General features: G+C 68.4%; 40 protein-coding genes and 1 riboswitch (1 of these 41 running past the window's edge). Of the genes, 17 read left to right on the forward strand and 23 right to left on the reverse strand.

What is annotated here, in order from left to right; translation table 11 throughout:
* Positions 1-251: 251 nt before the first annotated feature.
* Positions 252-2,315 (reverse strand): S9 family peptidase, encoded by a 2,064-nt coding sequence (locus AC1Q6P_RS20220; RefSeq protein ID WP_492665683.1) that lies wholly within the window; start codon positions 2,313-2,315, stop codon positions 252-254.
* Between the two features lie 292 nt (positions 2,316-2,607).
* Between AC1Q6P_RS20220 and AC1Q6P_RS20225 the strand changes: the two genes are divergently transcribed.
* The gene (locus AC1Q6P_RS20225; RefSeq protein WP_492665684.1) at positions 2,608-3,303 is read left to right on the forward strand and encodes a glutathione S-transferase family protein; all 696 of its coding nucleotides are present in this window, start codon (positions 2,608-2,610) and stop codon (positions 3,301-3,303) included.
* Between the two features lie 64 nt (positions 3,304-3,367).
* Positions 3,368-4,939, forward strand: coding sequence for a hypothetical protein (locus AC1Q6P_RS20230; protein WP_492665685.1), 1,572 nt, complete (start codon positions 3,368-3,370; stop codon positions 4,937-4,939).
* A 25-nt stretch (positions 4,940-4,964) separates the two neighbouring features.
* Here AC1Q6P_RS20230 and AC1Q6P_RS20235 read toward each other — a convergent pair whose 3' ends face one another.
* The 3 genes from AC1Q6P_RS20235 to AC1Q6P_RS20245 are packed head-to-tail and all read right to left on the reverse strand — an operon-like array spanning position 4,965 to position 6,232.
* The gene (locus AC1Q6P_RS20235; protein WP_492665686.1) at positions 4,965-5,561 is read right to left on the reverse strand and encodes a DinB family protein; all 597 of its coding nucleotides are present in this window, start codon (positions 5,559-5,561) and stop codon (positions 4,965-4,967) included.
* Between the two features lie 27 nt (positions 5,562-5,588).
* A complete protein-coding gene (locus AC1Q6P_RS20240; protein WP_171828424.1) occupies positions 5,589-5,837 on the reverse strand; it encodes a TfoX/Sxy family DNA transformation protein in 249 nt (82 codons plus the stop codon).
* A gap of 5 nt (positions 5,838-5,842) precedes the next feature.
* Positions 5,843-6,232 carry a VOC family protein gene (locus tag AC1Q6P_RS20245; protein WP_492665687.1) on the reverse strand — a complete coding sequence of 130 codons (390 nt, stop codon included), beginning with the start codon at positions 6,230-6,232 and terminating at the stop codon, positions 5,843-5,845.
* A gap of 306 nt (positions 6,233-6,538) precedes the next feature.
* On the opposite strand from AC1Q6P_RS20245, the gene AC1Q6P_RS20250 reads away from it, so the two are divergent.
* The 5 genes from AC1Q6P_RS20250 (at position 6,539) to AC1Q6P_RS20270 (ending at position 14,850) form a co-directional block, all read left to right on the forward strand.
* Positions 6,539-7,960 (forward strand): M16 family metallopeptidase, encoded by a 1,422-nt coding sequence (locus AC1Q6P_RS20250; protein WP_492665688.1) that lies wholly within the window; start codon positions 6,539-6,541, stop codon positions 7,958-7,960.
* A gap of 11 nt (positions 7,961-7,971) precedes the next feature.
* Entirely contained in the window at positions 7,972-9,504 is a 1,533-nt protein-coding gene (locus AC1Q6P_RS20255) for a M16 family metallopeptidase (protein WP_492665689.1), read from the forward strand.
* 21 nt (positions 9,505-9,525) lie between these two features.
* Positions 9,526-9,658, forward strand: a riboswitch (yybP-ykoY riboswitch).
* A gap of 96 nt (positions 9,659-9,754) precedes the next feature.
* Positions 9,755-10,336: a TMEM165/GDT1 family protein gene (locus AC1Q6P_RS20260; RefSeq protein ID WP_171828428.1), complete on the forward strand. Its 582-nt coding sequence runs from the start codon at positions 9,755-9,757 to the stop codon at positions 10,334-10,336.
* Positions 10,337-10,473: 137 nt separating this feature from the next.
* Positions 10,474-11,628 carry a response regulator gene (locus tag AC1Q6P_RS20265; protein ID WP_492665690.1) on the forward strand — a complete coding sequence of 385 codons (1,155 nt, stop codon included), beginning with the start codon at positions 10,474-10,476 and terminating at the stop codon, positions 11,626-11,628.
* 24 nt (positions 11,629-11,652) lie between these two features.
* Positions 11,653-14,850 carry an ATP-binding protein gene (locus AC1Q6P_RS20270; protein WP_492665691.1) on the forward strand — a complete coding sequence of 1,066 codons (3,198 nt, stop codon included), beginning with the start codon at positions 11,653-11,655 and terminating at the stop codon, positions 14,848-14,850.
* 18 nt (positions 14,851-14,868) lie between these two features.
* On the opposite strand, the gene glpK is transcribed toward AC1Q6P_RS20270, so the two are convergent.
* A complete protein-coding gene (glpK, locus tag AC1Q6P_RS20275) occupies positions 14,869-16,362 on the reverse strand; it encodes a glycerol kinase GlpK (protein WP_492665692.1) in 1,494 nt (497 codons plus the stop codon).
* 30 nt (positions 16,363-16,392) lie between these two features.
* Between glpK and glpD the strand changes: the two genes are divergently transcribed.
* Complete coding sequence (gene glpD / locus AC1Q6P_RS20280; RefSeq protein WP_492665693.1) at positions 16,393-18,006, forward strand: glycerol-3-phosphate dehydrogenase; 1,614 nt, start codon at positions 16,393-16,395, stop codon at positions 18,004-18,006.
* 10 nt (positions 18,007-18,016) lie between these two features.
* On the opposite strand, the gene AC1Q6P_RS20285 is transcribed toward glpD, so the two are convergent.
* From AC1Q6P_RS20285 to AC1Q6P_RS20310, 6 genes are all read right to left on the reverse strand, one after another.
* Complete coding sequence (locus AC1Q6P_RS20285; protein WP_492665694.1) at positions 18,017-18,676, reverse strand: NF038129 family PEP-CTERM protein; 660 nt, start codon at positions 18,674-18,676, stop codon at positions 18,017-18,019.
* Between the two features lie 38 nt (positions 18,677-18,714).
* A complete protein-coding gene (locus tag AC1Q6P_RS20290) occupies positions 18,715-21,039 on the reverse strand; it encodes a CehA/McbA family metallohydrolase (protein WP_492665695.1) in 2,325 nt (774 codons plus the stop codon).
* Positions 21,040-21,298: 259 nt separating this feature from the next.
* Positions 21,299-22,117, reverse strand: coding sequence for a PEP-CTERM sorting domain-containing protein (locus tag AC1Q6P_RS20295; RefSeq protein ID WP_492665696.1), 819 nt, complete (start codon positions 22,115-22,117; stop codon positions 21,299-21,301).
* Positions 22,118-22,760: 643 nt separating this feature from the next.
* On the reverse strand, positions 22,761-24,452 hold the full coding sequence (locus AC1Q6P_RS20300; protein WP_492665697.1) for a COG3904 family protein: 1,692 nt from the start codon (positions 24,450-24,452) through the stop codon (positions 22,761-22,763).
* 114 nt (positions 24,453-24,566) lie between these two features.
* Positions 24,567-25,901, reverse strand: coding sequence for an ABC transporter permease (locus AC1Q6P_RS20305; RefSeq protein ID WP_492665698.1), 1,335 nt, complete (start codon positions 25,899-25,901; stop codon positions 24,567-24,569).
* Between the two features lie 44 nt (positions 25,902-25,945).
* On the reverse strand, positions 25,946-26,902 hold the full coding sequence (locus AC1Q6P_RS20310; protein WP_492665699.1) for an ABC transporter ATP-binding protein: 957 nt from the start codon (positions 26,900-26,902) through the stop codon (positions 25,946-25,948).
* Positions 26,903-27,205: 303 nt separating this feature from the next.
* Here AC1Q6P_RS20310 and AC1Q6P_RS20315 point away from each other — a divergent pair, with 303 nt between their 5' ends.
* The 3 genes from AC1Q6P_RS20315 (at position 27,206) to AC1Q6P_RS20325 (ending at position 32,486) form a co-directional block, all read left to right on the forward strand.
* Positions 27,206-29,182: a M61 family metallopeptidase gene (locus tag AC1Q6P_RS20315; RefSeq protein ID WP_492665700.1), complete on the forward strand. Its 1,977-nt coding sequence runs from the start codon at positions 27,206-27,208 to the stop codon at positions 29,180-29,182.
* A gap of 203 nt (positions 29,183-29,385) precedes the next feature.
* The gene (locus AC1Q6P_RS20320; RefSeq protein WP_492665701.1) at positions 29,386-31,053 is read left to right on the forward strand and encodes a S41 family peptidase; all 1,668 of its coding nucleotides are present in this window, start codon (positions 29,386-29,388) and stop codon (positions 31,051-31,053) included.
* 131 nt (positions 31,054-31,184) lie between these two features.
* Positions 31,185-32,486, forward strand: a complete 1,302-nt coding sequence (locus AC1Q6P_RS20325; RefSeq protein ID WP_492665702.1) for an acetyl-CoA hydrolase/transferase family protein — start codon at positions 31,185-31,187, stop codon at positions 32,484-32,486.
* 24 nt (positions 32,487-32,510) lie between these two features.
* Here the strand turns inward: AC1Q6P_RS20325 and AC1Q6P_RS20330 are convergent, their stop codons facing one another.
* Positions 32,511-33,077 carry a hypothetical protein gene (locus AC1Q6P_RS20330; protein WP_492665703.1) on the reverse strand — a complete coding sequence of 189 codons (567 nt, stop codon included), beginning with the start codon at positions 33,075-33,077 and terminating at the stop codon, positions 32,511-32,513.
* A 353-nt stretch (positions 33,078-33,430) separates the two neighbouring features.
* Here AC1Q6P_RS20330 and AC1Q6P_RS20335 point away from each other — a divergent pair, with 353 nt between their 5' ends.
* The gene (locus tag AC1Q6P_RS20335) at positions 33,431-33,808 is read left to right on the forward strand and encodes a hypothetical protein (RefSeq protein ID WP_492665704.1); all 378 of its coding nucleotides are present in this window, start codon (positions 33,431-33,433) and stop codon (positions 33,806-33,808) included.
* Between the two features lie 23 nt (positions 33,809-33,831).
* Here the strand turns inward: AC1Q6P_RS20335 and AC1Q6P_RS20340 are convergent, their stop codons facing one another.
* From AC1Q6P_RS20340 to AC1Q6P_RS20360, 5 genes are all read right to left on the reverse strand, one after another.
* On the reverse strand, positions 33,832-34,461 hold the full coding sequence (locus AC1Q6P_RS20340; protein WP_102769225.1) for a hypothetical protein: 630 nt from the start codon (positions 34,459-34,461) through the stop codon (positions 33,832-33,834).
* A 77-nt stretch (positions 34,462-34,538) separates the two neighbouring features.
* A complete protein-coding gene (locus tag AC1Q6P_RS20345) occupies positions 34,539-36,869 on the reverse strand; it encodes a M14 family zinc carboxypeptidase (RefSeq protein WP_492665705.1) in 2,331 nt (776 codons plus the stop codon).
* Positions 36,870-37,025: 156 nt separating this feature from the next.
* The gene (locus AC1Q6P_RS20350) at positions 37,026-38,087 is read right to left on the reverse strand and encodes an NAD-dependent epimerase/dehydratase family protein (RefSeq protein ID WP_492665706.1); all 1,062 of its coding nucleotides are present in this window, start codon (positions 38,085-38,087) and stop codon (positions 37,026-37,028) included.
* A 119-nt stretch (positions 38,088-38,206) separates the two neighbouring features.
* Positions 38,207-39,070: a hypothetical protein gene (locus AC1Q6P_RS20355; protein WP_492665707.1), complete on the reverse strand. Its 864-nt coding sequence runs from the start codon at positions 39,068-39,070 to the stop codon at positions 38,207-38,209.
* A 63-nt stretch (positions 39,071-39,133) separates the two neighbouring features.
* Positions 39,134-41,422: a patatin-like phospholipase family protein gene (locus tag AC1Q6P_RS20360; RefSeq protein ID WP_492665708.1), complete on the reverse strand. Its 2,289-nt coding sequence runs from the start codon at positions 41,420-41,422 to the stop codon at positions 39,134-39,136.
* A 237-nt stretch (positions 41,423-41,659) separates the two neighbouring features.
* On the opposite strand from AC1Q6P_RS20360, the gene AC1Q6P_RS20365 reads away from it, so the two are divergent.
* On the forward strand, positions 41,660-42,742 hold the full coding sequence (locus tag AC1Q6P_RS20365; protein WP_492665709.1) for an RDD family protein: 1,083 nt from the start codon (positions 41,660-41,662) through the stop codon (positions 42,740-42,742).
* Between the two features lie 124 nt (positions 42,743-42,866).
* Here the strand turns inward: AC1Q6P_RS20365 and AC1Q6P_RS20370 are convergent, their stop codons facing one another.
* Genes AC1Q6P_RS20370 through AC1Q6P_RS20380 form a run of 3 tightly spaced genes read right to left on the reverse strand, consistent with a single transcriptional unit; the run spans position 42,867 to position 46,501 of the window.
* The gene (locus AC1Q6P_RS20370) at positions 42,867-43,211 is read right to left on the reverse strand and encodes a hypothetical protein (protein ID WP_492665710.1); all 345 of its coding nucleotides are present in this window, start codon (positions 43,209-43,211) and stop codon (positions 42,867-42,869) included.
* A gap of 4 nt (positions 43,212-43,215) precedes the next feature.
* Entirely contained in the window at positions 43,216-45,942 is a 2,727-nt protein-coding gene (locus tag AC1Q6P_RS20375; protein WP_492665711.1) for a protein kinase domain-containing protein, read from the reverse strand.
* Between the two features lie 4 nt (positions 45,943-45,946).
* The gene (locus AC1Q6P_RS20380; RefSeq protein WP_102769233.1) at positions 45,947-46,501 is read right to left on the reverse strand and encodes an ECF-type sigma factor; all 555 of its coding nucleotides are present in this window, start codon (positions 46,499-46,501) and stop codon (positions 45,947-45,949) included.
* A gap of 287 nt (positions 46,502-46,788) precedes the next feature.
* Between AC1Q6P_RS20380 and AC1Q6P_RS20385 the strand changes: the two genes are divergently transcribed.
* From AC1Q6P_RS20385 to AC1Q6P_RS20400, 4 genes are all read left to right on the forward strand, one after another.
* Positions 46,789-47,382, forward strand: a complete 594-nt coding sequence (locus tag AC1Q6P_RS20385) for a diguanylate cyclase domain-containing protein (RefSeq protein WP_171828449.1) — start codon at positions 46,789-46,791, stop codon at positions 47,380-47,382.
* A 153-nt stretch (positions 47,383-47,535) separates the two neighbouring features.
* Complete coding sequence (locus AC1Q6P_RS20390; RefSeq protein WP_492665712.1) at positions 47,536-51,570, forward strand: two-component regulator propeller domain-containing protein; 4,035 nt, start codon at positions 47,536-47,538, stop codon at positions 51,568-51,570.
* 66 nt (positions 51,571-51,636) lie between these two features.
* On the forward strand, positions 51,637-53,373 hold the full coding sequence (locus AC1Q6P_RS20395) for an alkaline phosphatase family protein (protein ID WP_492665713.1): 1,737 nt from the start codon (positions 51,637-51,639) through the stop codon (positions 53,371-53,373).
* The gene (locus tag AC1Q6P_RS20400) at positions 53,373-55,205 is read left to right on the forward strand and encodes an ABC transporter ATP-binding protein (RefSeq protein ID WP_492665714.1); all 1,833 of its coding nucleotides are present in this window, start codon (positions 53,373-53,375) and stop codon (positions 55,203-55,205) included. The genes AC1Q6P_RS20395 and AC1Q6P_RS20400 overlap by 1 nt, the downstream gene beginning before the upstream one ends.
* A 28-nt stretch (positions 55,206-55,233) precedes the next feature.
* On the opposite strand, the gene AC1Q6P_RS20405 is transcribed toward AC1Q6P_RS20400, so the two are convergent.
* From AC1Q6P_RS20405 to AC1Q6P_RS20415, 3 genes are all read right to left on the reverse strand, one after another.
* On the reverse strand, positions 55,234-56,076 hold the full coding sequence (locus tag AC1Q6P_RS20405; RefSeq protein WP_492665715.1) for a substrate-binding periplasmic protein: 843 nt from the start codon (positions 56,074-56,076) through the stop codon (positions 55,234-55,236).
* A 51-nt stretch (positions 56,077-56,127) separates the two neighbouring features.
* Positions 56,128-57,057 carry a sensor domain-containing diguanylate cyclase gene (locus tag AC1Q6P_RS20410; RefSeq protein ID WP_171828454.1) on the reverse strand — a complete coding sequence of 310 codons (930 nt, stop codon included), beginning with the start codon at positions 57,055-57,057 and terminating at the stop codon, positions 56,128-56,130.
* Positions 57,058-57,121: 64 nt separating this feature from the next.
* On the reverse strand, positions 57,122-57,671 hold the 3' portion of the coding sequence (locus AC1Q6P_RS20415) for a head GIN domain-containing protein (protein WP_492665716.1). It continues 266 nt past the right edge of the window; only the last 550 of its 816 coding nucleotides appear in the window; its start codon lies off the right edge, out of view; it ends in the stop codon at positions 57,122-57,124.

Here is a 57,671-nt window from a genome sequence, read left to right on the forward strand (position 1 = left end):
GCCAGCCCCGAGGCGCGAGCAGCGCAGGGAAGTCGGCCCGGCAGGGCCGACCCCGGAACCATGAGCCCGGCGGCGGCGCGGGCTGCAGGGCCTCACGAGCAAAACCAAAGGCTGCTTCGTGCCTTTCCCGCCACTGAGGCCTGACGCCTCTCGTCGTCCCGGCAAAGAAAAGCGCCCCAGAGCCATGACAGACTCCAGGGGGCAGATCACCGCCCAGGATCGGGCGATGAATGGGCCAGCGGTTCGGCGATTTACTTCTTCGCGGCCGCCTCCAGACCCGGCACATGCTCCGCACCGGTCACGATTTGTGCGGTGGACTGGCGCACGGTCTCGCCCAGGGGCTCGACACGGCCGCCCAGGCATTGGCCGAGGAAAGCCTCCGCCACGGCATTGAAACCGATGCGGTTGTTGGGCTTGTTGAAGCCGTGGCCTTCGTCGGGGTAGAGCACATAGGTGACCGGGATCTTCTTGGCCTGCATGGCTTGGACGATCTGGTCACTTTCGGCTTGCTTGACGCGCGGGTCGTTGGCGCCCTGGCCGATCAGCAGGGGGCGGACGATCTGGTCGGCCTTGTAGAGCGGTGAGGCGGCGCGCAGGATGGCCTTGCCTTCCTCGGTCGTCGGGTCACCCATGCGGCTGTAGATTTGCTTGCGGCCAGCTTCCCAGTACGGCGGAATGGTGCTGAGCAGGGTTTCCAGGTTGGAGGGGCCGACGATGTCGACGGCGCAGGCAAAAGTGGTGGGCGTGAAGGCCACGCCGGCCAGTGCCGCGTAACCGCCATAGCTGCCGCCCATGATGGCGACCTTGTCCTTGGTCGTCACGCCTTGCTTGACGGCCCAGTCCACGGCGTCCAGCAGGTCGTTGTGCATGGCCAGGCCCCATTGCTTGTTGCCGGCATTGAGGAACTTCTTGCCAAAGCCGGTGGAAGCGCGGAAGTTGACCGACAGCACGGCATAGCCGCGGTTGGCCAACCATTGGTGATAGCCGTTGTAGCCATGGTCGTCGCGGGCCCAGGGGCCGCCGTGCACGAACAGCACCAAGGGTACGGCCTTGTCGGCCTTGCCGTCGCCGTTCTTGTCGGCCTCCTTGGGTAGGGTCAGATAGCTGGGCAGGATCAGGCCGTCGCGGGCCTTGATCTCCACGCCGTACATGTCCACCAGGGGGGCGCCTTGCAGCTCGGGGCGGGCGACGTAGAGTGCTTGCAGCTTCTTGGCCTTGCGGTCGTAGAGGTAGGTGGCCGCGACCTTGGACACTGGGTCGATGCCAACGATCCATTTGTCGTCGTTGCGGGTGCGGCTGGCCACAAAAACCTCGCCCTTGCCGAGCTGCTTTTGCAGCCAGTCGAAATCGGCCTTGAGCGTCTTGTCCAGGAACTTCCATTCGCTGGTCAGGTACTCCACGGCATAGGCTTGCACCACGCCGCTGCTCGGGTCGCGCAAAGTGTCGCCCAGGTCGGCACGGGCGTCTTGTGCCAGCACGGTGCGCTTGCCGCTGGCCACGTCCTCGGCGATCACGGCGGTGGTGTCGCTCTCGCGGGAGTCCATCCAGTACAGGGTTTTGCCGTCGTGGGTGAAGCCCAAAGGCGCGGTGCTGCTGTTCTCCAGATTGGTGCTCAGATGGGGTTTGTCTTCGACCTTGCCGTCCTGGACCTTGAAAAAGTCCATACCACCGCTGGCATTGGGGCGCAGCGCCAGGCGCAGGTTCAGTTCGTTGTCAGCCTGGAATCCGGCATAACCATCCGCCTGCATGACCAGCTTGAGCTCGCCGGTCTTGAGATTGAGCAGGTGCACATCGTGCCAGCGCGGGTCGCGGTTGTTGATGCCGATCAGCAGCTCGTCAGTGCGCTTGCTGGAGAAACCGGTCATGCGCACCCGCACCTTGTCAAAAGGGGTGTAGTCACGTTGGACGCCGCTCTTCAGATCCACGCCGTAGAGGCGGAAGTTCTCATCGCCGGCGTTGTCCTTGATGAACAGCACCTGCTCGCTGTTGCCCGACCAGAAATGACCGGGGATCGGGCGGTCCTTGGAGTCGGTGACGGCCTTGGCCGCCTCGGGCTTGTCAGCCGGCGCCACCCAGACGTTCATCACGCCATTCACCGGTGCCATCCAGGACAGCCACTGGCCATCCGGGCTCAGGTGGGCGCCGCTCTTGACCGGGTTGCCAAACAAGGCTGAGCGGGCGATCAGCGGCGTTTCGCCACGGGCATTGGCCGTGGCGGCCACGGCGCTTTGGGTCAGCGTGGCGCTCAAGGCCAGGCTGGCCAGAGCCAACAGGGTGGGGGCGAAGGGGCGAACCGCAGAAGCAGACGATGTCATGTGCACCTCAGAAAGAGACAGGGCAGGTGGAAACGTGCGGGCCTTCGAAGCTCGGCGGCCCATTTTGAGGAAGGGGACGTCGGGCATGCGCTGGGCCCAGGATTTGGAACTGCAGGCTTGCAGCATAGTCAAACTTGCCAGAGCTCCACCCGCTTGCGGCGACAGACGGGAGGCTGGCCGACATGAGCTGCCGATCGGCCCGATGGGTGCAACCTATTTACAGCCTGGGGCCGCTGCCCTGCCGCGCTCTGTCATATGCTGGCGCCCGCCACTTGGCTCACGGGTGCCCACCATGCTGCAACTCTTCATCGCCAACAAAAACTACTCGTCCTGGTCCTTGCGACCCTGGGTGCTGCTGAAGCAGCTGCAACTGCCCTTCGAGGAGCGACTGGTGGTGTTCGGCCAGGCGCCGGGCAGCGCCGGGGACTACCGCTTGTTCTCGCCGAGCGGCCGCGTGCCCTGCCTGCATCACGAGGGCCTGACAGTTTGGGACTCCCTGGCCATCGTCGAGTATCTGGCCGAGCTGGACCCGCGGGTCTGGCCGCAGGACCGTGCGGCGCGCGCCTGGGCGCGCAGCGTCTGCGCTGAAGTGCACGCCGGCTTCCAGCGCCTGCGCGATGTCTGCACCATGAACTGCGGCCTGCGAGTGCAAGTCGGCCATTGGTCGCCTGCCTTGCTGGCCGACTGGCAGCGCATCGAGGCCTTGTGGCTGGAGGGCTTGAAGCGCTTCGGCGGCCCCTACCTCACCGGCCCCGATTTCACGGCCGTGGATGCGTTTTTCGCCCCGGTGGCTTTTCGGGTGCAGAGCTATGGGCCGGCCTTGGGCGAGGCCGCGCAGGCCTATGCCCAGCGCTTGTTGCAGCTGCCGGCCATGCAGGACTGGTACCGCGCGGCCCTGGCTGAAACTTGGCGTGATGAAGCGCATGAGGCCGAGGCCCGGGCTGCGGGCCTCTGGTTGCAGGATTTGCGCGCCTCTGCGCCCGCATGAATCTTGGGTGGCCCAGAATCTGGGACGATGCGGGTCTGACCTTCAAGCCTGGAGCCCCGTCCCCGTGAGTGTTTCTTCGCCACCGCCCAGTCCATCCGTCACGCCCGTCGCTATCCCTCTGGATCGGCCCGATCTGGAACAGTTCGCACGCGAAGATGGCGGCTTCCCGCAGGCCTTCATTCGCGCCCTGGCCGCGCTGGCCGCGGCCGACGGCTTTGTCACGCTGGGGGAGTTCGAGCGGGTGTCGGCCTTGGCCGCCCGGCTGCAGGATTCGGCCCTGGGCGCCCACGCGGCCCTGCGGGCGCTGGAGTCGCCCGGCGAGCAAAAAGCCGCCTTTGCTCAGCTCAAGCGCGCCAGCGCCGAGCTGCCCGAGGCCCAGCGCCGCCAGGCCTTCCTGGATGCCCAGCCTCTGCTGCAGTTGCAGGGCGAGCAGGCACACAAGTTTGCGCAGGAGCTGGCGCAAGCCTTGCTGCTGCCCAGCCAGGAGCTTTCGCGCCTGGCCGAGGCGGTGGGCCCGGCGCCCTCGTTGTGGAAAACCGTCAGCCGCCAATCGGCTCGGCTGTTCGGCGGCCGGCCATTGTTGCCGGCGGCGCAGACGGCGGCGCGACTGTCGGGCGACATCGATCTGGCCCTGGGCGTGGGCCGTTACCTGGACGGCGCCAGCAGCGATCAGGTCTTGCAGCAGGGCATGAGCTCCAGCCTGACCGTGCTGGCGCGGCGACTCAGCGAGTTCGAGCGCGGCCTGCAGGCGCCGCCGCCGGAGGCCGGCTCGGCCGCCGCGTACGCGCAGCGGGTGGAGCAGCTGTTCCAGCAGGTGGGTCAGCGCATCGCCATGGTGGAAGCGCGCATCGCGCATGAAAAACGCAGCTTCGAAGAGGACTTTGAAGAGCTGATCCACGATGCCGGCAATGCCGTCGAGCTGCAGATGCTGGAGCGCCTGCGCACGGACGATTGGACCGAGCACAAGGTCTGGGCCGAGATGGCGCGCTCGACCTTTGCCAAGGAGCTGGAGCGCCGCCTGGACCGCGCCGCCCGCCGCCAGGAGGGGCAGCTGCGCCTGCTGAAGGAAGAGCTGCGCCTGTTCCGCGAAGAGTTCAGCCTGGTCCACGCCAGCGTGCTCGAGCGCCCGCACCACAGCCAGCTGCGCCGCCTGATGCCGGCCCTGCAGATCAGCACGCGGCTGAAGAATTCCACCGAGAGTGCGGCCGAGCTGACCCTGGGCGCCGGCGCGGTGGCGGCCGCTGGCACGGGCGCGGCGGTCTATGCCCTGGGTGCAGCCGCCGTGCTGCCGGTGATCGCGCCGGTGGCGCCGTTTGCGGGCGGTGCCTTGCTGGTGGCCGGCCTGCTCAAGTGGATGATGGACAAGAGCGGCCGCAAGGATGAAGAGCTGCGCCACAAGCGCGAGGCTTTTGAGGCGGCGCTGCGCGAGCGCCTGTCCGCCATGCGCGTCGACAGCTTCGCCCAGCTCGACACCCTGGGCCAGGAGTTCCGTGCCAGCGCCAATGCCTTGCTGCGGCCGTTGCTGCTGGAGGCCGAAGCGACGCGCCAACTGCCCGAGACCGAGCGCCGGGTGGCGCAGCGTGTGATCCAGGACACGCGCCAGGCCATGCAGGCCCTGGGGGCGCCGGAGGCTTGATCCGGCCCCGTCCCGAGCGGACTCATCAGGCCCAGATGTCCGCCTCGGTCCAGCCCAGGGCGCGGAACTCTTCGGCGCGCAGATCCGCCTCGCCGGCACAGAAAAACTCGTCCAGCTGCGGCGGTCGGATGGCGGTGCCGGCCAGCATGGCGTGCACCTGACCGCGGTGGTGGATCTGGTGCTGGAACAGATGGGCGAGCAGGCGTGTGCGGCTGTCCTGCTGCGCGCCCCCCGGCCGGGCGATGGTGACGATGCGGCCCAGCTCGCCGTCGCGCTGGGCCGCGCAGTAAGCCAGCAGGCGCCGGTCGACGGCGGCCTGCTCGCGCTGCAAATCGGCAGCGTACTGAAACGGCTCGTCGACAGCGAAGAACTGGTAGCAGTCCTCGTGCGGCGCGTCGCCGGCCAGCTCGCGCTCCAGCGCATCGACGTAAAACCAGTCCACGCAGAGATTGTGGTTCAGGGTCGCGAGGATGCTGGGGAAGAAGTTGCAGCGGGTCGCTTGCAGCTCAGACGGGTTCAGCTGGGCGCAGGCCGCCAGCAGGCGGTGGTTGGCCCAGGCATTGTTGTAGGCCATGCTGAGCAGATGGTGGGCCAGAGGGTCGGTGTGGGGGTTGGGCTTCATGCTTGCCGTATCCAGTGTCGTCAGGTCTCAACGGGGTGCCAATCCCAGGTCGTCCAGACGCAGCAAGGCTTCGCTGCGCCGTTCGCGGGCGATGTCGCGCCAGTCACGATCTTCCTGTGCACCCATCAAAGCGTACAGAAGATTGAGGCTGGCCCCGGGCCATCGTGCCTTGAGCTTTGCGTAGAGCGCATAGGCATCGTGCTGGCGCAGTTGGTCCAGATCGTGGATGCCGAGCGCAGCAAGTTGTTCCCGGCTGCGGGGCCCGAGACCGCGCATGGTCCTCAGCCCATGGGCGTGCACAGCTCGACCAGGCTGCCATCCGGGCAGCGCACATAGGCGACCGTCTGGCCCCAGGGCTTGGTGACCGGTTCTTTCAGCGGCGTGGCGCCGGCGGCCACGGCGCGGGCGAAGGCGGCGGGCACGTCCTCGGTGCTGAAGCCGATCTCCATGCCCAGCGGGCGCGCGCTCTCGGCCGCCACCACATAGGGCTGGCCGACGCTGTCCAGCGCGGTTTCGTGGTTGACAAAGGCCAGGGCGGTGGCGCCGGTGTCCAGTTCGCCGTAGGCGCCCGATTCATGCAGAAAGCGGCGCTTCAGGCCGAAGGCGGCCTCGAAAAACGCCAGGGAAGCGGCCACATCGGCCACGTAAACAATGGTGTAGGCATAGTTCATGCGAGGGTCTCCGGCAGTGCGTGTGGATGGGGTGGGGTGATGGCTGCGGCGCATCTTGCCTGTCCGCTGCTGACATCAGCTGTCAGCAGTTAGGGGGGAGGGCGCCCGTTGGCGGTATTCACGGCCTGGCCGTCACGGCCGGGCCGGTTCCTTGTGGCAGCATGGGCGTCTGCGCACGGCGCTTCGGCCGCCGTGGGCGCATCAGAAGAAGACGATGATGGGATCAGCGTGAGCAGCATGCACAGCAGAGAACGACGAGAGCCAGGACAGCAGGGCGGTGCGGGAGGGGCCGGGGAAGCGCAGGGCATGAGCGGCGCGCGTCGCCGCTTTCTGAGCCTGGGCCTGGGTCTGAGCCTCGGCACGGCCGGCCCGGCCTTGCTGGCCGGCGCAAGCCCGGCTGTCTGGGCGCAGACCGCCGCCGAGAGCGCCGTGGCGCCGCTCAAGATCGCACCCCTGGCCTTCGAGCGCCGCATTCTGGCCAATGGCCTGGAGCTGATTGCCCTGCCTCAGGCTGGGGCCACGGTCAGCGTGCAGGTCTGGTACCGCGTGGGCGGCAAGGACGACCCGGCCGGTCGCAGCGGCTTTGCGCATCTGTTCGAGCACATGATGTTCAAGCGCACCCGCTACATGGCCAACGAACAGTTCGACCGCATGACCGAGGATGTCGGCGGCAACAACAATGCCTTCACCGCCGATGACATGACGGCTTACCACAGCGTCGTGCCGGCCAACCACCTGGAACCCCTGCTCTGGGCCGAGGCCGAGCGCATGTCCAACCTGACCGTGGATCAGGCCAATTTCGACAGCGAGCGCGCCGTGGTCAAGGAAGAGTTCCGCCAGCGCGTGCTGGCCGAACCCTACGGCCGGTTGTTTCACGCCGTGCCGCGCCTGGGCTACCAGCTGCACCCCTACCGCCGCCCGGTGATCGGCAGCATCGAGGAGCTGGACGCCGCGACCCTGCAGGACGTCAGTGCCTTCCATGCCCAGTACTACCGGCCGGACAACGCGGTGCTCATCGTCACCGGCGCGTTTGACCCGGTGCAGCTGAATCGCTGGGTGAACCATTACTTCGGCAGCATCCGCCAACCGGCCAGCGCCATCCCACGGGTGCAGCAGAGCGAGCCGCGGCGTGCACGCGACGAGCTGCATCAGCTCAAGGCGCCCAATGTGCCGCTGCCGGCGGCCTTGTTGATCTGGCAAGGCCCCAAGGCCTCCAGCGCCGATGCGCCGGTCTGGCAGGTGGCCCAAGGGCTGCTGGCCATGGGCGAGTCCTCGCGCCTGAACGAGAGCCTAGTCTACCGCCAGCAGCTGGCGCAGAGTGCCGGCTTCGAAGCCCAGCTCAATGCCGACGCCGGCCTGTTGGTGGCCCATGCCATTGCCAGCGGCAAGCAGAGCGCCGCCGAACTGGTGGCGCCGCTGATGCGTGAGCTGCAAAAGCTGGCCGAGGAGCCCATCGCCGCAGCAGAGCTGGAGAAGGTCAAGGCTCAGCTGCTGACCGCTGCCTTGATTCGCCGGCAAACGCCGCTGGGCCTGGGTGAGGTGCTGGGCGAGGCGGCCTTGCTGCGCGGTGATGTGCAGTGGGTGAACCGCGAGTTGAACGATTTGCAGGCGGTCAGCGCCGCCGATGTGCAAGGCGTGCTCAAGCGCGATGTGCTGCGCGGCGCCCGGGTGACCGTGTTGTACGAGGCCGAGGCTGCGCCGGCCCGCAAGAAAGTGGGCAAGCCATGAGCCGCCGGACCATGTTTTCGTTCGTTCGCCGCCCGCCTGTGTTGGCTGCGGCCCTGGGCCTGGCCTTGGCCGCCTCCTTGGGCTGCGCCTGGGCCCAGACCGGGTTTGAGTCGCCGCCCCGCCCGGCCTCGCCCCAGCCTTTGCAGGTGCCCGATTTCATTCAGCAGCGCCTGGCCAATGGCCTGGGCCTGGCCGTGGTCGAGCGTCATGCCCAGCCTCTGGTCACGGCCTGGCTGTTGGTCCAGTCGGGTGGGGCTTATGACCCGGGCGGCAAGTCCGGCCTGGCCGAGCTGAGCCTGGCCCTGATGGGCAAGGGCGTGCAGCGTGGCGCCGGCCCGGTGTCGGCCGCGGCCCTGGCCGCCGAGATCGAGGCCTTGGGTACGCAGCTGGAGATCGGCAGCGCCGCTCGCAGCAGCCACCTGGGCGTGACGGTGGCCAGCCACCGCCTGGACGCCAGCCTGGGCCTGCTGTCCGAGATGTTGCGCAGCCCCAGCCTGGCGGAAGAGGAGTTCCAGCGCCTGCAGGCCCAGGCGGTCGATGCGCTCAAGCTCGGCCGCTCCGACCCGGGCCAGTTGGCCGCCCAGATCGGCCGCCGCCTGTACTGGGGCGACAGCCCGCATGGTCAGCAGCCCACCCTGGCCAGCCTCAGCCGCATCCAGCTTGACGATGTGCGCGCCTTCCACCGCCTGCATGTGCGGCCCGAGCGGGTCACCCTGATCCTGGCCGGCGACATCACGCCGGCCCAGGCGCGCAGCCTGGCAGACAAGCATTTCGGCAAATGGCGAGCCCATCGCATGGCACTGCCGCAACAACCGTCCTTGGTGCCCAAGCCGCTGGCGGCGCGCACGGTGCTGGTCGACCTGCCCGGTGCCGGCCAGAGTGCGGTGCAGGTGATGGCGCCGACCGCCGGCCCCAGCCCCGTGCCCTTTGCCCGCCTGACGCCCGAAGCCCAGGCCACCGAGGTGCTGACCCAGCAGGCCAACGCCCTGGCCAATGCGGTCCTGGGTCAGGGCTACTCCTCGCGCATCAACCAGGAGGTGCGCATCAAACGCGGCCTGAGCTACGGTGCCACCAGCGGCATCGACGCCCAGCCCGGGGGCGCCCAGCTGATCACCAGCGCTCAGACCAAGCATGAAAGCGCCGGTGAGGTGGCGGCCTTGCTGCAGCAGGAGATCCGCCGCCTGTCTACGGAGCGTGTGCCCGACCCCGAGCTGGTGGCACGCCGCGCGGTGCTGATCGGCGACTTCGGCCGCCAGCTGGAAACCACGGCCGGCCTGGCCGCCCTGGCGGCCGAGGGCCTGATGCGCGGCCGACCCCTGGCCGAGCTGAGCCGGGTGCCGGATGAACTGGCGGCCCTGGACGGTGACATCGTGCGCACCCTGGCCACCCGCCACTGGCAGGGCGAACGCTTGCGCACCGTCATCGTGGCCGATTTCAAGCAGGGCGGTCTGGCCCTGCGCCAGCAGTTCCCGGATGCCCTGGTGCTCAAGGCCGAGGAGCTGGACCTGGCCAGCCCGACGCTGCGCCGCGGCGGCCGCAAATAGGCCGGCTTCAAGCCCGCGGCTACAATGGCCGGGTCATTGGGGAGTAGCCGCTGCAGCCGCCCTGGCTGCCGGCCCGCGTCAACACACTTGGTCGAGCGTTCGGCCATGGCGCGGGCAGTGTCATCTCTTGTGCATTGCGCAAGACCTGACCCCTGGCAAGACCTTTGGCCACCCACACCTGCTTTGCGGCCGGCGTGTGCGTGGTCATCGGTTGTTTTCATGCCGGCCGCAGGAACAGTGTTCGCCCACCATGGAAGCCTTTCTCGTCTCCACCGGCATCGTCGCCCTCGCTGAAATCGGCGACAAAACCCAGCTCCTGGCCTTTTTGCTGGCTGCCCGCTTCCGCAAACCCCTGCCCATCATCCTGGGCATCTTCATCGCCACCGTGGTCAACCATGCCGGTGCCGGCGCCCTGGGCGCCTGGATCACCGCGCAAGTCAGCCCCATCGTGATGCGCTGGGTGCTGGGCGTGGGCTTTGTCGCCATGGCTGTCTGGACCTTGATTCCGGACAAGATCGACGAGGAAGAGGAGGGCGGCAAGGGCCTGAAGCTGGGCGTGTTGGGCACCACCATCGTGGCCTTCTTCCTGGCCGAGATGGGCGACAAGACCCAGGTGGCCACCGTGGCGCTGGCGGCTCAGTACCACGCCTTTGTGGCCGTGGTGGCAGGCACCACCTTGGGCATGATGATCGCCAATGTGCCGGCCGTCTTGCTGGGCGAGCGCATCGCCGGTCGTATTCCCGTTCGCCTGGTCCATGGCATTGCCGCAGCCATCTTTGCGGTGATCGGGGTGGCCACTTTGGCTGGTGCGGGACAAAAGCTCGGTTTCTGAGCCGTTTACTTCTGCATGCTGTTGCGCAGCGGGGCTGGTCGCCGGCCCGGTTTGCTGGTTCAATGCTTTGACGGGCGCAACACGCACAGTCAGAGTTGCGCCCGGACATGGAACAGTTCGCCAGGGGAGTTCTAACAATGACGGTGCGATCTCATGTCTTGCTGGTCGACGACGACGAGCTGACGCTGCAAATGCTGGAAGCCACACTGGAAGCTGACTTCAAGGTCAGTCAGGTCAGCAGCGGGGCGGAAGCCCTGAGTCGCTGTGACAGCGACCCGCCCGACCTGATCGTGCTCGATGTGGACATGCCTGAGATGAACGGCTACGAGACCTGCCGCCGCCTCAAGGACAACTTCTCCACAGCCGACATCCCGGTGATCTTTCACTCCGCTCGCACCAGCATTGACGAGCGATTGCAGGGCTATGCCGCTGGCGGCGCCGATTACCTGCCCAAGCCCTTTGATGCGCCCGAGCTGCTGGCCAAAATCAATCTGGTGCTGGCCCACCGCGACCGGCAGCGCGAGCTCAGCGGCCAGCTCGACGAAGTGATGAATGCCGTGCTCTCGTCCGCCGATATGGTGGGTGAGGCCGGCGTGGTGCTGGAGTTCCAGCGCGCCCTGGTCGGCTGCGCGGACAACGCGGCCGTGGCGCGGGCCATCCTCGATGCCCTGCACCGCTATTCGCTCGATGGATGCGTGCGCATCCGCGGCGGTGGCGAGGTGTATTCGGGCAATGCCCGCGGGCCCTGCAGCGCGCTCGAGAACTCCATCCTCGACCATCTGCAGGCCCAGACCGAGGGCCAGCGAATCCGCCCCTTCGGCCACCACACCGGTTTCTCTTACGACCGGGTGGTGCTGTTCGTGCGCGACCTGCGCATGGACCGCGGCGCCGACATGGACCGGGCCGAATCCGAACGCATGGGCCGCGCCATCGACAACGTGGCCCTGCTGGTCGAGGGCGCGGTGCAGCGGGTCGGGGCGCTGGAGTCCCTGGTCGCCACCCGCGATCTGGCCGATGTGCGTCATCTGGTCAGCATGACGCGCAATGCCTTGACCGACATTTCGGCCCGCAACCAGGCGCAGCAGCGCGAGGTCAAGCAGGTGTTCGACAGCCTCAATGCCGAGGTCGAGAACAGCTTTCTGCATCTGGGGCTGACCCAGAGCCAGGAGGACCACCTCAGCAGCATCATCAAGCAGCATCTGGAGGCGGCCTTGGCGGTGCTGGGCAAGAGTCAGGAGGTGGAGGCCTTCCTGGGTCGTGTGATCCACAAGCTGGGCCAGGCTGCGAATTGAGTCCAGGCCTGCTGCGTCCAGATCATGGCCGCCCTCCAATCTGCACCGCCGGCCGAGGCTTTTGACGAGCCCTCGGCCATCGAGCCCCCGCTGAACGCCGCGCAGCAGGAGGAATCCCTGCGCGGTTTCAAATCGCGCCTGGACGCGATGATGCTGCGCAGCGCGCGCGTGTTCCTGGTGCTGGTGATGCTGGGGGCCCTGCTCCAGATTGCCGGTACCTTGAACCAGACCGAGCTGGCCTGGTCTCTGCGCCTGAGCCGCGCCGGGCCGGCCACGGCCGTGTTGTTGATCTGTGCGCTGGCCTTGTTGCTGGCACTGCGCTGGGGCGTGCGCCTGGCGGCAGGATTCTTCAGCGCTGCGGTGATGCTGGCCCTGTTTGCCTCGGCGGCCTGGCATGGCAACGGGGTGCGCTCCTCGGGCATGGGCGCGGTGCTGGCGGCCCTGGTGGTGATGGGCCTGATGGTCGGGCCAAGGGCCGCCATGCGCGGCACGGTGCTGGCCTGTCTGGGCTTTCTCGGCCTCTGGCAGGCCGAGGTGCGCGGCCTGATCCCGGGCCTGGTGGTGCAGAACACGCCGCCGCTGAGCAGCTTCGCGGTCGTCTACAGCTTTGGCGCCGTCATGATTGGCTGGCTGGTGCTGCGCTACGGCACCGTGTTCTGGGAGGTCACCTCCTCGCTCGAGGGCTCGCGCCGTTTGCTGGCCGATACCGTGCGTGCGCAGCAGAAGGTGGCGCAGGAGCTGCGCGACAGCGAAGAGCGCCTGCGCATGTTGCTGGACAGCTCCATCACCAGCATCCAGATCCTGGAAGGCGAGACCGGCGCGCTGCGCTTTGCCAATGCGCAGACCCTGGAGAAGTTCGGCTGTGCGCGACCGTCCGATCTGGCCGAGGCCTTGATGTACCCCGGTGGCTTGTACGCCAAGGAGCAGCTGATGCAATGGGTGCAGCGCACCCTGGATCAGGGGCCACAGTATTTCGAGTGGCAGTCGCGCCGTCGCGATGGCACGCCGATCTGGTGGGACATGAAGATGGACCGCATGCGCCTGGCCGGCCAGGCCTGTGTGGTGCTGTTCGGTCACGACATCACCGCCCGCGTGCGCGCCGAGGCCGAGCTGCGTGTGCAGCAGGGCCGGCTGGAAGACGATGTGCGCTTGCGCACGGCCGAGCTGCAGGCCGAGAAGCAGCGCATGCAGGACATTCTCGAAGCCCTGCCCATCACCTTGAGCATCCGTGACACGGCGGGGCGCTACATCCTGATCAACCGCGCTTTCGAACAGGCCAGCGGCTTCAAGCGCGAGCAGGTGCTGGGCCAGACGGCCCGGGCCCTGTTCAACGAAGAAGTGGCGGCCGAGATTGCCGAAACCGATGCCCAGCTGCTGGCCGGCAGTGCCAGCAGCCTGAGCAGCGAGCGCCAGATCGTTCACCCCAAGGATGGGCCGCACGACTACCTGCTGACCATGGTGGCCCTGGTGGACGCGCGCAAATCGCTCTATGGCATCCTCAATCTCGGCACCGATGTCACCTCGATCAAGCGCCTGCAGCGCGAGCTCAGCGTGGCCAAGGACGAGGCCGAGCGCCTGGCCCGGGTCAAGAGTGACTTCCTGGCCAATATGAGCCATGAGATCCGTACCCCGCTCAATGCGGTGCTTGGCCTGGCCCAGCTTGGCGTGAGCCGCAGCGCCGATCCGCTGGCCAGCCGCAATGGTTTCGAGCGCATCGTCCGCTCGGGCCGCCATCTGCTGGGTGTGATCAACGACATCCTCGACTACTCCAAGGTCGAGAGCGGCAAGCTCGACATCGAGAGCCTGCCTTGCAATCTGGTCCACCTGGCCAAGGAGGTGGTGGATCTGGTGTCCGAGCGCGCCGATGCCAAGAACCTGCGCTTGCGCATGGAATACAAATGCAGCTTCGACTGGGTGGCGCTGGACTCTCTGCGGGTGACCCAGATCCTGGTCAACCTGCTGGCCAACGCCATCAAGTTCACCGACAAGGGTCGGGTCACCCTGACCCTGGAATCGCAGCGCGACTGGTTGCGCCTGTCGGTCACGGATACCGGGCCCGGCATCCCGCCGGAGCAGCAGCTGCGCATCTTCCGTGCTTTCGAGCAGGCCGACAGCTCCACCACCCGGCAGTTCGGCGGCACCGGCCTGGGCCTCAGCATCAGCAGCCAGCTGGCGCGCGCCATGGGCGGTGACATCGAGGTCGACAGCGTTGTGGGCCAGGGCTCCTGCTTCACGCTCAAGCTGCCTTTGGTACGTGTCGAGCCGGGCCAACTGGAGCTGGTGGAGCAGCGAAGCGAGCTGCCCCCGCTCAGCGGGCCGGGCGTGCTTGACGATGCCAGCGAGGCCAAGGTCAGCCTGCGCGGCCTGCGCATCCTGATTACCGACGATGTGGACATCAACCGCGAGATCCTGCAGGACATGCTTCAGGTGGCAGGCGCCGAGGTACTCAGCGCCGAGGGGGGCGCGCAAGCCATTGCCCACTTGCGTGAACAGGGGCCGGCCGGCATCGACCTGGTGCTGATGGATGTGCAGATGCCCGAGATGGACGGCTATGAGGCCACCCGCCGCCTGCACCAGCTGGCGCCCCAGCTGCCCGTGATCGCGCTGACCGCCCATGCCCTGGCCGAAGAGCGTCAGCGCTGCCTGGCGGCCGGCATGGTGGCCCACATCAGCAAGCCGATCGATCAGGCCGAGCTGCTGCGTACCTTGACGAGCTTGAGCGCAGGCATCCCCCGACGCGCCAGTCTCAAGCTGAGCAGCATGCAGCCGCCGGACACCGCCGCGCCTGCAACGCCGGCCTCCATGCCAGCGCCTGTGGCGCCGGCTTCAACAGAGGCGATTCAGGCGCCTGCTGCCGCCAGTCTCTGGCCCGATCTGCCGGGTACCGACTTCGCCGCGGCGTTGACCCGCTGTGCGGGTCGCCAGGAGTTGCTGGCCAAACTGCTGGGTACCTTCGCCAAGCAGTACAGCCAGCACCAATCGTTGTTCGAAGAGGCCCTGGTGGCTGGCGGCAGCACCTTGGCCAGCGCCGCCCACCGACTCAAGGGTCTGGCTGCCAATCTGGGCATGAACCGCCTGGCCGACTGCGCCGCTGCCTTGGAGCATGCCGCCGGCCCCCAGGGTGAGCCCGGCCAGATCACCCCGGCCCTGATGGCCTTGAACCGCGAGCTCTCCCCCATGATCGGAGCGATTCAGGCCTGGCGCGAGCGGGCGCAGGGCTGAGCGGAAGCGTTTCGAGCTTCAACCGGCCGTCACCTGCCGCACCGCATGCTCCCAGGCGGCCATGCGTTCGGCGGCCTGGGCGCGGTTGCCGCTGGGCTCAAAGCGGCGATCGGCCTGCCACTGGGCGCTGAGCTCTTCCAGGCCGGCGTAGACGCCGCAGCTCAGGCCGGCCAGGTAGGCGGCGCCCAGGGCGGTGGTTTCGATCACGCGCGGGCGCACGACGGCGATGCCCAGCAGATCGGCCTGGAACTGCATCAAGAGGTCGTTGACGCAGGCGCCGCCGTCCACGCGCAGCTCCTGCAGCGGCGCACTGCCGGCGGCGTGGGCATCGCGGCTCATGGCTTGCAAGAGGGCGGCGCTCTGGAAGGCGATGCTCTCGATGGCGGCACGGGCGATGTGGGCCTGCGTGCTGCCGCGGCTCAGGCCCAGGATGGCGCCGCGCGCCTCGGCCCGCCAGTAGGGCGCGCCGAGGCCGGTGAAGGCCGGCACGAACATCACGCCGCCGGCATCGGGCACGCTCTCGGCCAGGCTTTGCACGGCGCCGCTGTTCGGGATGATCTGCAGCCCATCGCGCAGCCACTGCACCACAGCGCCGCCGACGAAGACGCTGCCTTCGAGCGCGAACTCGGGGCTGGTCGTGGTCTGGGCGGCACTGGTGTTGATCAGGCCGTTGGCCGAGGTCTGGAACTGCCCGCCGGTGTGCATCAGCATGAAGCAGCCGGTGCCGTAGGTGTTCTTGGCCATGCCGGGCTGGAAGCAGGCCTGGCCGAACAGGGCGGCCTGCTGATCGCCGGCGACGCCGCCGATGGCGATCTCGCCGCCCAGGTGGGCGGCCATCACGCGACCGAAATCGCCGCTGGACGGGCGCACCTCGGGCAGCAGTGCCGGCGGGATGTCCATCAGGGCCAGCAGATCCTCGTCCCAGCGATTGCGCTGCACGTCGAAGAGCAGGGTGCGCGAGGCATTGCTGACATCGGTGGCATGCACGGCGCCGCCCGTGAGATTCCAGATCAGCCAGCTGTCGATGGTGCCGAAGGCCAGTTCGCCACGCTCGGCCCGGGCGCGCGCGCCCGGGATGTGGTCGAGCAGCCACTTGAGTTTGGTGCCGGAAAAGTAGGGGTCGATCAGCAGGCCGGTCTTGGCTCGCACCATGGGGGTCAGGTCTCGCGCGCGCAGCTGGGCGCAGAAGGGCTCGGTGCGGCGGTCTTGCCAGACGATGGCGCGGTGCAGGGGTTGGCCGGTCTGGCGGTCCCAGAGCACGGTGGTTTCGCGCTGGTTGGTGATGCCGACAGCGGCAATGTCGGCGGCGCGCAAGTCCGCTTGGCGCAGGGCGGCCTGGGCCGTGGCCCGCTGGCTATGCCAGATCTCCAGCGCATCGTGCTCCACCCAGCCCGGCTGCGGGAAATGCTGGGCAAACTCCTGCTGGGCCATGGCCACGATGCGGCCGCTGCGCTCGAAGACGATGGCGCGCGAGCTGGAGGTGCCCTGGTCGAGAGCGAGCAAATAGGACATGGCGTCAAGCCCTTGGCTTAGAGTCCGGGGATGGACCATTTTGACGTACTGGTGGTGGGCGGCGGCATCAATGGCGCCGGCATCGCACGAGACCTGGCGGGCCGCGGCTGGCGGGTGTTGCTGGCCGAGGCTTCCGATCTGGCGGCGCACACCTCCTCGTCGAGCACCAAGCTGATTCACGGGGGCCTGCGCTACCTGGAGTACTACGAGTTCTCGCTGGTGCGCAAGGCGCTGCAGGAGCGCGAGCTGCTGCTCAAGAGCGCCCCGCACATCATGTGGCCGCTGCGCTTCGTGATGCCGCATGACCGGGCCATGCGGCCGGCGTGGATGATCCGCATCGGCCTCTTCCTCTACGACCATCTGGCCCGGCGCGAGTGGCTGCCCGGTTCTGCCGGGCTGCGCCTGCGTGACAGCCCCTTCGGCGCGCCACTGAAGCCCGAGTTCGAGCGCGGTTTCGTGTACTCCGACGGCTGGGTGGACGATGCCCGCCTGGTGCTGCTCAACGCCCTGGATGCGCATGCCAAGGGCGCCGAGATCCTGACCCACTGCACCGTGACCGAAGCGCAGCGCGAAACCGCGGAGCAGGGCGGGGGCTGGCGCGTCCGCCTGCAGATGGCTCACGGTGAGCGCCGGGTGCAGGCGCGCGCCCTGGTCAACGCGGCCGGCCCCTGGGCCGAGACCTTTTTACGCCAGGTGGCGCGCCCGGCCGCGGGCGAGCCCCTGGCCACCAAAAGCCTGCGCCTGGTCAAGGGCAGCCATATCGTCGTGCGGCGTCGCTTCGACCACGACCATGCCTACATCTTCCAGAACCCCGACCGACGCATCATCTTCGCGATTCCCTACGAGGGCGAGTTCACCTTGATCGGCACCACCGATGTGGAGCTGCCCGACGCCGCCATCGCCGGCTTTGCCAAGGCGGAGATCGAGGCGCAGGAAGTGGCCTACCTGTGCGAGCAGGCCAGCCGTTATTTCAAGACGCCGGTGCGGCCCGATGAGGTGCTGTGGAGCTATGCCGGTGTGCGACCGCTGCTCGACGATGCCTCGGGCGATGCCAGCGCCGTCACGCGCGACTATCTGCTCGAGACCCATGGCGACGGCGCGCCGCTGCTGAGCGTCTGGGGCGGCAAGATCACCACCTTCCGCAAGCTGGCCGAGGATGCGGCCGATCTGATCGACGAGATGCTGGGTGAAGAGCGCCCGGCCTGGACGGCACCGGCCCCGCTGCCGGGCGGCGATCTGTCGGACTGGATCGGTGCGGCGCAGCGGCCGGATCAAGATTTCGAGCGCTTTGTGCTGGCGCTGCAAACGCGGCATGGCTATTTGCCAGCCCCGCTGGCGCGGCGCCTGGCGCGGGCCTATGGCTCGCGCGTGGGCCTGCTGCTGGGTGGCGCGCGGACGCTGGCCGATCTGGGCGAGGAGGTGGCGCCGGGCCTGTTCGAAGCGGAACTGCGTTACCTGCGCGAGCATGAGTGGGCCCGCGATGCCGAGGCGGTGCTCTGGCGCCGCTCCAAGCTGGGCCTGCATTACAGCGAGGCCGAGCGGGCTGCCGTGGCCGCCTGGCTGCAGCAAGCGGCGGGCCGCAAAGAGAACGCCGCGCTCGGAGGCGCGGCGTTTGGAGATCGCAGCGGCGGGCCGCTGCTCTGACCAACTGGGCTTATTTGCTTCGCTGACGGCGCGCCAGCAGGCCGATGCCGGCCAGACCCGCCAGCATCAGCGCATAGCTCTCCGACTCGGGCACGGCGCTGACCGTGGCGATGGTGTTGCCGCCCAGCAGGCTCAGCGTGGTGCTGGCCGAGCCACCGGCGTCCAGGGCCGGTGTCAGCTCGATCTGGAACAGGGCGCCGTTGGGGTTGCCCAGATAGCTTTGCTGGTCGCCCGCCAGCAGGCCGAGGCTGAAGCTCGTGCCCGCGTGGCCCGGCGTGCTGAAGACATCGCCGCTGAAGCTCAAGTCAAAGCTGAAGCTGCCGCCCAGATGGATGGCGTGGAACAGGTCGTTGAATGCCGTGCCATTGGCCAGCACGAAGCCGCTGGCGAGGCTGCCGGCGGCCTGGCCTTCGAGGAAGAACTCGCTGCCAAAGCTGCCGCTCAGATTGCTGATGCGCACCTGGGCCGCAGGGGCCGAGCCCAGGCCCGGCAGGAACTGGAAATCCAGCCAGCCGGTCTGGCCGGCCCAGGCCGCCGTGTTGACGCTGGCGTGGAACTGCGTGTCGGCCCAGGCGCTGCCGCCAAACAGGGCGCTGGCAGCCAGGGCCAGGCTCGAAGCCATGTGCAGCGCGCCGCGGCGCAGCGGCGAGGAGGTGCGGAGGTGGTTCATGGTGTGGGAATCCTTGGTGAATCGGGTGTCTGTGGCGCTCAGAAGCTGCCCGAGTACAGGCTGGCGCTGTAGTTCAGGCCCAGCTTGCCCGGGTTGCGGATGCTCAGCGGCACGCTCACGCTGGCGCCCGCGGGCAGGCTGGCGGCATTGAGGGTGATGTAGGGCAGGCCGTTGTGGCTGCCGCTGGCGTTGACCAGGGTTACACCGGCAGGCAGGCCTTGGATCTTCAGCTGCAGCGGGCCGGCCAGCGGCGCGCCGCTGATGTTGGCCAGGCTGATGCTGCCGCTGTAGAGCTGGGTCAAGCGGTTGTAGACCAGGCCGGAAACGGTCTGGCGCACGCTGGCGCTGACGTCCTGGGCCAGGCTGACGTTGAAGCTCACCGGGCTGGAGGCGCCGACATTGCCGGCCGCATCGACGGCCCGGGCCACCAGGCTGTGGCTGCCATTGCCCAGCGAGGCCGGGTCGAGGCTGATGGCATAGGGCGCACTGCTGTCGCTGCCCTTGGCCTGGCCGTCGACGAGGAAGTCGACGCGGCTCACGCCCACATCGTCGCTGGCCTCGGCCTTCAGGCTCAGGCTGCCGCTGGCGTCCTTGCTGACGCTGGCGCTGACCACCGGGGCGGTGTTGTCCTGCACCTGGTTCACCCAGATCGGCGCCGACCACAGGATCTTGCCGTCGGTCTGCGTGACCTTGGCGTAATAGAAATGCTTGCCGACCGAGGGGGTGAAGTTGTTGACCGCGCTGCTGGACAGCTCGGTGACGGTGCCGTTGCGCTGTGGCACGCCCTCGTAGACCTTGACCGTGGCGGCGCTCTTGCCGGCGCCCGGCGCGTAGTTGGCGACCAGGTTCAGCGGGCCGGCGTTGGTGAAGGTCTCGCCCATGATGCGGCCGTTGGCCGTCAGCACCAGCTGCGAGGTCTTGTCCATGGTGGCGAACAGGCGGCGGGCGCGGATCGCTTCCATGAAGGACTCATTGCTCAGCGGCGTGCCCGTGGGGATCAGGATGCCGTTGCGGTTGGTCGAGGACGCGCCCCAGTTGGCGCAGTGGTTGTCCTGGTTGGTGGTGAAGGCGATCTTGAAGCCGGCCTCCAGCGCCTTCTTGCAGGCGCCTTCGTAGCCGCTGTTGCCGTTGTCGCTTTCGTTGGTGGTGTTGGAGAAGGCGGGGGTGTTCATCACCTCGCACAGCGCCATCGCCTGCTCACCCTCGGGTGTGTAGCCCAGGGCCACGTTGTTGACCAGGTACTGGCCCGAGCTGGCCGGGTGGTTGAACTGGCCCAGCAGGCCGCGCTGCGCCATCAGGGCGTAGAGCTTGGCGGCATTGTTCTTCTCGGTGAAGACATCGGCCAGCAGCTCGCCCTTGGCGTTGTATTCCCAGCCCAGCAGCTCGTTGGAGTTGAAGATGTTGATGTGGCCGCCGCCGCTGATCGTGCCCCACTCCATGCCGTAGACGGCCAGGAAGTTGGGGTGGGCGGCGTTGAAGTTCTGGGCGGCCAGGCGGCCGGCCTTGTACAGATCCTTGGCGTAGGACGGGGATTGGTTGGCATCGGTACCGGTGGAGCCGTCGAACATATGGTTGTGTTCGGAGGTCATCAGGATGTCCAGGCCGCGATCCATGGCGTACTGGTAGGCCTGGGCCGGGCCTTGGTTCATGTTCGATTGCGGATGCTGCTCGCCGCTGCAGTTGCCGATCGTGCCGCCGCCGTCGCTGTGGCCGGTCTGGCTGTGCAGATTGCCGAGGTAGACGGTGTAGGGCAGGCCGCCGGTCACCGGCGCGGCCAGGGCTGCCTTGCCGCCCAGGCGGCTGCCGGACTTGGCGGCCTTGAGTGCGGCGCCGGTCTGCAGTGGCCGGAAAGCCGGCATCTGCGGCGGGGCCACATAGCCCACTTGCATATCCCAGCTCTGCTCGATCACCTCGGCCTCGGGCGCGTTCAGATGCGCTTCCACGAAATCGGCGGTCACGCCCACCGAGGGCAGTTCCTGGGCCGGCACCGAGGTGGCCGTCAGGCGCACCTGGTAGATGCCATCCACCGCAGCCACACCGCCTTGGCGGCCGGCCCAGTCGACCTTGGTTTCGATCTCGCCCTTGACCAGGGTCTCCACACCGTACCAGCGCTGCGCCACCTGGCCGGCCGGGTCCAGCAGTTCCAGGCGCCAGGACACAGTCTGGGTCTGCTCGACCTGCGGGTACTCGAAACGCAGGGTGAAGCTGCGCGCCTCGGCAATGGCCTTCGCATCGGCCCGGAACGGCACATGCAGGCTGGCCTCGAACTCCTGATGGTCCGGGCTCAGCCGCCCGCCGCCCAGGGCCAGGCCCGCCGCCGAGGCGCTCAGCAGCAGCGCGATGGCGCGTGGGACATGTTTCATCATCATCAGTCGGGCGGTGGCGTGAGGCATGGTGGGACGATCCGGCAAAAGAAAGGGGAGAGGGGCGAGAGGGGCGGGAGGAAAGAGCGAAAACGAAAACAGCAAGCCGGGCGCCGTGTCGAGGTGGCACGCGCAGGCTTGTTCAAAAAATGGGAGAGGCGGAGCGACATCAGGCCGCTCCGCCGGTCAACTCAGGTTTGAGTTGCTGGACGCGTTCGAGGTGACGAACGCGGGTTCAATCCATGAACCGATCTTTCAATCAGACCGCCTTGCGGCGGCGGGCGATGAAGCCCACGCAGCCCAAGCCTGCCAGCAGCATGGCGTAGGTGCCGGGTTCCGGCACGGCGCTGACGGTCTGGATGCTCAGGTTGTCGATGGCCAGGCCGTGGTCGTTGCCGGCGTCGTTCTTTTCGACCCAACGCACCCACAGGGTGTCGCCAGCGGCCCAGTTGGTCGTCAACTCACCACCGCGGCCGGCCACCAGGCCTGCGCCATTGCCGTCCACGGCAGCTGCCGTGGAGCCCAGCACGGGGGAGGTGAAGTCGAAGTTGCCGCCCGGAGCGGTCCAGCTGGCGACGGTGGAGAAGCTGGCACCGAAGCCGTACTCCAGCACCATGGTCTGGGCGGCGGTGTTGCCGCCATTGCGCCATTGTTCGCCGTCGAAGCTGATCTTGAAGCCGCTCAGAGCGGCGCCGGTGTCGTTGGTCAGGGCCACGGCGATCCAGCCGGCCACGGTGTTCGAGGCTGGCGAGCCGAAGTACGCGCCGCCCGAAGCGGAGCCGCCCAGAGCGCGCTCGGCCACGCCGGTGGCGCCGTAGCTGCGGAAGCTGCCGGCGTTGGACCCCCCGTTGTCGGCGGTGTAGGTGCCGATGGCGGCGCCATTCTTGTTGAACAGGCTCCAGCCCGCCAGGGTGCTGTCGTTCACCCAGGTCACGGCGGCGGTGCCGCTGTTGGCCAGGCTGTCGAAGGACTGGGTGTAGGTGCCGCCGGTGCTGGCGACGGAGATGCCGGCTTGCGCGGCCGGAACGGCGGCCAGCAGGGCCAGAGCCAAGGCGAGGGAAGTCTTTTGGATCGTCATGGGATGGTTCTCAGACAGAGGTTGGACAGATGAGGATGAATGACAAAAAAGGTGTGCGTCAGATACAAAACACAGCGCTTGCAAGGCCGGCGCCTATCGCATTCATGCGCGGCCTGGACGGGGTACTGGTCCGTCGGCCCGGGTCTCCTGGCGAGGCGCACCTGCATTCATTCACGCATGCAGGCGCTGCCGCCCTGAGGCTCAAGTCCGGCGTTTCAATCAAGGGCATTTGCAAGACATCTGTGGGCCTGAATCCAAGCTGCCAAACGTTTGCGAATCATGGAAAAAGAGAGAGGACGTCTCCGATTCGGGCGCTCTGCGCACGGGGCAAGATCTGACCCTGCGCGTGAATGCCCGGGAGCGTCTTCCGACTTCGCTTCCACTCCTCCAGCACTTTTCCGCTGACCAGCATACCCAACTGACCGTGACAGACCCGTGTCAGCGCTACGGGTGTTCCCTGAGCTCCCCCGCGCTTGAGGGGGTGAGCGCTGTGGGCGCAGAAACCCGCGTGGTGCGGCCTTGCATCGCGGCGGTGCAGGCGGTGCCCGATCGTGGCGCGGGCACCGGGACGGTGCGCTGGCTGGCGTGGTCGACCCGGGCCTGATCGCCCGTTGGGGTCAGGTCTTGCCTGCGGCCGAGGCGCTCAGACCTTCTGGAACATCACCCGCTCGGCCAGCTCGCGCTGGGCCACGGGCAGGGCGGCGGCGCGGTCCAGGATCTGGATCACCGCTTCACAGCGGCCTTGCGCAGCGCGTCCGGTGGGCAGGGGGGTAGGCTCGGCCCACAGCCCGGCCAGCAATCCCGGCGCTTGTGCGCCGAGGGTGCGGCGGATCACCTCCAGCTCGATGGCCGTGGCCGGCTTGGGCGCAAAGCGGGGCAGATCGCTGCGTGCCGCTTCCACCAGCCAGGCGGTTTCCTTGACCTGCAGTTCCAGCGGCAGCTGGCGGCGCAGCGCCACCTGGCCGGACAGCAGGCCCAGGCAGCTGCCGCCTCCCGGCGCGGCCAGGCTGGCCTTGAGCTGGCTGCGCAGCAGCTGGGCGTACTGGCGGCGCTGGTTGGGGCTGACGGAAGCGAGCAGCTCCGGCATGCGGGTGCTCAGCTCGGCCCAGCCCAGGGCTTGCAACTCCTCGTCGCTGGCTGCGGCGGCGCGAGCGGCCTGCATGCGGCCGGCCAGGCGCTCGAGCGTGCCGGCATAACGCTGGTTCAGCGCATGCCAGGCCGGGCTGCCCTGCAGGGCATCGGCAAAGTCGGCCGCCTGCGCGTCCTGCCCGGCGGGCAGGGCCACATCCAGGGTCTGCGGCAGGGCGGCGATCAGCGAATTGGCCACCAGCTCGTCGCTGTGCGGGTACCACATGCTGTGCGAGGGGGTCTTGACCGTGCGGTGGATGAAATACTCGGGCAGCCCCACCTTGCGGTAGATGCCAGCCAGCTGCTGGTTGGCCAGCTCGTCGAACACCGGGTTGTAGGTGCCGGTGGAGGCACGGTGGAAACCCAGCTGGGCACCGGGCATCAGCTGTCGCTCGCGCCCGGCCAGGAAGAGCAGGGTGCAGGCGCTCTCGCAATTGCCCACGGCGCGGGTGTTGTAGCGGCTCTTGCTCATCAAGGCCACCACCTGCTCGGCCTCGAAGACCCGGCCGCCGGGCGAGGCCAGCTCCAGCCGGCGCACGCTGGGGGATTCGTCCAGCATGCGTTGCAGTCGGCCGGCATCCCCCATGCCGATGGGGCCGCGCAGCTGCAGCACATGGCCGTCGGCCGAGACCTTGAGCGTGGCCTGGCCGATGGGGTCGATGCCGCGCGCCATCTGCCAGTACTCGCCCAGGTCGGGCAGCAGGCCGAAGACCAGGGACACGCCCAGCTGTACGGCACCCAGTCCCAGCGAGATGCGCGCCAGCCAGGCCCAGAGCCCGGCACCGCCGATGCGCAGGTACTCGCCCGCCGCGCGCCAGGCGCCGACGATGCACCAGATATTGAAGGCAATCAGCAGCGGCCAGCCGATCAGGGTGGTGATGGCGCTGATCTGCAGCGATTGGCCCTTGACGCTGATCCAGCTCATCACCCCGGTCAGCAGCAGGGCCAGGGGCACGGACAGCAGCACATTGTTGACCCAGAAGCTCTGCGCCAGGCTTTGCTCGCCATGCCAGTGCGAGGCGAGGTAGCCGGGCCGGCGCTCGGTGGCCACCGGGTGGCGGGGGCGCTGGCCGCCGCGGATGCTGGGGGCGCGCGGCTTGGCAGCTTGCTGCCAGGCGGTCGGGTCGCCCGTGGCATCGCTGCCTGGCGCCTTGTTGGCCGATTCCGAATGATCGGCCTGTGTGGGGTCGTAGTTCTTCAGGCTCATGCCGCGGCTCCCTGCTGGAGCGGCTCACTGTAGCGGAGCCGCCCCCCGCGCTGTCGTGACAAAAGCCGCGGCGGCAATGTTCACTTTCCCCACTGACGGGCCTTGCTTATCCCCTCACTCCTCCCAGCTGAAGCGGGCGATGGCCAGCGCGCCAAAAGCCAGGGCAAAACCGAGCATCACGCCCACCGGGGCGAGCGCCTCGCTGAAGGGCAGGCCGCGCCAGGTCATGGCGTCCAGGCCATCGACGGCCCAGCGGGTGGGGATGAAGAGCGAGGCGGTCTGCAGCCACTCAGGGAAGACGAAGGAGGGCACCCAGGCGCCACCCAGCATCACCATCAACAAGGTGGCCAGGATGGCCAGGCCGCGCGTGGCCTCGGGCGATTTGCCCAGGGCCGCGATCAGCAGGCCGAAGCTGGCCGTCAGCAGCGAGAAGGCCAGCAGCACGGCCGCAAAGCCCAGCCAGCTGCCCTGCACCCGCACCCCGAACACGGCCATGGCCACGGCGTAGATCAGCACAAAGATGATCAGCGAGATCAGCGTGCAGCTGGCGATGCGGCTGCCCAGCAGGCGCGCCTTGCTCAGCGGCGCCGCGCGCAGGCGCTGCCACAGGCCTTGGCGGCGCATCAGCAGCAGGGCCACGCCGATGTCCACGCCCATCATCAGGATGAACTGCACGCCCATGCCGGCGAAGGAGTGGGCATAGCTGTTGTACGGAATGTCGGCCTGGGCGCTGGCCTCCAGTTCGCGGGTGCTGAAGGGCGGGCTCATGGTGAAGCCGCTGCCGCCTGCCTCAGCTGCTGATGCCGCTGATGCCGCCGAAGCTCCCGCTTGCGGCACCCGGGCGCTGCGCTCCTGCACGCGGGCAATGCTGTCGAACATGGCGGTCAGCTCCTGGCGCTGCTCGGCGGGCAGCGCCAGGTTGTCGGCCACTTGGGCGCGCATGTCCTTCATCACCGGCACGCCCTGGCCGCTGAAGGTGTCGGCGCTGACCACCTGCATCACATGCTGGGCCAACAGGCCGCGCACCATGGGCAGGACCATGGCTTGCGAGGGGTCGTAGTGCAGGGTGATCTCCGGCCGCTTGCCCTCAGGGCCGGCGAACAGGGCGCGGCCGGCCTGCTGGCCGAAGCCGGCCGGCAGCACGATGGCGGCGCGCAGCTTGCCGGCCTTCACCTGGGCCAGGGCGGCGTCGGCGTCCAGGCTTTGCACGGCCAGGCTGGAGTCGGCCTGCAAGGCGGCGCTGATCTTGGCCGTCAGGGGGCTGTGGTCCAGATCGCTGATGGCGATGGGCACCGGGCTGGGCTTGTCTCCGCCCTTTTTGTTGTTGCCGAACAGGCTGCCGAAGAAGGCGGCGATCAGGATGGGCGCAATGATGCTCATCAGCACCGCGCGGCGGTTGGAGAAATGCAGCAACAGGTCTTTGCGAACCAGGGCGAGGAAGGCGTTCATGGCGGCGCTCTCTGTGGGTTTCTTGTGGGGCGGTGGCGCGGAACTCAGTCGCGCAGCTGGCGGCCGGTCAGGGAGAGGAAGACATCCTCCAGATTCGCCCGGCCCGAGCTGATGTGGCGCGGCGCCACGCCGGCCGCGGCCAGGGCGCCCAGCACGGCGGCGCTGCCCTGGCCCAGATCGCTGAGGCCAAGCTGCAGCTGGCAGCCGCGGCGCTGCAGCTGCTGTACACCGGGCAGGGCGCGCAGCGTGGCTTCCAAGTTGCTGTCGATCTCACGCTCCAGCTCCAGGCTCAGGGTTTCGGCCGCGGGCAGCAGGCGGTAGAGCTCGGCCAGGCTGCCGTGGGCGACCTGCTGGCCATCGTCGATGATGAGCACGCGGTCGGCCAGGCGCTCCAACTCCTCCATGTAATGCGTGGTGTAGACCAGGGCCATGCCGGCGCGCTTGAGTGCCTCCAGCTGCTCGAAGATGGCATTGCGGCTTTGCGGGTCGACGCCGGCGGTGGGCTCGTCAAGCAGCAGCAGCTCGGGGCCGTGGATCAGGGCGCAGGCGATGTTGAGGCGGCGCTTCATGCCGCCGCTGAAGCTGGCCGGCTTGTCCTGCGCCCGGTCGGCCAGGCCCACCTGGGCCAGCACCTCCAGGGCGCGGGCGCGGATCTGCGCCGCCGGCAGCTCATAGAGCGCGCCGAACAGCTCCACATTGGCCAGGGCCGGCAGGTCCTCGAACAGAGCCAGCTCCTGCGGCACCAGACCGATGCGGCGCTTGTAGCCGAATTCGTCCTGGGCCAGGGCCGTGCCGCCCACGGTGACGCTGCCGCCATCGGGCCGGCTCAGGCCGGCCAGCATGGCGATGGTGCTGGACTTGCCGGCGCCGTTCGGGCCCAGCAGGCCCAGCACCTCGCCGGCCGAGACCTGCAGGCTGATGCCGCGCACGGCTTCGCGCTCGCCATAGCGTTTGCGCAGGGAATCGGCTTGCAGCAGAGGGGAGCTTGCAGTGGTGTTCATGGGCGGGCGGGCTCGAAGCCAGGGTTCGGTGAGCAGGTGAAAACTGGACGCGATGCTAGGGCTGAGCCCGGGCCCTGCCCAGAGGGCTGCGACGGATGGACAGCGCGCGGCGCGAATCGACAGCGCCGGGCGTGAATGATCACAAGGCCGGGTCAACCTGGATTTGCAATCCGCGGCCGGCCGCTATCGTGGCGGCTGCCTGATTGGGGCCCGTGGATCGGGGCCGCCGAACGCACCATCACCCGCTGGAATCGGGCTGCCCACCGGCAGCGCGCAGGCCAGCCCAGGGAGGAGAACACCACCGTGTCAGATCGCTTTTTCTCATCCACCCCGGCCCTGCGCTGGGCCTCTTTCAGCGGGCGCACCCGCGCCGCCACGGCCGCGGTCTTGCTGGCCCTCGCCAGCATCGGACCGGCCCAGGCCCAGCACCCGATTCCGCAGCCCGAGGACAAGCCCTACCTTGGCCCCATCCGCATCCAGGTCGATGCCACCGATCTGGACCGCCACATCTTCCAGGTGCGCCAGCAGCTGCCGGTCAAGCCCGGGCGCCTGACCCTGCTGTTTCCGCGTTACTTGCCCGGCGCCCATGGCCCCTACGGCACGGTGGACCGCCTGGCTGGCCTGAAGATCCACGCCGGCACGCAGGAGCTGGCCTGGCTGCGCGACACGGTGGACCCGTTTGCCTTCCATGTCGAGGTGCCGGCCGGCGTGAACGAGCTGAACCTGGCCTTCCAGTTCCTGAGCCCGGTGCAGCGCGAAGGCGGCCGGGTGGTGATGACGCCCGAGATGCTGAACCTGCAGTGGATCAGCATGCTGCTCTACCCGGCCGGCCACCATGCCAGCGCCCTCCAGATGCAGGCCGAAGTGACCCTGCCGGCCGGCTGGACCCAGGCCAGCGCCCTGCGGGTGGAGAGCCAGAGCGCAGATGGGCCGAAGCGCCAGCGTCTGCGTTTCAAGCCGGTCAGCCTGGAGACTCTGGCCGATTCGCCCCTGTTCGCCGGCGCCCACACCCGCCGCATCGAGCTGGACTCGCCCGGCCATCCCAAGCCGGTGGTGCTCAACCTCATGGCCGACGACCCGGCCGAGTTGCAGGCCAGCGAGGCGCAGATCCAGGCCCACAAAAACCTGGTGGTCCAGGCCGACCGCCTGTTTGCCTCCCGGCATTTCAAGCACTACGACTTTCTGCTGGCCATCTCCGGCCGCATGAGCGGCATCGGCCTGGAGCACCACGAGAGCAGCGAGAACGGCGTGGGCCTGGGCTATTTCAAGGACTGGGGCAAGCGCGCCGGCAGCCGCAGCCTGCTGCCTCATGAGTACACGCACTCCTGGAACGGCAAGTTCCGCCGCCCGGCCGACCTCTGGACGCCGCAGTACAACGTGCCCATGCAGGACAGCCTGCTCTGGCTCTACGAGGGCCAGACCGATTACTGGGGCCGGGTGCTGGCGGTGCGCTCGGGCCTGGTCAGCCCCGAGCAGGCGCGCGACGCCTGGGCCGAGATCGCCGCCACCTACAGCCACCGCGCCGGCCGGCTCTGGCGCAATCTGCAAGACACCACCAACGAAGCCGCCATGGCCAAGAGCCGCAGCGGCAACGATTGGAGCAGCTGGCAGCGCGGTGCCGATTACTACGCCGAGAGCGGCCTGATCTGGCTTGATGCCGACACCTGGATTCGCGAGCAGAGCGGCGGCGCGCGCAGCCTTGATGATTTCGCGCGCCTGTTCTTCGGCGTGGAAGACGGCCGCATCGCGCCCCTGACCTACACCTTCGAGGACATCGTCGCCACCCTGAACCGCGTGCAGCCGCGCGACTGGGCTGCCTTCCTGCGCCAGCGCCTGGACCACAAAGGCCCCGAGGCGCCGCTGGACGGCCTGGCCCGCGCCGGCTGGCGCCTGAGCTGGGCCGAGACACCCAGCGAGTTCGCCCGCGCCGACGATTCCGAATGGAAGAACGACGACTTCGCCTACAGCCTGGGCCTCAACCTCAAGCGCGACGGCAAGGTCGAGGCCGTGCTCTGGGGCAGCCCGGCCTTCGAGGCCGGCCTGAGCCGCGCCGTCACCGTGGTGGCCGTCAACAACCAGGCCTACAAGAGTGAACGCCTGGCCGCCGCCATCAGCGCCAACAAGGGTGGCGCGGCGCCGCTGGAGCTCTTGCTGCGCGAGGGCGACCGCTTCCGCCAGGTCAAGATCGACTACCGTGGCGGCCTGCGCTACCCGCGCCTGAGCCGCGTCGAGGGCAGCCCGGAGCGGCTGGACAGCGGGGTGCTGGCAGCGCGGCCGTGACGCTTCGGCAGCTCCCGGGTGCTGCTCCTCCATCGACGTGCGCAGGCCAGGCCCTCGCCTGGCGGCAAACACAAAGGTGAATCTGCGCTGCCGCTGAGCCCTTGGGCGCGGGTACAGTGCGCGGGTTTGGCCGAATCCTCTCGCTGCTGCGGAGGAGGGCCGAGCCAAGCGGCACAGACCGTGTCTTCTGGAGGAAAAAAGCAATGACGACTGCACAAGCCGGCGCCGTGGCGCGCCCCCTCTGGGCCACACGCCCCATGGCCGCCCTGATCCTGAGTTCCCTGAGCCTGGCGCTGACGGCCTGCGGTGGTGGCGGTGGGCGGCCCGGCACCTCGGTCTTCGGCGATGCGGCCTATGCCAACAACAATGGCAACAACAACGCTGGAGGTGGGGCCGTCAGCCCGGCCCCCAGCCAGCCCGACACCGAGGTGCTGGCCGCCAGCGCCACCCTGGCCCAGCAGTGTGCGCCCGACAACCCATTGGCCGAGGCCGGCAAGAAGAACGGCAGCCTCAACCTCGAGAAGCAGTGGATTCGCTCCTACGTGGACGAAGCCTATCTGTGGCGCGAGCAGGTGCCGCGCGTCAATGCCGCGCTCTACACCGGCCCCTCGGTCGAGCAGGCGCTGGACAGCTACTTCAACGCCTTGCGCACCCCCGAGCGCACGGCCAGCGGCGCCCTTCGTGACCGCTTCAGCTTCACCTTGCCCAGCGCCGAATGGCAGGCCTTGACGCAAGGCGGCGTCGAGATGGGCTATGGGCTGGAGTGGTCACAGGCCTCGAAGACGCCGCCGCGCGGCCTGCGCATCGCTTACGTAGAACCGGGTGGCCCCGCTGCCCAGGCCGGCCTGCAGCGCGGCGACCGCCTGGTGATGGTGGACGGCGTCAACGCCGATGCCATGGACCAGGGCGGCATCGATGTCCTCAATGCGGCGCTGTTTCCCTCAGCCAGCGGCCGTGGCCACAGCTTTCTGTTCAGCCGTGCAGGCGGCATGGAGGTGTCGGCTTACCTGAGCAGTGCCGCGGTGGCCAAGCAGCCGGTGCTGCTGCGCCAGGTGCTGACGGCGGCGGATGGGCGGCGTGTCGGTCATCTGGTGTTCAACGACCATATCGCACCGGCTGAAGCGCAGTTGATCGAGGCGGTGCGCGAGTTCCAGCAGCAAGGCATTGCCGACCTGATGCTGGACCTGCGCTACAACGGTGGCGGCTATCTCTACATCGCCAGCGAGCTGGCCTATATGATCGCCGGCCCGCAGCGCACCCAGGACAAGGTCTTCGAGCAGCTGCGCTACAACAGCCGGCGCAGCGGCGACAACCAGTCGCCTTCGGCGCGCACGCCGTTCTTCACCGAATCTTGCCTCTACGACGGCAAGGTCTGCACGCTGGAGCAGCCCCTGCCCACGCTGAACCTGGCCCGCGTGTACGTGCTGACCCAGGCCGGCACCTGTTCGGCCAGCGAGTCCATCATCAACGGCCTGCGCGGCATCGGCGTCGAGGTGATCCAGATCGGCGGGCGCAGCTGCGGCAAGCCCTATGGCTTCACGGCCAAGGACAACTGCGGCATGTCGTACTTTCCTATCGAGTTCGTCGGCAACAACGCGGTCGGCTTTGGCGACTATGCCGATGGCTTTGAGCCCGGCGGCAGCGGCGCCGCCGGCTTGCCCGGCTGCCGGGTGGCCGATGACCTGAGCCGCCCGCTGGGCGACAGCCGCGAGGCCATGCTGGCCGCCGCCCTGGCCCACCGCATCGACGGCCGCTGCCCGCCCGAGAGCGCCTCGACGAGCAAGCCTCTGGCCGCCCCCGGCGACGCCGGTCTGGCCTGGACGCTGAAACGATCACCGCTGCGTGAGAACCGCTTCCTTGGCGGGCGTTGAGCGCCCAGCGCGAGCCAGCTGATTTGCTTGTGCAGCGCTTGAGGCGCCGCAAGCGCGCCGCAAGCTGGGCGGCCTAGGATGGGGTCAGGAACCACCCCATCCCCCGGCCCGGCCGGTGCGAAAGGCTGCCCATGTCGACCGTTCAAGACCTCTACCTCCGCAAAAAGCTGCCCACGGCCGAAGACGCGCTGAGCCTGCTGCGCAACGGCGATTTCATCATCGTGCCCACCGGCGTGGGCGAGCCGCCGACGCTCTTGCATGCGCTCTCGGCCGCGCGGAGTCAGTTTCACGACATCAAGCTGGGCCAGATCCTGGCCGTGCGCAAATACGGCTACTTCGACCCCGAGACGGTCGAGCATGTGCGCCATGTGGCCTTCTTCTACGGCGCCGCCTCGCGGGCCGGCGGCAAGGAGGGTTGGGTCGATTTCATCCCCAGCTACTTCTCCGAGATGCCGTCGTTGATTGAGCGCGGCCAGATCCCGGCCGATGTGGTGGTGTCCATGGCCTCGCCCATGGATGCGCATGGCTATTTCTCGCTCAGCCTGGGGGCGGACTACACCATGGCCGCGGTCAAGAAGGCGCGCGCGGTGATCCTCGAGGTCAACCCCAACGTGCCCTTCGCCAACGGTGCCTGCACCGTGCACATCTCCCAGGTCAGCGGCCTGATCGAGAGCAGCGAGCCGGTGGCCGAGGTGGGCCTGCCCAAGATCGGCCCGGTGCAGGAGGCGATCGGCAAGTATGTGGCCGACATGATCGAAGACGGCTCGACCCTGCAGATCGGTTACGGCGGCATCCCTGATGCCGTGGTCATGCAGCTCAGCGCCAAGCGCGACCTGGGCGTGCACACCGAGATGATCGGTGACGGCATCATGAGCCTGGTCGAGAGCGGCGCCGTTACCAACCAGCGCAAGAACTACCTGCCCGGCAAGATGGTGGCCACCTTCGCGCTCGGCTCGCAAAAGCTCTACCGCTTCATGGACCGCAACCCGGGCCTGGAAATGCACCCGGTCGATTTCACCAACGACCCCTATCTGGCTGGCCAGAACGACAACTTGGTGGCCATCAACGCCACGCTGCAGATCGACCTGCTGGGCCAGTGCGGCTCGGAAAGCCTGGGCCCCACGCCGTATTCAGGCACTGGCGGCCAGAGCGATTTCGTGCGCGCCGCCAACCGCTCACGCGGCGGCAAGGCCTTCATCGTGCTGCCCTCCACCGCCAAGGACGACAGCATCAGCCGCATCGTGCCCACCCTGAGCCCGGGCACGCATATGAGCACCAGCAAGAACGACATCAACTACGTCGTCAGCGAGTTCGGCGTCGCCCAGCTGCGCGGCAAATCGGCCAAGCAGCGGGCGCTGGAGCTGATCAATATCGCCCACCCGAACTTCCGCGAGGAGTTGCGGGAGGCGGCGAAAAAGATCAATTTGTTGTGATGCTCGGGCCGGGCGCGCGGCGGCTCAGATCCCGCGCAATTCCATCTTCATCAGCTGGAAGTGCACCTCGCGGCCCACGGGCTTGAGCGAGACCAGGCGGAAGTTTTTCTCGGTGCCGACCTTGTAGACGCGCTCATTGCGGTCGCCGCCGACGTCGCCGCAGCCGTTCGGGTCCTTCTTTTCGCCGCGGCTCTTGCGGGCCTTGGCTTCCAGGGCGGCCGGGCTGCCGGCGCTGCAGTCCAGCACCGGGCCGTAGCCGGCGAGGGCGTCCTGGTAGTAGCGGGCGATGCGGTCCAGGTCGTCGCTGCTGGCAAACTTGGAGACCACCAGCTTCATGCCGAAGGGGCCGAAGGAGAAGCCGATGGTGGCGCTTTCCTTGTCGTCCTCCTTGTCGCGCTGGGGCCGTGCGCCGGGGTAGGCGGGCAGGCCGATGTCCTTGAGGTCGGCCTGTTCGCGGATGTCGAGGCCGGCGGTGAAGGCTTTGGCGGGTTTGCTGTTGCTGGCCTCGTCGCCGGCCGTGGCGGCCGAGCTCATGAGGCTCAGACCGAGAGCAATGGCCAAGGCGTTGAAGAGGTGGCGGTGTGTCGTCATGGTGAGGACCTTGCTGGCGAAGTGTTGCGGGGCTTGCTTGTTGCCTGCTGAAGAGGCATGGCTCGCAATGTAGGAGCGAGTGTGCGCGCTAGCCAGCCGGCTCCGACCAGCTGCAGCCTGAGCGGCACAGACCGCACAAAAGAAGCGTGAGCCTGCGCGAAAGCGGTGCCGCTGAGACCGTTCAGGCCACGATTCATGCAGTGGGTCGCAAAGCTCAGGACGGCCCTGCCCGCCTTTCCTAGGATGTGTCCATCTGCCGCGATCCAGGCTTCAGGCCTGAATGCATCGGCAGTGTCAGTCCAGACCCCACTCACCTTTCAGTTCAAGTCCAGCGCTTTGCTGGCGCCCCATCCATGAAAACCTCCCTGCGCTCCATCTTGTCTTTCTCCGCCGCCGCCGCGCTGGCCTTGCTGGCCAGTGGCTGCGCCATTCATGTCACCCACACCGAGAGCGGCAACGGCAGCAGCAAGCTGAGCCAGAGCGCCGCCGGCAACGCCAGCTTCCAATGCGTGGCCAGCCCCAGCGGTGAATGCCACTACGCCCTCTACACCAGCCGCTGCAGCACGGCCGAGGGCGAAGGCGGTCAGCCGGCCACCACCTGCACCCATCAGGTGATCAGCCAGTTCACCGTGGCCGCCGGCCAGACGCGCGAGATGCGGGACCTGCCCCAGGGCTTCAAGCAATGCATGAAGACCAGCCAGAAGCCCCAAGTGCCCAGCTGCGGCGCTTGACTGCCCGGGCAGGCCGGCGCGTCTCAACCCTTGGGAGAGAGCCGGCCTTCGGCCTCGCAGCGCTCAACGGGCTTGGGAATATCGCCTTCCAGGTCTGAGATCCAGCAGGCATCCAGCACCGAGCAGTAGCAGGCTTGCACGCTCAGCTTGTGTTGGCGGTGCTTGTCGAAACGAATCCAGGCGTCGTGGCTGACGGTATCGCTCCCGACAGGGCGATCCCAGCTGAACAGGCGGATTTCCTTGCCGGCCGAGATCAGGCGCGGCGCAATCGTGGCGGTGGTGAAGTAGGCCTTGCCTTGCAGCTCCGGCGCGACCGCATCCACCATGGCCGCCACGTGAGGCACGGGCTTGCCATCGGACTTGAGTTCGAACCACACCACGCGTGCCGGCCCGTTGCCCACGTTTTGCACCGAAAAGCTCAGCTGCGGCTTGCCATCGGTCACATTGCCGCTGCTGAACTCCAGCAATGGCGTGGAGCTGGCCATCACCAGCCGGGTGTTCTCCTTGACCAGGGCGCTCATGGTCTGGCTGGTGCGCCAGGAGCCGTAAATGGCTGCCACCGAGCTCAGCACCATGCTGCCGGCCACGGCGATGTGAAACCAGCGCGGCGCCGGGCCGGCCTCGGGTTTGTTGAGTTTGGGCAGATCGATCACAAGGCGTGCTTCAGAGTCGGTCAGGTGAGGCCCGAACTGTAGCGGGAGTGCTTGCGAGCGAAAGAGCCCTCAGGTTCTCAGGGTGTGTAGTTCACCTGCAGCGTGGCGCCGCTGTAGCTGGCATAGGCATACAGGCCGATGTAGACGTAACCCGGGGTGGGCGTGGGCAGATTGCAGGTTTCGTTGTTGCCGCCGCTTTCCTTGAGGCAGTCATAGCTGCCCGCGTCGGGCGCCTGGCCGTAGCGCACGAACAGATCGAGGTCACCCGTGCCGCCGCTGGTGCTGACCACCAGATTGCGCGCACCCTGGGGCAGCAAGACGCGGTAGAAGCGCCAGCTGCCGGTGCTGCCGGACAGGTTGCTCACGCTTTGGCCGTTGTTCAGCACCGATGTGGTGTCGGCCGCCACGCTGACCGTCTTGCTGGTGCTGCTGCTCTTGCCTTCGTCGTCGGTGACGGTGAGATTCACCGTGTAGCTGCCATCGGCGGCGTAGACATGGTTGACGCTGGCGCCATTGCCGGTCTGGCCATCGCCGAAGCTCCAGCTGCGGTTGACGATCTGGCCGTTGTCGGCGCTGCGGTCGGTGAAGCTGACGCTGCGTTCCTGCGCCACCGCGTCGAAGGCGGCCACCGGCGCGGTGCTGGCATTCGGGTCGATGCGGATGAAGGCGGCGCTCAAAGCGCCCCAGTTGCCGGCGGCGTCGCGACCGCGCACATAGACCAGATGCGGGCCCGGCTCCCAGGCGCTGGTGTCCACGGTGGCGCGCACGCCTTCCTGCTTGCTGTCAAAAGCGCCGTCCACCGCCTGCATGGGCCGCGGCGAGGCCTGGCGGCCGCCCGGTGGGTGATCGACGTAGAACTGCGCGGCCGCGATGGTCTGCGTGGGCTCGGCGCCATTGCTGTTGTTGTAGCGCGTGTCATCGAGGGTAGCGCTGAGCTGCAGCACCGTGCCCGGCGGCACGCCGGTGGCGGCCAGGCCGCTGACGCTGACATTCAGCGCATCCGGGCCGGCCGGCGTCTGGTAGGGCGCGCGCACCACCTTGGCGGCATAGATCAGGGCCTGCAGATTGCTGGGCAGCAAGGTGTTCTGGTAGTAGCCGCAGGACTCAAAAAAGGCCGTGCCCAGCTCGAAGGTGAAGGCGGCCACGCCCAGCTCGCCATAGCTCGGGCCGTCGCTGGTGCCATCGGTCTCGTACAGGGCTAGGGAGCGCTGCGGTGTGTGGTTGTTGAAGAAGGCGAACTTGCGGCCCAGGGTGGTCAGCTGGCTGTCATTGGGCGCCGGTGTGCCGTTTGTGCCCCAGGGCCAGAGCAACAGGCGGCCGTGGCTGTGGATGTCCAGGTGGATGCCGCTGGCATCGAGCGGCGCCGGGTCGTCGCGGCCGGTGCCACGGCGGTCGCGCCAGAGGCGGCGGATGTAGGCCTCGACGGCCTGCGTTTCGGGCTCGGAGGCGGCGCTGGGGCCGCGGTAGGTGTCGGAGCAGGCATTGCCGCTCGAACCGCTGGCCGTGCTGAACCAGCCAAAACCGAAGTTGCGGTTCAGGTCGGCGCCGCGGCTGTTGCTGGTGGCGCCGCAGTAGGCGGTGTTGGTGTTCTTGCGCCAGAGCAGGCCGGTCTCGGCCTTTTTGCGGCCATCGGGGTTGGTGGCCAGCAGCAGGTGGATCTCGTGCTGGTCGAGGATCCAGGTCATGTCCGGGTCCACACCATGGCCGTGGACCAGGCGCTTGGCGAACTCCAGCACCAGGGGCGTGGTCGCGTACTCGCGGGCGTGGATGCCGGCATTGATGAAGAGCTTGGGCTTGCCGCTGGGGTAGGCGGCATTGCTCAGGCGCAGCACGCGCAGGTCGTAGCCGCCTTGGTTCTGCGTCTTTTGCCAGGAGTCACCGATGTCCACCCAGCGGGCCAGGTCGGGGCGCGCCGCGATCAAGGCATCACCCTCGGCAAACACCTCTTCAACCGTTGGGTAGCAGCTGTAGTTGGGGATGCCGACGAAGCTGGGCTGCGGTGCCCCGGCAGAGCGCAGGCGGCGTTGCTTGGCTGCTTGTTCTTCGCTGCGTGCCAGGGCCAGCTGGCGGTTTTGCCATTTGGCATCGGCTTGCAGGCTGAAGCCCAGGGCGCGCAGCTCGCGTTGCTCTTCGGCATTGGCGTTCACCACCACATAACCGAGTTCGTACTTGGACTCCAGGGTCTCGAAGCGGCTGTGGGCGATGGAGCGAGCCAGGGCGATGTCGCGGAAATAGGCCCGAACGACGCTGCGGCTGCCCACGTCCTGACCCGCGATGGCCGGCGTGAGCGCCACCGCGCCAGCGCGCTGGATCGTCTCATGCGACCGGGCGGCACCGCTGTGCAACAGGGCCATGCCGGCGAGGATCAGCAGGGCGGATGAGCGCGATATCGGGTGCTGCGGCTTCATGGGGCGGGTCTCCTTGTGGGGGCGCGCCCGGGAGGTGGGTCGCTCCTCCAGCCGGGCTGGAGGGCGGGGGGCGCGACAAGCGGCCAGTTTCAGCAGCCGCTGGATCCGCGGCCAGCGGTGAAAACCCGCCTGCTGCTGTGCTGTGGCGTCGCCGCGTTAGGGGTTTACCTGGGCGATGTGCGCCCGCTCGGGCTGGCACTCGCCGGCCCGTAGCAGCGCCTGTTCGCGCTCGCGGCTGAGGCAGGGGCTGGCGCTGCGCGGCCCGGCGCGCAGCCAGGCCGCGGTGTCGGCCAGGGTCTGAGCCAAGGGCGTGAAGCGCAGGCCGGCCGCTTCGGCGCGCGGGTTGCGCATCTCCATCATGGCGTTGTCGGCTTCGGGCAGCCAGTAGGGCAGATCGGCAAAGGGCTGAACCCCGGCGGCCAGCAGTTCGGCCTCGGGCCGCCAGCACAGCTCGGCGCGGCTGCCGCAGGCGCTGCGTGCGGCCGTCAGCAAGGCGCCCATGCTCAGGCCATCGGCACCCGTGGTGTTGAACAGGCCGCCCTGGCCTGCCTCGGCCTGTTGCAGGGCGAAGCGGGCGATGTCGCGGGCGTCGATCAGGCGCACCGGGCGCTCGGGCCGGCCCGGGGCCAGCACGGGCGCGCCGTCTTCCGCGGCATCGAGCAGGCGCAACAACCAGTAAGGCAGGCGCGGGCTGTAGTCGTAAGGGCCGACGATGAAGCCGGGGCGCAGGATCAGGGCGCGCTCGCCCATCACCGCTTGAACCGCCCGTTCGCACAGCACCTTCAGGCCGCCGTAGGCTGCGCCATAGCCACCGCCTGATTGCGAGGCACCCGCGGTGGCCTGCGCCTCGGCTTGGGCCAGGGCCTCTGCGCTGAGCTCGGCCACGGGCGAGGTCTCGTCGGTGTCGGCGTCGATCTGCGGGTAGACCGAGATGGTGGAGATCAGGGTGTAGTGCTCGCAGGCCTCGCGCAGCAGCTCGGCGCTGCGCTGCGCGGCGCTGGGCAGGTAGCAGCTGGGGTCGAGCACCGCATCCCAGCGCCGGCCGCGCAGGATGGACAGGTCGCCGCGCCGGTCGCCCTGCAGCTGCTCGACGCCGGCTATCAGCCGTCGGCCCTGGCTGCCGCGGTTGAACAGCGTCACCTCATGGCCGGCGGCCAGGGCCTGTTCGGCCATGTGGCGGCCGAGGAACTGGGTGCCACCGAGGATCAGGAGTTTCATGGCGCGGGCTGGAATGTCAGGGATGGGCGTGCGCCCGATTGTGGGTGGCCCGGATCGCCGATCCATTGGTCATGCGGGCGAAACCCGTGCCGGGACCGAAGCGCGCCCGGCCCCTGAGGTCAGAGCCTCGCCTTGATGCGCTCGGCCCGCATTTCGGCCTCGCTCAAGGCCTTGGCCACCAGGACGGAGCCGCTGGCGCTGTTGCGCAGGCCCAGGGCGTAGACGCCGCCCTCCAGGCGGGCGACGACTTGGGAGCCGTCGTCGGCGCTGACGGTCAGCGCGCCGTCGGTACTGACGCTCATCTTCAGCGGCAGGCCGATGGCTGGCGTGCTCTTGATGCTGAGGCTGCGCTCGTTGTAGAGGTAGCCATCGGCCTTGCGGCCCGCGAAGCGCAGATCGCCGTAGTCACGCTGGCTGCCGAGGTAGACAAAGTTCAGGCTGCCGCTGGCATTGAAGCTGCTGCCGGAGGGGATGTCGAAGCTCAGGTCGGCCGTGACGCTGATCTCGGGCGTTTCGCTGTAGAGCTTGGCCAGCAGCAGTTTGTTCAGGCGGTAGCGCACCCCGGCGGTGGCAGCCAAGCTGGTGTCCACCTCCCAGCTGCCCGAAGTCGCCTGCACATTGCCCTGGTTGCAGTTGTCGGCCGTGTAGCGCCAGAGCGTGGCACCGCTGCGTTCCAGCGTCACGGTGCCGCCCTGCAAGCAGGGGTAGCGGCCGGCCACGTTCTGGGTCTTGTAGAGATCCAGCAGATTGGCTCGCAGCAGCTGGCCCACATCGACCTGGCTGTGCTGGTCGGCCATCTGGGCCACGGCCACGGCACGGACCATATTGTCGATGTTGAGCTTCTTGACCTCGCGGTCCGGCGTCAGTTCCAGGGTCACGCCAGCGCCGCCGCCGCAGGCGCTCAGGCCCAGCAGAGCCAGCAGCGGCATCAGGTGCGCCCAGCGCGGGAGGGCAGAAAAGCGAGGGGCGGGCAGGGTGTTCATGGTGGGAACCATTGTCGTTGGTCAGGAGGGATCGTATGAATGACTGAAATGCGAAGGCTGCGGTCACCAGACCGGTCCGACGACGAAGTAGAGCCGGCTGCCGCCATTGCGGGTGCTGCCCAGGCCCAGATAGACCGGGCCGAAGCGGCTGTCGATGGCCAGGAAGGCGCTGGCGGCGTTGCGTGCCTGGCGGCGCAAGCCGGTTTCGCCAAAGGGCACTGAGCGCTCGTTGCCAAACTCCAGCGAGGCGCCGATGCGCAGGGTGTCGCCCAGGCCGATGGGCATCTGGCCGATCTTGCGCGCCAGCACCAGTCGGCCGAAGGCATAGGACTGGGTCTTGGAGCTGGGCTCGCTGCCCGAGAGGCGCAAGAAGCCGCCCAGGCCCTCGCCCTGGGGCAGCTCCACATCCACGCTGTTGAAGCTGCCGGCCAGGGCGCCGTAGACATGGCCCGCCCAGTCGCCCGAGCGGAAGGCGCGCATCACGCGCGTCTGGTAGGTCGAAGGGCGGCCGGTCAGCGTCACCGGATAGCGGCGCAGGGCCACATGGATCAGGGTTCCGCGCGCCGGGAAGGCGGGTGCATCCAGGGTGTCGCGGCGCCAGCGCAGCTCGGGCAGGCTGAAGGTGGCGCGGATCTGCCGGTCGGCATCGCGGTAATCGGAATGGATGCGCAGGCCCACCAGCTGCAGATCGCCCCAGAAACCCATCTGCCGGCCCAGGGCCAGGCCGGTCTGGCTGAGGTTCCACTGGTAGGGCTTGAGCGACTCCGAATCGCGAATGCCGAGGTACTCCACGCTGGGTTCCAGGTACCAAGGTGAACCGGGGCCCAGTGGCTGCATCAGCGCGGTCTTGAACTCGCGGTAGCCGCCCAGCTTGGCGCTGGTGCGCAGCTCGGCGCCCCAGTCGTTGAGCCAGCTCAGGGTGTGCATGGCGGCCAGGGTGTTGCGGTTGAAGCTCTTGAAATCACTGGCCAGCTCGATGCCCAGACGCAGGCGGCTGCGCGTCCAGGGCGCCTCCGTGACCTTGATCAGCACATCGCGCTGTTCGCCGTGGTCGTGGATCTGGGTCTGCACGCGTTCGAAATCGCCACGGCCGTAGAGCTGGGCGCTGGCCAGCTGCACATCGGCGCGGCTGACCGGCTGGCCGGACTCCAGGCCCAGCTCCTTCTTCAGCGCCTCGGGGTTGGTGAACCTGCTGCCCTCGATGCGCAGCGTGCCCAGGGGTAGGGTGGCGGCCATGGGCCAGAGAGCGGCATTGCGGCGCGCCTCATGCTGGGCGTACTCCTCCTGGCTCAGGGCCAGCGCCTGCAGCTGCGCGGCCATATCGGCGGTGGCCTGCTCGCCCTCGCGAATGGCGCCGGCGCTGCGCTCGAAATCGGTCAGGCCCAGGCCCGGCATTTCGGGCGTGATCAGAAAGTCGCCCTGGCGCAGCTCGGCCAGCGAGCGCTCCACGTTCTGCGTGGTCAGGATCTTGATCATCTGGTCGGTGACGCTGAGCGCGCTCTGGATCTGCTGCTCGTCCAGCAATGGCGAGCCGACATTGACCGCGATCACCACATCGGCGCCCATCTGTCGGGCGATGTCCACGCCCAGATTGCGCACCAGGCCGCCGTCCACCAGCAGCCGGTCCTTGACCCGCACCGGCGAGAACAGGCCCGGCACCGCCATCGAGGCGCGCAAGGCCAGGGACAGGGGCACATCGTCCAGCACCACCAGGCGGCCGTTGACCAGGTCGGTGGCCAGGGCTTTGAAGGGCAGGGGCAGCAGGGGCAGCGGGGTTTCGGCGCGGGCATCGGGCGCCAGGCTGTCGAGCGTGAACTCCAGCGCGCTATTGCCGGCCGCCGCGGCCGGCAGCATCACGCCCTCGGGCCCCAGGCCGAACTCCAGGCGCGAGGCCAGCATGCGGTCGTCCTCGCGGCGGCGCTGTGCCAGCTCGCGCCGGCCGGGGCGGTCGGCCAGGATGCTGTTCCAGTCGGCCTCGGCCACCAGGGTTTCCAGGTCCTCGACGCTGCGGCCGGCGGCAAAGGCGCCGCCCACCACCGCGCCCATGCTGGTGCCCACCACCAGGTCCACCGGGATGCGCTGCGCCTGCAGCGCCTTGAGCACGCCGATATGAGCCAGGCCGCGCGCGCCGCCACCCGACAGCACCAGGCCGATGCGCGGGCGCGTGCCCGGCGTTGGGGCGGTGCTGGCCGTGCCAGCGGTGGTGGTGTTGCTCGGCCCGGTGGCCGCGTGCAGGCGGGTGCCCGCCAAGCCCAGCAGCAGGGCCAGCAGCGCCGCCAGGGCCGCGCGCCCTGGCTGCCGTCGCGGCGCCAGCCATCCTCCGCCCCCGGGCGAATCGGTGTTCTCGCTCACGTGTCATCCTCCTGCGCGGTCAGCCACCGGATGGGTGCGCTGCCGCTGTCTCATCGTGTGTGCAGTGCCGGGTTCAGCCCGCCTGCGGGCGCGATTGTGCGCGACTTGCGTGACGGCGCCGCTGCATCGCATAGAGTGCAGCCTTTCGCGCCCGGCCGGCTCTGGCTGACCTGGTGACAACCCTGAGCGGGCTGCCGTTTGGCCCTTCGAACGAACCGCTTGCCGAGGTGTATTGCTGTGTTTCGACTGTTCCGTTTTGCTTCGCGCGCTGCCAGCCCCAGTGCGGCGGACCTGCGCGCCACCGTCAAGCCCGAGGATGTCAATGTCGCGCCCGCCCTGCTGGGCCAGCCCCTGGCCACGCCGCGCCAGCGTGCCCTGGCCATGGCCATCGATGTGGGTGTGTTGGCTTTGGTGAACCAGCTGGCCAACAACTGGCTGATGATGGCGGCCGCCCTGGGCCTCTACACCTGGTTGCGCCAGACAAGGCCCGAGGTGTTCACCCGCCTGCGCTGGCGACGGGGCCGCGCGAACCTGGCTGCCGGCGCCACAGAGTCGGCGGACGCCGACCTGGTCTTGGCGCCGCCGCCGCCCCAGGCGCCGCGGCGGCGCTGGCTGTCCTGGCTGCTGGTGGCCTGGTTCAGCTACCAGGGCGTGACGCTTCTTTTCCACGGTAACCCGGAGGCCGAGGCCGACGCTGCCGCTGATGCGGACAGCGAGCTCAGCACCCCGCTCGACAAGGCCGAGCTGCGCGCGCTGCGTGATCAGGCGGAGGAGGAGCCGGAGGCCGCGACCGATGCGGCGGAATCCGTGGCTTCAGCGGCGGAGCTGGCGCAAGCGCTGCAACACGCGCAGGCGCAGCATCACGAGGCCTTGCACCGCCTGCTGCGCGAGCAGGAGTCACAGCTGGAGCATCTGCGCGAAGAGGTGGTGCTGGCCGGCCAGCCGCAGGCCATGCGCTGGTTGAAGGCCGGCAAACGCTGGCTCGATGAGCTGCTGCGCCACTACGTGACACCGGCGCTGTATTTCTGCCTGCTGCCCCTGCTCTGGCCGGGCCAGACCCTGGGCAAGCGCTTGCTGGGCCTGCGCGTGCAGGAACTCAGCGGCAAGCCCATGACCCTGATGCTGGGCTTCAGGCGTTTTGGCGGTTATGCCGCCGCCACCGTCACCGGCGGCATCGGTCTGCTGCAGATTCTCTGGGACCCGAATCGACAGGGCCTGCAGGACAAGACGGCGCACACGGTGGTGATCGATGTGCGCGGCCTGCAGCCACCGGCGCCGGCTTTGCAGGCCAAGCCCTTGGACAGCGCAGGGCTTGATTGACTTCCCCTCGGCGGCCAACGATCGCTCCTCGCTGTTGTGCGTGGCCTGGAGATGGAGGCCGCCGTGGGCCGTCGAGACAGCACGCGGCTTCGCAGAGGCGCGAGCGCGCCGCTTCCGTCGTCGTTCAGCCCTGGTTGACGATGATCGGATCAATCGGCACCGGCTGACCGGTCGCGTCGTCAATCACGGTCAGCGTGTACACATCGCTGCCCTGAACGCCATCGAAGTCGACCAGGGCCAGATGGGCCGAATTGACGACCCAGGAGCCAGGAAACTGGGTGGTCGTCCCTTCGAAGGAAACAGCGCCCGCGCTTGGGAAGGAGTAGCCCTCGACCTGAATGTAGAAATTGATCAGCACATTCGGGCCTGAGACCGCCAGCGTGCTGGGGAAACATGCGAGCGCGCCAAGGGAATTCTGCTTCACGTGGACGTTGTAGGACGCGTAGGTGGGAACGGTGTTGGAGCTCATGTTTTCAATGGTTTAGGTGGACGCCTTGGGGCGCTGAAATTTGCCGGACCAACTCAGCGTACTGAGTGTGGCGGTAGTCGGACGCCTCCAACTTGTCGACCAGTGCGCGCGCTTCTTGAGTTTGCTTGAGATGCCAAAGCGTTTGCGCCAGCAAGGCGGTCGCAGAAAGGTCGCCACCTTGTGAAAGCGTTCGCAACATTTCGCTGCCGCTGCGCCAATGCAGCTGGGCCGAGCTGCCATCGCCCGCACCTTCGAGCGTGCGACCGACACTCAGATGGGCCGAGGCGACGATGCGAACCTGCTCGGCGTTCAACTTCGACCCTTCGGCGATGCGACGCTCGACATCCTGCAGAAAGTCCGCCAGTGAGTCTGGATGCAGGCGCTGGCCGTGAATCTGTGCGGGCAGGCGCTGCAGCAAGAGAAGCCAGCGCCCCTTGAGCTGGACCTGCCAGTACATATTGCTGGCATCACCCTCCAGGATCTTGCCGACCTTCAAGGCCATGGCTGGCACTTCATCGCGAAGCAGCTCCTGCCTGCCCGCGGCCAGCAAGGCCTCGGCCCGTTCAATCCAGGCCAAGCACAGCTGTGTCTGCCAGTCGCTGTTGTCCGGGTCTTTCTCCGCCAAACTTGCGAACGCGGTGACAGCGTTCGTGCCGGCACGGATGGCACTGTCCACCTGCCCCAAGGCCAGGCTGAGGCGACTGAACTCCTGCTCGGTATTGGCGCGCAGGCGCAGCACGGCTTGGTCCGTGGACGCTCCCGGCACCCGAGACAGTGCCGCCGTCTTGGCTTGCAGCGCCAGCATGGCGTCGCGGTACTGCCCTGTTCGCTCCAGCGCGCTCGCGGTCCAACCTTCTGCATTGGCCAGTTCGAAGTACTTGCTTGGATCGGCCTCGGCAATCGGCCGCCACGAGCTTGCCGAGGTCTTGAAGGCGGTCAAGGCCTCCAGGTTCAAACCGGAATCCAGCAGAACCACCCCGAGATTCATTTCTGCGGACGCCTTCTCGATCAGCCAGTCCCGCCGACCCGGTTCCAGCTCAGTGAGTTTGCGTGCATAGGACAAGTACGACTCAAACTGGCGCCGGGCATCGCCGGCGCGTCCCTGGCGCCAGGCGATGTAGCCCGTCCAGTACACGCTTTGCGCATGGTCGAAGACACGCTGCGTGTTTTGCGTGTCACGTGACAGCATTTCGCCGGTGCTGGCTGCCGCTTGCTGGAACATGCGCTCGGCCTCTTTCATGCGGCCGCGCTTCTCGGCGATCTCACCCATCAGATGCAGCGCCCGGGCGCGCCGGCCCAGCGAGTCGGCGTCGATGCGCGCAAGCGGCTGGCTGGCGTAGTAGGCCAGCGCCTTCTCGCCCACCGCATCGAGCACATCGAGCCGGCCCACCGGCTCCAGCTTTTTGCGCAGATCACCGAGCATGAATTCGATCAGGCCCTCGGCCTGCGCGCGCTGCTCCTGCGCTTCCAGGCCCTTCCACAAGGCCACAGCGCCGCTGCCGAGCAGGGCCAGGCTGGCCAGGCTGGCGGCGGCCACGGCGACGCGATTGCGGCGCAGGAACTTGGCCACGCGGTAGGCCCGGCTGTCCGGCCGCGCCGTGATCGGTTCGTGCGCCAGCCAGCGCTGGAGATCCTCGGCCAGCGCGGCGGCATTGGCATAGCGCTCGGCCGGCGCCTTCTTGAGCGCCTTGGCGACGATGGTGTCCAGGTCGCCGCGCAACTGGCGCGCCACGCCGCTGGGCACGCGCTCCGACACCTTCTTGGGTTCCACCTCGACCAGGGTGCGCAGGCGCTCCAGCGGCGTGGTCAGGGCCTCGTCCTGGCCCTCGGTCGGGTGCTGGCCGCTGAGCAAGAGGTAGAGCAGCACGCCCAGGGCATAGACATCGGTGGCCGTGGTCACCTCGCCACCCTGCACCTGCTCGGGCGCGGCATAACGCGGGGTGTACGCGCGTCCGGCCACTCGGGTCAGCTCGGTGGCGGCGCCGGGTGGCGTGCTGTCCTCGTCGTCGGCGCGGTTCAGCAGCTTGGCGATGCCGAAGTCCAGCAGCTTTACCTCGCCGGCCGCCGTCACTAGGATGTTGGAGGGCTTGAGGTCGCGGTGCAGGATCAGGCGGGTGTGGGCATGGGCCACGGCGGCCAGCACATCGAGGAAGAGGCGGAGCCGGGCCTCGCAGTCAAGGCCGCGCTCGACGCAGAAGCGGTCCAGGGGCAGGCCGTCGATGTACTCCAGCACCAGATAGGGCTGCTGGTGTTCGGGCGCCACGCCGGCATCGATCAGGCGGGCGATGTGTGGATGGGTCAGCCGGGCCAGGATCTGGCCTTCACGGGCGAAGCGGCCCGCGTCGCCGCGGCCCAGCAGGCCGGTGTTCAGGAACTTGATCGCCACCTGGCCTTCGAAGCGGCCGTCGGTGCGGCGCGCCAGCCAGACCGTGCCCATGCCGCCCTGGCCGATTTCGCGCTCCAGGGTGTAGGCGCCCACGGTCTGGCCGGCCTGGTTGTGGGCGCTGGCGGCCTCAGCCACGCTGAGGGCCGGGCTGGCGAGAAAGTCCTCGGCCTCCAGCGCCTCTTGCCGGCGCAGCAACTCGGCCAGGTCCTCGATCAGGTCGGGGCTCAGTTCGGCTTGTTGGTGCAGGGCTTGCAGGCGGGCGGGGCGCTGCTCGGGCGCCAGGTCCAGCAATTCATCGAGCAGGGGGCTCAGGCGGGCCCAGCGGGCTTTGTCGATCTCGGCCATCCGTTCAGCTCAGGGACAGGGACAGGAACAGCCGGGCTTTCTGCCAATCGCGCTGCACGGTGCGCTCGGTCACGCCCAGGCTTTCGGCGATCTCGCTCTCCAGCAGGCCGCCGAAGTAGCGCATCTCCACCACCTGGGCCAGGCGCGGCTCCAGCGCGGCCAGCTCTTCCAGCGCCTCGTGCACGCGCAGGATCTGCTCATCGCCCTGGGGTGGCAGATTGGCCACGGCCGTGTTCAGGGTCAGCTGCTCCAGGCCGCCGCCATGGCGCTCGGCCTGGCGGCGCCGCACCAGGTCGATGACGATGCTGTGCATCACCTTGGCGGCATAGGCCAGGAAATGCTTGCGGTCGGGGAAGTCGAGCTGGCCGCTGGCCTGCAGACGCAGATAGCTCTCGTGCACCAGGCCGGTGGGGTCGAGCAGGGTCAGGTGGCCGGCCTGCTGCAGACGGCGTCGGGCCAGACGCTGCAGGTCGGCGTAGAGCAAGGCCATCACCTGGTCGGTGGCCTGGCGGTCGCCGTTCTGGGCGGCACGCAGCAGTAGGGTGATGTTGTCGCTCATGGTTCGGGCTGGGCAAAGCACTCTAGCAGCCGGCCATGAATATTTTTTCGAGAGGCGTGTCGGGTTTTTCCTGCGGCTCGCGTTTTATTCAAAGAGGACGCGGCAATGGCGGCCAGCAGGGAGGCCCGAAAAGGGGTTGTCTGCCGCTGTCGTGTCTTCACCCGCTGCAGCCTGTGCGCACCGCGGCCCTACTGTCAGGGGTGCGGCGTGGCTGGCCTGTGGCCCACGTACAAGACATCGACGCTGTGAACCACACATCCATGCCGGCCCCGGGGAGCCGAACCCTTTTGTCTTCCACCATCCAGCCCAGCCATCACCTCAGCTTGTCGGCCCACGCAACGCTGAGCCGGCGCCGCAACAGCGAGCCTCAAGCGATCGAGATCGTGCCTGACATGCTCAGCCTGGCCGGCCTGCTCAACCGCGAGCTGGGTGCGGCGCGGCGCTACGGCACCCGGCCGGCCGTGCTGCTGCTGCAGGTGGAGGTGCGGCCCGAGGCCGGGGGGATGGCGCCGCGCACCGACCAGCAGGAGGAACTGATCGCCGCCCTGGGCGCACGCCTGCGTTGCCGGGTACGCAGCCACGATGTGGTGGCGCGGGTGGGGCGTGCCCGCTACGCCGTCGTCCTGCAAAACATGGCGCGTGCGCCGCTGCCGGCGGTGCAGGCGCGCTTGCAGCGGGCGCTGGGCGGGCCGTATGAGCTGCAGTCGCAGCTCTTGTTTGCCAGCCTGCGCATGGGCGCCGCCCTGTGTGGCCCCCATCGCTGCAGCGGGCTGGAGCTGAGTCAAAGCGCCGAACTGGCCATGGAGCAGGCGGCGCCTGACACGGTACCGACCCTGGTCGCAGATCGCCGCCGCAGCGAGGACAGCCCGCCGCGGCTCTGAACCTCGGGCCGCTGCCGGATCACGCGGAGCCCCGCGGGCTTGCCCGGGCCCGCACTTTTGCGTTTGGCGCGACACTTTTTTGCATGCGTTTTGGCGGGCCGCAGGTTAGGCTGGCGGCCGATGGGGCTGTGCCCCGAATGGAACGCGCGCCTGATGCCGATCCCCGCTCTCTGCTGCACCCACCGCGGCGGCCGCCTCTTGCGGTCCTGCGCGCTCGCCCTGCTGATGCTCTTGCTGGCCGGCTGGGGTGCGGGGGTGCCAGGTCTTGCCTGGGCCTCATCCCTGCACGGTTTGCGTTTCAGCCAGCTGGGCACCGAGGATGGCCTGCCGGGCTCGGCGGTGGCCAGCCTGCTGCAGGACCGGCAGGGCCTGGTGTGGATCGGTTCCGGCAACGGCCTGGCACGCTACGACGGGCGGCATTTCAAGGTCTGGGGCGCCGACCCCGAGCAAAGCGACATGCTGCGCCACGGCATGATCTACAGCCTGCTCGAAGACCCCGAGAACCAGGCGATGTGGGTGGGCACACGCACCGGCCTGGACCGCATCGATCTGCGCGACGATTCGCTGCGCCGCATCGCCATGCCCGAGGCGCTGTCCCTGCAGGATCGGGCCGTGGTGGGCATCGCCCCGGCGGGGTCCGGGCAGCTGTGGCTGGCGCTGCCGCATGGGCTGTATCGCTTCGATATCGCCAGCGTGCGCTTCGAGCGCTGGCACGATCCGCAATGGGCGGCGATCGCCCAGGACAGCCAGATCCGTGGCCTGCTGGCCGACGGCCAGGGCGGACTGTGGCTGACGCAGGGCCACCAGGTTGGCCACATCGACCGCCAGGGGCGCCTGAGCCAGCAGCTCAACACCCTGCGCGGCAGCCCGGCCGGCAAGTTCAGCCCGGTGGAGTTGCACGCGCGCAGCCTGGCCTTTGACGCCGAAGGCCGGCTCTGGGTGGGCATGGCCGCCGGTCTGCAGATCTGGCGCATTCCGGCGGATGGGCGGGCGCCGCCTGAGCCCGATCCGCTGGCCGAGCAGCTGCAGCCGGCGCGCGGCGTGGTGCATGCCATCCTGCGCGATCAGGACGGAGCCATGTGGGTGGGCTCCGGTCGAGCGCCCGGCTTGCAACGCTGGCAGTCGGGCAGCCGCCAGCTGCAGTCCTTCTACAACCTGCCTGGCGTGCCCAGCAGCCTGGCGGGCAATTCGATTGCTTCGCTGATGCAGGATCGCAGCGGCACGCTCTGGGTCGGCACCTGGGGCTATGGCATCAGCCTGGCCGATCTGGCCACGCGCGGCTTCACCAACTATCTGCAGGTGCCGGGCGATGAGCGCAGCCTGTCCAACAACGCGGTCATGGCCATGCTGCAGGACGGGCCTGAGCATGTCTGGCTGGGCACCTACGGTGGCGGCCTGAACCGCCTGCACCTGCCCAGCGGCGATGTCGAGCGCATCCCGCCCCAGGCCGTGCCGCTCAGCCACGTCAAAGCCTTGCTGCCGGGCGCGCCGGGGCGGCCTGGTGACATCTGGGCCGGCGGCGATGGCGGGCTGGTGATCTACGAGCCCAAGCGTGGCCGCAGCCAGGCCCTGCCCCTGGAGAACACCACGCCGGCCGGCGCCTCCATCAGCGCCTTGCTGCGCGACCGCAGCGGCCAGGTCTGGGCCGGCAGCGCCGCCGGTCTGCACCGCTTCAGCCCAGACCTGAAGCACCGCGTGTTCCGCAGCGCGGGCGGGCAGGCCGGCAGCCTCAGCCACGATGTGGTGGACAGCCTGCTGGAGGACCGCGAGGGCCGCATCTGGATCGGCAGCAAGGGCGGCCTGCAGCTCTGGGACCCGCAGAGCGACAGCTTCAGCCAGCCGGTGCGCGCCAATGCCGACATGCCGGCGCCGGGCCGCCTGCCCATCTTCGGCATGCGCGAGGATGCCCAGGGTCGCATCTGGCTGGCCACCGAGCAGGGGCTCTACCAGCTGCTGGCCACGGCCCAGGGCTGGGAGCTGAAGTCCTGGCGCCAGGTGCCGGGCATGCCCGCAGGCGAGTTCAGTGCCATCCAGGACGCGCTCAACGGCGAGATCTGGCTCAGCAGCGAGCATGGCCTGACGCGCTTCCAGCCCGACCGTCGCCAGGCGCGCTTCTACCCCGGGCGCAGCCGTTTTGGCGGCGGCTTCTCGTTTGCCTCGGCGGGGCGCGGGCCCGATGGCAGCTTGTATTTCGGTGGCCCGGGTCTCTTGCGTTTCCAGCCCGAGGCCTTGCGCGACAACCCGACGCCGCCGGCCGTGGTGCTCAGCGACCTGCTGGTGCTGAACCGCTCGCTGCGCCCGGACGCGCAAGCCCAAAGTCGGCCGCGCGAGGGCGAGGACGCACCGCCGCGCCTGGCCGACCTGGGCATCCAGGGGCCGCTGCATCAGGCCAGCCGGGTGCAGCTGACGCACCGGGAGGCCATGGTCAGCTTCGAGCTGGCGGCGCTGCAGTTCCACAATCGGCAGCAGAACCGCTATGCCTGGCGGCTCGAGGGTTTCGACCGCGACTGGATCTACGGCATTGGCGACTTGGGTCTGGCGGCCTACACCAATCTGGACCCCGGGCGCTACCGCCTGCTGGCACGGGCGGCCAATCCGGATGGCGTCTGGAGCGAGGACCACCTGGTGCTGGAGCTGGAGGTGCTGCCGCCCTTCTGGCGCAGCTGGTGGTGGCGCAGCGGCGTGGTGGCCGTGCTGCTGCTGGCGCTGGCGGCCGCCTACCGGTGGCGCGTGCGCGTGCTGCACCAGACGCGGCTGCGCCTGAGCGAACTGGTCGACCGCCGCACGCATGAGTTGCTCGAGCAACAGCAGCAGCTGGCGCGCGAGAAGCAGAGCGCCGAGGCGCAGCGCGAGGTGGCCGAGAAGGCGCGCCGCGACATCGCCCTTCTCAGCGAGATCGGCCGCCAGATCACCGCCTCGCTCGATGTCGGCGCCATCCAGCAGACCCTGTACCGCCATGTCAACGAGCTGGTCGATTGCAGCGTCTTCGGCCTCGGCCTGGTGGACTGGCAGGCGCGCGTGGTCACTTTTGACTTCGTCATGCAGCAGGGTCAGCCCTTCCAGAGCTACCAGCGCCGGCTGGACGAGCCGGGCCAGCCCTCGGTGGACTGCGTGCTGCAGGCGCGCGAGCTGAACTTTGGCCGCCTCGCGCACGACGCCCGCGTGCTGCGCGCCGATGGCGCCACGGTCGAGCGGGTGCGTTTGCTCAATGGCGAGGAGCCGCAGCCGGCGCTGTCGGGCCTCTACATCCCGATGATGCGCCAAGGCCAGGTGATGGGGGTGATCAGTGTGCTGAGCGGCCGCGCCGAGGCTTTTGGACCGGCCGACCTCGACATCTTGCGTACCCTCGGGGCCTATGCCGCCGTGGCTCTGGACAATGCCGAGGCCTACCGCCGCCTCAAGATCACACAGAACCAGCTGGTCGAGCAGGAGAAGCTGGCGGCCCTGGGCTCGCTGGTGGCCGGCGTGGCCCATGAGCTGAACACGCCCATCGGCAACAGCCTCCTGATGGCCAGCACCTTGAGCGACAACAGCCGGCGCTTTCTGCAGCAGGTGCAGGCTGGCGCGCTGCGCCGTTCGGAGCTGGAGCGCTTTTGCCAGACCGCTGAGGAATCCAGCCAGCTGCTGGTGAAAAGCCTGGGCCAGGCGGCCAGCCTGGTCACCAGCTTCAAGCAGATCGCGGTGGACCAGACCTCCGACCAGCGCCGCGTCTTCGACCTCGCCACCCTGTGCCGCGAAGTGGCCCTGACTCTGGGCAACCGCCTGCGTCGCGAGGAGCATGAGCTGCAGCTCGACGTGCCCGAAGGCCTGATGCTGGACAGTTTCCCCGGCCCCCTGGGCCAGGTGCTGACCAATCTCATCATCAATGCCATGGTCCATGGCCTGGAGGGGCGCAAGGGCGGCTTGATGAGGCTCACCGGCGAACGCCTGGAGGGCGAGCGCCTGTGCCTGCGCTTCAGTGACAACGGACGCGGCATTTCGGAAGACAACCTCGGCCGCATCTTCGACCCCTTCTTCACCACCCGCCTGGGCCAGGGCGGCAGTGGCCTGGGTCTGCACATCAGCTACAACATCGTCACCGCCACCCTGGGCGGCAGCATCACGGCGCGCAGTCGCCTGGGCGAGGGCGCGCAGTTCGAGATCGTCATTCCCTGCGTGGCGCCGCGAGGCCTCGGCCAGATCGACTAAGCTGACAGGCTCTGGAAGCCTCTCACTCTTTTTGCCTGCTCGCCTGTTCGCGTGCACTGCCTGCCCATGAATCCTCTTGCTTCGTTTTCATCTCCCTTGGCCGTGATGCTGCCGCGTCTGAGCGTGCTGGCGCTGGCGGCGACCCTGGCGGCCTGTTCGACGACGGCGAACTCGCCGGCAGCCGCTCCGACGGCCCCCTCGGCCACGGCCGCTCAGGCCACCAAGGCGCCGCCCAAGCTGATCGTGTTCCTGGTGGTGGACGGCCTGCCCATGCGCCAGGTCACGGCCTACCGCGAGCAGCTGCAGCCCGATGGCTTCCGCCGCTTCCTGGACCAGGGGGTCTGGTTCTCGGACGCCCGCTACGCGCACGGCCACACCGTCACCGCCGCCGGCCACGCCACCATGCTGACCGGCGCCTACCCGCAGCGCAGCGGCATCATCAGCAATGAGTGGAACGACGCGCAGACCTTCGCCCCGGTCTACAACACCGGCGACACCGCCTACCGCTACATCGACCACAAGACCGACCCGCTGGCCGGTACCAGCCCGCGAAGTCTGCGCGCCGAAACGGTGGGCGATGTGCTGCGCGGCCTGCAGCCGGCATCCAAGGTGATCGGCATTTCGGGCAAGGACCGCGGCGCCATCCTGCCGGCCGGCCACAAGGGCACGGCGTACATGTACATGAGCGAGGATGGCCAGTTCGCCTCCAGCACCTACTACATGCAAAGCCACCCGCAATGGGTGCGCGACTTCAACGCCGCCAAGCCGGCCGATGCCTTCTTCGGCAAGGCCTGGGCGCCGCTGCTGCCCGAAGCCGCGTATGCGGGCTCGGTGCCCGACGGCCAACCCTGGCAGTACAACGGTGGCAATGGCAACAAGCTGCCTGCGGTGCTGGGCGCCCAGATGGACGGCCCCGGCCCGCGCTTCTACGGCAACATCCTGCCCAGCCCTTTCGGCGATGAGCTGACCCTGGCTTTCGCCCGGGCTGCCATAGCCGGTGAGCAGCTGGGCGCCGATGCACAGACCGACATCCTCTCGGTCAGCCTGTCCAGCCACGACTACGTCAACCACGCCTTCGGCCCCGAGTCGCGCCTCTCGCATGATCATTTCCTGCATCTGGATCGTTATCTGCAGGGCTTCTTCCGTGACCTGGATGCCAAGCTCGGTCGCGACAACTACCTGGTGATGCTGACCGCCGACCATGGCTTTGCCGACTCGCCCGCCTGGGCCAAGACCCAGGGCCGCGATGCCGACCTGCTGAACCCCGGTGTGGTGATGAGTCAGCTCAACACCGGCCTGGTACAGAAGTTCGGCCCGGGCCGCTGGGCGGTGAGCTTCTCGGCCGCCGGCGTGCTCTTCGATCACAAGCTGATCAAGGAGCGCGGCCTGGCCCCGAGCGCGGTGCACGAGGAAGCCGCGCGCCTGCTGCGCGGCATGGACGGCGTCGTCGCCGCCTTCACGCCCGAGCAGCTGCGCAGCAGCGACAGCGCCACGCCCTTCCTCGACGCCATGCGCAAGGCCTGGCATCCCGAGGTGTCGGCGCCGGTGCAGTTCGTCATCAAGCCCAACTGGCTGTTCAGCTCGCGCGTGGGCGGCAGCTCACACGGCACGCCGCACCGCTACGACCAGCATGTGCCCATCCTCGGGTGGGGGCCGGCCTGGTTGGGCCGTGGCGAGGTGAAGACGCCGGTGGAGGTGGTGGACATTGCTCCGACCTTGGCGCAGATCCTGCGCGTCCCGGCGCCAGCGCAGTCTCAGGGCAAGCCCTTGCCCTTGCCGCTGCCGCAGGCGGCCGCTCGTTGATGCGCTTCGCCTGGTTCGAGCGTCGGGTCGATCCCTTCCCGGACGCGCCGCCACCGCGGCCGCCGCAGGGCTTCTTTCCCTTCGTCTGGTCGGCCACGCAGGGCATGCGCGGCCTGATCCTGGCCATGACCCTGCTGACGGCCGGCATCGGCGCTTTCGAGGCCCTGCTGTTCGCCATGCTGGGCTCGGTGGTGGATGTGCTCAGCCAGGTGGCGCCCGAGCAACTCTGGGCGCAGGAAAAGGGCCGGCTGGCCCTGCTGGCCGGCATCCTCTTGCTGAGCCCGCTGCTGATCGCTCTGCAGGCCCTGAGCAAGTACCAGGGCCTGTCGGCCAACTTCCCCATGCGCCTGCGCTGGAACTTCCACCGCCATCTGCTCGGCCAGAGCATGAGCTTCTTTGCCGACGAGTTCGCCGGTCGGGTCTCGGCCAAGCTGATGCAGACGGCGCTGGCGGTGCGCGATTGCGTGCTCATCGTCACCGACATCCTGGTCTTCATCACCATCTACTTCATCACCATGCTGGGGGTGGTGGGCAGCTTCGATCTGGTGCTGGTCCTGCCCTTTCTGGGCTGGCTGCTCTGCTATGGCCTGGCGCTGTATTTCTTCGTGCCGCGCCTGGGCCGGGCGGCCAGTGCGCAGGCCGATGCGCGCAGCCTGATGACCGGCCGCATCACCGACGCCTACACCAATATCAGCACCGTCAAGCTGTTCTCCCACAGCCAGCGCGAGGCGCAGTTCGCGCGCAGCGCCATGCAGGAGTTCCTGGGCACGGCCTACCGGCAGATGCGCCTGGTCAGCGGCTTCGAGGTGGTCAACCATGTGCTGTCCATGGGCCTGATCGCCAGCACCGCCGGCATGACGCTGTACCTGTGGATGCAGGGCCAGGTCGGTGTCGGCGCGGTGGCGGCGGCCACGGCCATGGCCTTGCGCCTGAACGGCATCGCCCACTGGATCATGTGGGAGATGTCCAGCCTGTTCGAGCACATCGGCACCGTGCAGGACGGCATCAGCACCCTGGCCCGCGATGTGGCCGTGCGCGATGTCGAGGGCGCACAGGCCTTGCAGGTCAGCCGCGGTGAGATCCGCTTCGAGCAGGTCAGCTTCGCCTACGGCGGCACGAAGCCGGTGCTGAAGGCGCTGGATCTGCAGATCCGCGCCGGCGAGAAGATCGGCCTGGTCGGCCGCTCGGGCGCCGGCAAGTCCACCTTGGTCAACCTGCTCTTGCGCTTCCATGACCTGGAGCAGGGCCGCATCCTGATCGACGGCCAGGACATCGCCGGCGTGAGCCAGGACAGCCTGCGCGCCCAGATCGGCATGGTCACGCAGGACACCTCGCTGCTGCACCGCTCGGTGCGCGACAACCTGCTCTACGGCCGGCCCGATGCCGACGAGGCGCAGATGCGCCGGGCCGCCGAGCGCGCCGAGGCCATGGCCTTCATCGAAAGCCTCAGCGACCCCAAGGGCCGCAGCGGCTTCGAGGCCCATGTCGGCGAGCGCGGCGTCAAGCTCAGCGGTGGCCAGCGGCAGCGCATCGCCATCGCCCGGGTGATGCTCAAGGACGCGCCCATCCTGCTGCTGGACGAGGCGACCAGCGCCCTCGATTCGGAAGTCGAAGCCGCCATCCAGACCAGCTTGTACCGGCTGATGGAGGGCAAGACCGTGGTGGCGATCGCGCACCGCCTGTCCACCATCGCCGCCATGGACCGCCTGATCGTGATGGACCAGGGCGAGATCGTCGAGCAGGGCGACCACGCCAGCCTTCTGGCCCAGGGCGGCTTGTACGCCCGCTTGTGGGCGCACCAGAGTGGTGGTTTCCTGGGCGAATCGGACTGAAGCGTCCTCAAGCGGCGCGCCTGCGCGCTCAGTCCGGTGCCTGGATCGGATGGCGGGCCGCGATGGCCGCCACCGTGCCGTCGCGCCGCATGGCCTCCCAGGTCTGCTGCAGGCGCAGCAGCAGGGCCGGGTCACTGTTCAGGCTCAGCGCCATCGACGGACGCGATTCGGAAAAGCGCAGCAGCAGCTCGACCTCGCCCGGCTCGTAGCCAAACTGCCGCAGCATGCCCGGCGCCATGGTCTGGTTCAGTGCCACCAGCTCGGTGCGCTCGGCAAAGAAGCGCCGCAACATGCTGCCGTAGTCGCCGCTGCGGTCCAGCTGGGCGCTGACCTGTGGGCCCAGGGCCAGCAGCTCGCGCTCGGAGACATCGTCCTTGACCACGCCGATCCGGTAGCTGCCCAGCTGCTGCAGGCTGCTCAGGCGCACATCGTCGCGGCGCTTGAGCCGGTAGAGGGCGCCGTAGCGCACGGCCGTTTGACCCACCCAGAGGTAGTGGCGCTCGCGCTCGGGCAGGCGCACCACGGCCGGAATCAGCACATTGGCTTCAAGTTGGGCGCGCTTCAGGATGCGCGGCCAGGAGCTGAATTCGTAGATGCAGTCGAGCCGCGCGCGTTCGCACAGCTGCTGGGTCAGATCGACGGCATAGCCCTGGGGCCGGTCCCCGGGGCCACGCTGCGAATAGGGCGGCAGGTCTTGCAGCAGCACGGTCAGGCGGCCGGCCTCGGCGCCGGCCGATGGTGCGGGCGGTGTGGCGGGCGGTGTGGCGGGCGGTGGCGCCGCGTGCGCTGCGCCGGGCCAGCACCCGAGCAGGGGCGGCAGCAGGCTGGCCGCCAGCAGGGCGTGCAATCGGAATCGGCGAGCGGGCTGCATGGCCTGGATTTTGCGGTGTTTGCCCGGCGGTTGCGCAGCATCGGCGGCGGTTCAGTCCGCCAGGAAGATCCGGTCGCGCCCCTCGGCCTTGGCCTGGTAGAGCGCCGTGTCGGCCCGTGCCAGCAAGGTGTTGGCGCTTTCGCCCCAGATGGCCTGGGTCAGGCCAATCGAACAGGTGTAGCCGCGTGACGCTGGGTCGGTGGGCCCCTCCAGCGGCCGGGCCTTGCGCACCCGATCCTGCAAGCGCTCCATGATGGCCTGGGCCTGGGGCGCGCCGGTGGCGGGCAGGATCAAGAGGAACTCTTCACCGCCGATGCGGGCGCAGCCGTCCTCACGGCGGATGCTGGCCTGCAGCTGGCGGGCGAAATCGCAGAGCACACGGTCGCCGGCCGCGTGGCCGAGGCCGTCGTTGATGGCTTTGAAATGGTCCAGGTCCAGCACGGCAATGCACAGCGGCCAGGGCTCGCTGCGCGAGAGCACATCCTGCAGCATCTGCATGCCGTGGCGGCGGTTGCTCAGGCCGGTCAGCGGGTCGGTCTGGGCCGCGGCCAGGGCGCGCACATGGGCCAGGCGCAAGGAGCGGTTGTCCTGGCGCAGGCTGGTGATGTCGCTGGCCACCAGCAGCATCCAGCCCTGGGCCTGCACGGTTTCGGTGACCCAGAGCCAGCGGCCGTCGCACAGGTCCACCTCGAAGGCGCGGTAGGGCAGCTTGCCGCGGCGGTTGCTGACGGCGCTGATCCAGGCCTCGATGTCCTCGGTTTCGATCAGCGCGCCACGGCCGTGGGCATGGTTGTCGCGCATCATGTCGGCCCAGGTCAGCAAACCATCAGGTTCGACGCAATAGGCCTCCCGGAAGGCCGGGTTGGCATGGCAGAGCACATCGCGTGCATCAAACAGCGCCACCAGCAGCGGGCTCTGCTCTTGCAGCTCCAGCAGGGTCTCGGCCAATCCCGAGGGCAAGCGCGCGGGGGCAGTGGTCATCAGGGGGCAACTCCGGCGAATGCCTGCATTCTGCGGCATCCGCGCCCCCACGGAGCGCAGTGGTTCAGCGGCGGCTGATTTCGCCCGAGCCGCTGATGGATTGGCGCAACTGTGGCCGGCCGGCATAGCTGAGGTCGCCGGAGCCGCGCAGATTGGCGTCCAGGCTTTCAGACACGCCCAGGGCCAGGTCGCCCGAGCCGCTCAGTTCCGCCTTGATGCTGCGTCCGCTGAGCGCACGGGCGTCGACATCGCCGGAGCCGTTCAAGCTCCAGACCTGGTTCTCAGCGCGGCCGGCCACCTGCACATCGCCCGAGCCGTTGAGGCTGGCGCTGAGCTCCTTGACCTCCAGCAGGCCGACCCGTACATCGCCCGAGCCCTGCAGGCTCAAGCTCAAGCGTTCGCCCTTGAATCGGTCCAGCTGCAAATCGCCCGAACCGTCGACCGTGATCTGTTGCAAGGATTTGCTTTCGACAAGGACGGTGGGGGCCATGCGGGTGCGGAAGCTGGCGTCTTTCTGCACGCGGATGACCAAGGTGTCACCGTCGACCCGGGTTTCGATCAAGGGCTCGATATTGTCCTCGGCCGAGACCTTGACGCTGTCGTTGGCGGCCTGA

The organism is Roseateles sp. GW835-FHT13E02 (assembly GCF_058794035.1).

Bases quoted from the DNA above. Each gene is read 5' to 3' on its own strand.
- AC1Q6P_RS20380 (WP_102769233.1), bottom strand. From the start codon at position 46,501: ATGAGCGACAACATCACCCTACTGCTGCGTGCCGCCCAGAACGGCGAC.
- AC1Q6P_RS20370 (WP_492665710.1), bottom strand. From the start codon at position 43,211: ATGAGCTCCAACACCGTTCCCACCTACGCGTCCTACAACGTCCACGTG.
- AC1Q6P_RS20235 (WP_492665686.1), bottom strand. From the start codon at position 5,561: ATGAAGCCCAACCCCCACACCGACCCTCTGGCCCACCATCTGCTCAGC.
- AC1Q6P_RS20295 (WP_492665696.1), bottom strand. From the start codon at position 22,117: ATGACGATCCAAAAGACTTCCCTCGCCTTGGCTCTGGCCCTGCTGGCC.
- AC1Q6P_RS20250 (WP_492665688.1), top strand. From the start codon at position 6,539: ATGAGCGGCGCGCGTCGCCGCTTTCTGAGCCTGGGCCTGGGTCTGAGC.
- AC1Q6P_RS20245 (WP_492665687.1), bottom strand. From the start codon at position 6,232: ATGAACTATGCCTACACCATTGTTTACGTGGCCGATGTGGCCGCTTCC.
- AC1Q6P_RS20305 (WP_492665698.1), bottom strand. From the start codon at position 25,901: ATGAACGCCTTCCTCGCCCTGGTTCGCAAAGACCTGTTGCTGCATTTC.
- AC1Q6P_RS20335 (WP_492665704.1), top strand. From the start codon at position 33,431: ATGAAAACCTCCCTGCGCTCCATCTTGTCTTTCTCCGCCGCCGCCGCG.
- AC1Q6P_RS20300 (WP_492665697.1), bottom strand. From the start codon at position 24,452: ATGAGCCTGAAGAACTACGACCCCACACAGGCCGATCATTCGGAATCG.
- AC1Q6P_RS20285 (WP_492665694.1), bottom strand. From the start codon at position 18,676: ATGAACCACCTCCGCACCTCCTCGCCGCTGCGCCGCGGCGCGCTGCAC.
- AC1Q6P_RS20320 (WP_492665701.1), top strand. From the start codon at position 29,386: ATGACGACTGCACAAGCCGGCGCCGTGGCGCGCCCCCTCTGGGCCACA.
- AC1Q6P_RS20310 (WP_492665699.1), bottom strand. From the start codon at position 26,902: ATGAACACCACTGCAAGCTCCCCTCTGCTGCAAGCCGATTCCCTGCGC.
- AC1Q6P_RS20355 (WP_492665707.1), bottom strand. From the start codon at position 39,070: ATGAACACCCTGCCCGCCCCTCGCTTTTCTGCCCTCCCGCGCTGGGCG.
- AC1Q6P_RS20325 (WP_492665702.1), top strand. From the start codon at position 31,185: ATGTCGACCGTTCAAGACCTCTACCTCCGCAAAAAGCTGCCCACGGCC.
- glpK (WP_492665692.1), bottom strand. From the start codon at position 16,362: ATGTCCTATTTGCTCGCTCTCGACCAGGGCACCTCCAGCTCGCGCGCC.
- AC1Q6P_RS20290 (WP_492665695.1), bottom strand. From the start codon at position 21,039: ATGAAACATGTCCCACGCGCCATCGCGCTGCTGCTGAGCGCCTCGGCG.
- AC1Q6P_RS20395 (WP_492665713.1), top strand. From the start codon at position 51,637: ATGAATCCTCTTGCTTCGTTTTCATCTCCCTTGGCCGTGATGCTGCCG.
- AC1Q6P_RS20345 (WP_492665705.1), bottom strand. From the start codon at position 36,869: ATGAAGCCGCAGCACCCGATATCGCGCTCATCCGCCCTGCTGATCCTC.
- AC1Q6P_RS20240 (WP_171828424.1), bottom strand. From the start codon at position 5,837: ATGCGCGGTCTCGGGCCCCGCAGCCGGGAACAACTTGCTGCGCTCGGC.
- AC1Q6P_RS20225 (WP_492665684.1), top strand. From the start codon at position 2,608: ATGCTGCAACTCTTCATCGCCAACAAAAACTACTCGTCCTGGTCCTTG.
- AC1Q6P_RS20350 (WP_492665706.1), bottom strand. From the start codon at position 38,087: ATGAAACTCCTGATCCTCGGTGGCACCCAGTTCCTCGGCCGCCACATG.
- AC1Q6P_RS20390 (WP_492665712.1), top strand. From the start codon at position 47,536: ATGCCGATCCCCGCTCTCTGCTGCACCCACCGCGGCGGCCGCCTCTTG.
- AC1Q6P_RS20220 (WP_492665683.1), bottom strand. From the start codon at position 2,315: ATGACATCGTCTGCTTCTGCGGTTCGCCCCTTCGCCCCCACCCTGTTG.
- AC1Q6P_RS20255 (WP_492665689.1), top strand. From the start codon at position 7,972: ATGTTTTCGTTCGTTCGCCGCCCGCCTGTGTTGGCTGCGGCCCTGGGC.
- AC1Q6P_RS20405 (WP_492665715.1), bottom strand. From the start codon at position 56,076: ATGCAGCCCGCTCGCCGATTCCGATTGCACGCCCTGCTGGCGGCCAGC.
- AC1Q6P_RS20400 (WP_492665714.1), top strand. From the start codon at position 53,373: ATGCGCTTCGCCTGGTTCGAGCGTCGGGTCGATCCCTTCCCGGACGCG.
- glpD (WP_492665693.1), top strand. From the start codon at position 16,393: ATGGACCATTTTGACGTACTGGTGGTGGGCGGCGGCATCAATGGCGCC.
- AC1Q6P_RS20260 (WP_171828428.1), top strand. From the start codon at position 9,755: ATGGAAGCCTTTCTCGTCTCCACCGGCATCGTCGCCCTCGCTGAAATC.
- AC1Q6P_RS20270 (WP_492665691.1), top strand. From the start codon at position 11,653: ATGGCCGCCCTCCAATCTGCACCGCCGGCCGAGGCTTTTGACGAGCCC.
- AC1Q6P_RS20265 (WP_492665690.1), top strand. From the start codon at position 10,474: ATGACGGTGCGATCTCATGTCTTGCTGGTCGACGACGACGAGCTGACG.
- AC1Q6P_RS20330 (WP_492665703.1), bottom strand. From the start codon at position 33,077: ATGACGACACACCGCCACCTCTTCAACGCCTTGGCCATTGCTCTCGGT.
- AC1Q6P_RS20375 (WP_492665711.1), bottom strand. From the start codon at position 45,942: ATGGCCGAGATCGACAAAGCCCGCTGGGCCCGCCTGAGCCCCCTGCTC.
- AC1Q6P_RS20410 (WP_171828454.1), bottom strand. From the start codon at position 57,057: ATGACCACTGCCCCCGCGCGCTTGCCCTCGGGATTGGCCGAGACCCTG.